Source organism: Amycolatopsis sp. NPDC047767 (genome assembly GCF_040704195.1).
GTDB lineage: Bacteria > Actinomycetota > Actinomycetes > Mycobacteriales > Pseudonocardiaceae > Amycolatopsis.
On the sequence record NZ_JBEYSJ010000029.1, the window covers coordinates 56,649 to 109,264 of the forward strand.

At 71.4% G+C, this 52,616-nt stretch carries 50 protein-coding genes (1 of these 50 only partly in view); 24 read left to right on the forward strand and 26 right to left on the reverse strand.

All coding sequences use genetic code 11. From position 1 onward, the window contains the following. Positions 1 to 563, reverse strand: the 5' portion of a protein-coding gene (locus AB0878_RS37165) for a response regulator transcription factor (protein ID WP_366585422.1). The gene continues 133 nt to the left of window position 1, outside the view; only the first 563 of its 696 coding nucleotides appear in the window; its start codon is at positions 561 to 563; its stop codon lies beyond the left edge, outside the window. Positions 564 to 786: 223 nt separating this feature from the next. Between AB0878_RS37165 and AB0878_RS37170 the strand changes: the two genes are divergently transcribed. Further along, entirely contained in the window at positions 787 to 1,332 is a 546-nt protein-coding gene (locus AB0878_RS37170; protein ID WP_366585424.1) for a D-alanyl-D-alanine carboxypeptidase, read from the forward strand. Here AB0878_RS37170 and AB0878_RS37175 read toward each other — a convergent pair. Further along, complete coding sequence (locus AB0878_RS37175) at positions 1,316 to 1,807, reverse strand: emopamil-binding family protein (protein WP_364046391.1); 492 nt, start codon at positions 1,805 to 1,807, stop codon at positions 1,316 to 1,318. The genes AB0878_RS37170 and AB0878_RS37175 overlap by 17 nt on opposite strands. 42 nt (positions 1,808 to 1,849) lie before the next feature. Between AB0878_RS37175 and AB0878_RS37180 the strand changes: the two genes are divergently transcribed. Next, on the forward strand, positions 1,850 to 2,662 hold the full coding sequence (locus AB0878_RS37180; RefSeq protein ID WP_366585427.1) for a DUF1295 domain-containing protein: 813 nt from the start codon (positions 1,850 to 1,852) through the stop codon (positions 2,660 to 2,662). A gap of 4 nt (positions 2,663 to 2,666) precedes the next feature. On the opposite strand, the gene AB0878_RS37185 is transcribed toward AB0878_RS37180, so the two are convergent. The 4 genes from AB0878_RS37185 to AB0878_RS37200 form a co-directional block, all read right to left on the reverse strand. Further along, complete coding sequence (locus AB0878_RS37185; protein ID WP_366585429.1) at positions 2,667 to 2,798, reverse strand: hypothetical protein; 132 nt, start codon at positions 2,796 to 2,798, stop codon at positions 2,667 to 2,669. 343 nt (positions 2,799 to 3,141) lie between these two features. Continuing rightward, positions 3,142 to 3,666: a DUF6069 family protein gene (locus AB0878_RS37190; protein WP_366585523.1), complete on the reverse strand. Its 525-nt coding sequence runs from the start codon at positions 3,664 to 3,666 to the stop codon at positions 3,142 to 3,144. Between the two features lie 44 nt (positions 3,667 to 3,710). Beyond that, entirely contained in the window at positions 3,711 to 4,301 is a 591-nt protein-coding gene (locus tag AB0878_RS37195) for an HdeD family acid-resistance protein (RefSeq protein ID WP_366585431.1), read from the reverse strand. A 108-nt stretch (positions 4,302 to 4,409) separates the two neighbouring features. Continuing rightward, the gene (locus AB0878_RS37200) at positions 4,410 to 5,546 is read right to left on the reverse strand and encodes a cytochrome P450 (protein ID WP_366585433.1); all 1,137 of its coding nucleotides are present in this window, start codon (positions 5,544 to 5,546) and stop codon (positions 4,410 to 4,412) included. A gap of 91 nt (positions 5,547 to 5,637) precedes the next feature. On the opposite strand from AB0878_RS37200, the gene AB0878_RS37205 reads away from it, so the two are divergent. Next, entirely contained in the window at positions 5,638 to 6,690 is a 1,053-nt protein-coding gene (locus tag AB0878_RS37205) for a helix-turn-helix domain-containing protein (protein WP_366585435.1), read from the forward strand. A gap of 20 nt (positions 6,691 to 6,710) precedes the next feature. Here AB0878_RS37205 and AB0878_RS37210 read toward each other — a convergent pair whose 3' ends face one another. Further along, positions 6,711 to 7,883, reverse strand: a complete 1,173-nt coding sequence (locus AB0878_RS37210) for an epoxide hydrolase (protein ID WP_366585437.1) — start codon at positions 7,881 to 7,883, stop codon at positions 6,711 to 6,713. Between the two features lie 81 nt (positions 7,884 to 7,964). Here AB0878_RS37210 and AB0878_RS37215 point away from each other — a divergent pair, with 81 nt between their 5' ends. Further along, positions 7,965 to 8,540 (forward strand): CGNR zinc finger domain-containing protein, encoded by a 576-nt coding sequence (locus tag AB0878_RS37215; RefSeq protein ID WP_366585439.1) that lies wholly within the window; start codon positions 7,965 to 7,967, stop codon positions 8,538 to 8,540. A 76-nt stretch (positions 8,541 to 8,616) separates the two neighbouring features. Here AB0878_RS37215 and AB0878_RS37220 read toward each other — a convergent pair whose 3' ends face one another. The 4 genes from AB0878_RS37220 to AB0878_RS37235 all read right to left on the reverse strand — a co-directional run bounded on the left by AB0878_RS37220 (position 8,617) and on the right by AB0878_RS37235 (position 16,513). Further along, positions 8,617 to 12,048, reverse strand: a complete 3,432-nt coding sequence (locus AB0878_RS37220; RefSeq protein WP_366585441.1) for a S8 family serine peptidase — start codon at positions 12,046 to 12,048, stop codon at positions 8,617 to 8,619. 217 nt (positions 12,049 to 12,265) lie between these two features. After that, positions 12,266 to 13,486: an MFS transporter gene (locus tag AB0878_RS37225; protein ID WP_366585443.1), complete on the reverse strand. Its 1,221-nt coding sequence runs from the start codon at positions 13,484 to 13,486 to the stop codon at positions 12,266 to 12,268. Further along, positions 13,483 to 14,127 carry a GntR family transcriptional regulator gene (locus AB0878_RS37230; protein ID WP_366585445.1) on the reverse strand — a complete coding sequence of 215 codons (645 nt, stop codon included), beginning with the start codon at positions 14,125 to 14,127 and terminating at the stop codon, positions 13,483 to 13,485. Before AB0878_RS37230 ends, AB0878_RS37225 begins: the two co-directional genes overlap by 4 nt. Positions 14,128 to 14,182: 55 nt before the next feature. Continuing rightward, positions 14,183 to 16,513 carry a glycoside hydrolase family 2 protein gene (locus tag AB0878_RS37235; RefSeq protein WP_366585447.1) on the reverse strand — a complete coding sequence of 777 codons (2,331 nt, stop codon included), beginning with the start codon at positions 16,511 to 16,513 and terminating at the stop codon, positions 14,183 to 14,185. A gap of 265 nt (positions 16,514 to 16,778) precedes the next feature. On the opposite strand from AB0878_RS37235, the gene AB0878_RS37240 reads away from it, so the two are divergent. From AB0878_RS37240 to AB0878_RS37265, 6 genes are all read left to right on the forward strand, one after another. After that, positions 16,779 to 20,831 (forward strand): carboxypeptidase regulatory-like domain-containing protein, encoded by a 4,053-nt coding sequence (locus AB0878_RS37240; protein WP_366585449.1) that lies wholly within the window; start codon positions 16,779 to 16,781, stop codon positions 20,829 to 20,831. Positions 20,832 to 20,963: 132 nt separating this feature from the next. Beyond that, a complete protein-coding gene (locus tag AB0878_RS37245) occupies positions 20,964 to 22,127 on the forward strand; it encodes an FAD-dependent oxidoreductase (RefSeq protein ID WP_366585451.1) in 1,164 nt (387 codons plus the stop codon). Further along, positions 22,124 to 22,402, forward strand: a complete 279-nt coding sequence (locus AB0878_RS37250; protein WP_366585453.1) for a (2Fe-2S)-binding protein — start codon at positions 22,124 to 22,126, stop codon at positions 22,400 to 22,402. Before AB0878_RS37245 ends, AB0878_RS37250 begins: the two co-directional genes overlap by 4 nt. Then, positions 22,386 to 23,765, forward strand: a complete 1,380-nt coding sequence (locus tag AB0878_RS37255; protein ID WP_366585455.1) for an FAD/NAD(P)-binding oxidoreductase — start codon at positions 22,386 to 22,388, stop codon at positions 23,763 to 23,765. Before AB0878_RS37250 ends, AB0878_RS37255 begins: the two co-directional genes overlap by 17 nt. Next, a complete protein-coding gene (locus tag AB0878_RS37260; protein WP_366585457.1) occupies positions 23,758 to 25,023 on the forward strand; it encodes an aconitase X catalytic domain-containing protein in 1,266 nt (421 codons plus the stop codon). Before AB0878_RS37255 ends, AB0878_RS37260 begins: the two co-directional genes overlap by 8 nt. Then, complete coding sequence (locus AB0878_RS37265) at positions 25,011 to 25,433, forward strand: DUF126 domain-containing protein (RefSeq protein ID WP_366585459.1); 423 nt, start codon at positions 25,011 to 25,013, stop codon at positions 25,431 to 25,433. Before AB0878_RS37260 ends, AB0878_RS37265 begins: the two co-directional genes overlap by 13 nt. 18 nt (positions 25,434 to 25,451) lie before the next feature. Here the strand turns inward: AB0878_RS37265 and AB0878_RS37270 are convergent, their stop codons facing one another. The 4 genes from AB0878_RS37270 to AB0878_RS37285 form a co-directional block, all read right to left on the reverse strand. Then, on the reverse strand, positions 25,452 to 26,297 hold the full coding sequence (locus AB0878_RS37270; protein ID WP_366585461.1) for a helix-turn-helix transcriptional regulator: 846 nt from the start codon (positions 26,295 to 26,297) through the stop codon (positions 25,452 to 25,454). A gap of 10 nt (positions 26,298 to 26,307) precedes the next feature. Further along, on the reverse strand, positions 26,308 to 27,288 hold the full coding sequence (locus AB0878_RS37275) for a zinc-binding dehydrogenase (protein WP_366585463.1): 981 nt from the start codon (positions 27,286 to 27,288) through the stop codon (positions 26,308 to 26,310). Between the two features lie 144 nt (positions 27,289 to 27,432). After that, on the reverse strand, positions 27,433 to 28,659 hold the full coding sequence (locus tag AB0878_RS37280; protein WP_366585465.1) for an amidohydrolase family protein: 1,227 nt from the start codon (positions 28,657 to 28,659) through the stop codon (positions 27,433 to 27,435). 28 nt (positions 28,660 to 28,687) lie between these two features. Continuing rightward, entirely contained in the window at positions 28,688 to 30,094 is a 1,407-nt protein-coding gene (locus AB0878_RS37285) for an MFS transporter (RefSeq protein ID WP_366585467.1), read from the reverse strand. A 135-nt stretch (positions 30,095 to 30,229) separates the two neighbouring features. Between AB0878_RS37285 and AB0878_RS37290 the strand changes: the two genes are divergently transcribed. The 4 genes from AB0878_RS37290 to AB0878_RS37305 are packed head-to-tail and all read left to right on the forward strand — an operon-like array spanning position 30,230 to position 33,719. Continuing rightward, positions 30,230 to 31,138: a dihydrodipicolinate synthase family protein gene (locus AB0878_RS37290; protein WP_366585469.1), complete on the forward strand. Its 909-nt coding sequence runs from the start codon at positions 30,230 to 30,232 to the stop codon at positions 31,136 to 31,138. A gap of 3 nt (positions 31,139 to 31,141) precedes the next feature. Beyond that, a complete protein-coding gene (locus AB0878_RS37295) occupies positions 31,142 to 32,143 on the forward strand; it encodes a proline racemase family protein (RefSeq protein WP_366585471.1) in 1,002 nt (333 codons plus the stop codon). Next, positions 32,140 to 33,036 (forward strand): ornithine cyclodeaminase family protein, encoded by an 897-nt coding sequence (locus tag AB0878_RS37300; RefSeq protein ID WP_366585473.1) that lies wholly within the window; start codon positions 32,140 to 32,142, stop codon positions 33,034 to 33,036. Before AB0878_RS37295 ends, AB0878_RS37300 begins: the two co-directional genes overlap by 4 nt. After that, complete coding sequence (locus AB0878_RS37305) at positions 33,033 to 33,719, forward strand: GntR family transcriptional regulator (RefSeq protein WP_366585475.1); 687 nt, start codon at positions 33,033 to 33,035, stop codon at positions 33,717 to 33,719. Before AB0878_RS37300 ends, AB0878_RS37305 begins: the two co-directional genes overlap by 4 nt. Here AB0878_RS37305 and AB0878_RS37310 read toward each other — a convergent pair. Both AB0878_RS37310 and AB0878_RS37315 read right to left on the reverse strand, forming a co-directional pair. Further along, positions 33,716 to 33,907, reverse strand: coding sequence for a hypothetical protein (locus tag AB0878_RS37310; protein WP_366585477.1), 192 nt, complete (start codon positions 33,905 to 33,907; stop codon positions 33,716 to 33,718). The genes AB0878_RS37305 and AB0878_RS37310 overlap by 4 nt on opposite strands. A 6-nt stretch (positions 33,908 to 33,913) precedes the next feature. Then, positions 33,914 to 34,558: a hypothetical protein gene (locus tag AB0878_RS37315; RefSeq protein ID WP_366585479.1), complete on the reverse strand. Its 645-nt coding sequence runs from the start codon at positions 34,556 to 34,558 to the stop codon at positions 33,914 to 33,916. A gap of 147 nt (positions 34,559 to 34,705) precedes the next feature. Between AB0878_RS37315 and AB0878_RS37320 the strand changes: the two genes are divergently transcribed. Further along, the gene (locus AB0878_RS37320) at positions 34,706 to 35,335 is read left to right on the forward strand and encodes a class I SAM-dependent methyltransferase (protein WP_366585481.1); all 630 of its coding nucleotides are present in this window, start codon (positions 34,706 to 34,708) and stop codon (positions 35,333 to 35,335) included. Here AB0878_RS37320 and AB0878_RS37325 read toward each other — a convergent pair whose 3' ends face one another. Next, positions 35,336 to 36,232 carry an oxaloacetate decarboxylase gene (locus AB0878_RS37325; protein ID WP_366585483.1) on the reverse strand — a complete coding sequence of 299 codons (897 nt, stop codon included), beginning with the start codon at positions 36,230 to 36,232 and terminating at the stop codon, positions 35,336 to 35,338. A 136-nt stretch (positions 36,233 to 36,368) separates the two neighbouring features. Here AB0878_RS37325 and AB0878_RS37330 point away from each other — a divergent pair, with 136 nt between their 5' ends. The 4 genes from AB0878_RS37330 (at position 36,369) to AB0878_RS37345 (ending at position 41,800) form a co-directional block, all read left to right on the forward strand. Next, on the forward strand, positions 36,369 to 37,025 hold the full coding sequence (locus AB0878_RS37330; protein WP_366585485.1) for a GntR family transcriptional regulator: 657 nt from the start codon (positions 36,369 to 36,371) through the stop codon (positions 37,023 to 37,025). Positions 37,026 to 37,148: 123 nt separating this feature from the next. Continuing rightward, a complete protein-coding gene (locus AB0878_RS37335) occupies positions 37,149 to 39,308 on the forward strand; it encodes a hydantoinase/oxoprolinase family protein (RefSeq protein ID WP_366585487.1) in 2,160 nt (719 codons plus the stop codon). A gap of 3 nt (positions 39,309 to 39,311) precedes the next feature. Then, entirely contained in the window at positions 39,312 to 41,189 is a 1,878-nt protein-coding gene (locus tag AB0878_RS37340) for a hydantoinase B/oxoprolinase family protein (protein WP_366585489.1), read from the forward strand. Next, the gene (locus tag AB0878_RS37345) at positions 41,186 to 41,800 is read left to right on the forward strand and encodes an isochorismatase family protein (RefSeq protein ID WP_366585491.1); all 615 of its coding nucleotides are present in this window, start codon (positions 41,186 to 41,188) and stop codon (positions 41,798 to 41,800) included. The genes AB0878_RS37340 and AB0878_RS37345 overlap by 4 nt, the downstream gene beginning before the upstream one ends. Positions 41,801 to 41,867: 67 nt before the next feature. Here AB0878_RS37345 and AB0878_RS37350 read toward each other — a convergent pair whose 3' ends face one another. From AB0878_RS37350 to AB0878_RS37370, 5 genes are all read right to left on the reverse strand, one after another. Further along, positions 41,868 to 42,065, reverse strand: coding sequence for an antitoxin (locus AB0878_RS37350; RefSeq protein WP_285968502.1), 198 nt, complete (start codon positions 42,063 to 42,065; stop codon positions 41,868 to 41,870). A gap of 114 nt (positions 42,066 to 42,179) precedes the next feature. Then, positions 42,180 to 42,479 (reverse strand): putative quinol monooxygenase, encoded by a 300-nt coding sequence (locus tag AB0878_RS37355; protein WP_366585493.1) that lies wholly within the window; start codon positions 42,477 to 42,479, stop codon positions 42,180 to 42,182. A 49-nt stretch (positions 42,480 to 42,528) separates the two neighbouring features. Next, complete coding sequence (locus tag AB0878_RS37360; protein ID WP_366585495.1) at positions 42,529 to 42,795, reverse strand: hypothetical protein; 267 nt, start codon at positions 42,793 to 42,795, stop codon at positions 42,529 to 42,531. A 71-nt stretch (positions 42,796 to 42,866) separates the two neighbouring features. After that, on the reverse strand, positions 42,867 to 43,124 hold the full coding sequence (locus AB0878_RS37365; protein WP_366585497.1) for a non-oxidative hydroxyarylic acid decarboxylases subunit D: 258 nt from the start codon (positions 43,122 to 43,124) through the stop codon (positions 42,867 to 42,869). 23 nt (positions 43,125 to 43,147) lie between these two features. Next, entirely contained in the window at positions 43,148 to 44,569 is a 1,422-nt protein-coding gene (locus tag AB0878_RS37370) for a non-oxidative hydroxyarylic acid decarboxylases subunit C (RefSeq protein WP_366585499.1), read from the reverse strand. A gap of 111 nt (positions 44,570 to 44,680) precedes the next feature. On the opposite strand from AB0878_RS37370, the gene AB0878_RS37375 reads away from it, so the two are divergent. Together AB0878_RS37375 and AB0878_RS37380 are read left to right on the forward strand one after the other, a co-directional pair. Beyond that, a complete protein-coding gene (locus tag AB0878_RS37375; RefSeq protein WP_366585501.1) occupies positions 44,681 to 45,088 on the forward strand; it encodes a MarR family winged helix-turn-helix transcriptional regulator in 408 nt (135 codons plus the stop codon). 45 nt (positions 45,089 to 45,133) lie between these two features. Then, the gene (locus AB0878_RS37380; protein ID WP_366585503.1) at positions 45,134 to 46,228 is read left to right on the forward strand and encodes a CaiB/BaiF CoA-transferase family protein; all 1,095 of its coding nucleotides are present in this window, start codon (positions 45,134 to 45,136) and stop codon (positions 46,226 to 46,228) included. Here the strand turns inward: AB0878_RS37380 and AB0878_RS37385 are convergent. Together AB0878_RS37385 and AB0878_RS37390 are read right to left on the reverse strand one after the other, a co-directional pair. Further along, complete coding sequence (locus tag AB0878_RS37385) at positions 46,206 to 47,423, reverse strand: MFS transporter (RefSeq protein ID WP_366585505.1); 1,218 nt, start codon at positions 47,421 to 47,423, stop codon at positions 46,206 to 46,208. The two genes, AB0878_RS37380 and AB0878_RS37385, sit on opposite strands and share 23 nt — an antisense overlap. An 836-nt stretch (positions 47,424 to 48,259) precedes the next feature. Further along, positions 48,260 to 49,195: a LysR family transcriptional regulator gene (locus AB0878_RS37390; RefSeq protein WP_366585507.1), complete on the reverse strand. Its 936-nt coding sequence runs from the start codon at positions 49,193 to 49,195 to the stop codon at positions 48,260 to 48,262. A 192-nt stretch (positions 49,196 to 49,387) separates the two neighbouring features. Here AB0878_RS37390 and AB0878_RS37395 point away from each other — a divergent pair, with 192 nt between their 5' ends. The 3 genes from AB0878_RS37395 to AB0878_RS37405 all read left to right on the forward strand — a co-directional run bounded on the left by AB0878_RS37395 (position 49,388) and on the right by AB0878_RS37405 (position 51,497). Then, positions 49,388 to 50,632: an MFS transporter gene (locus tag AB0878_RS37395; protein WP_366585509.1), complete on the forward strand. Its 1,245-nt coding sequence runs from the start codon at positions 49,388 to 49,390 to the stop codon at positions 50,630 to 50,632. 10 nt (positions 50,633 to 50,642) lie between these two features. After that, the gene (locus tag AB0878_RS37400; protein ID WP_366585511.1) at positions 50,643 to 51,035 is read left to right on the forward strand and encodes a PPOX class F420-dependent oxidoreductase; all 393 of its coding nucleotides are present in this window, start codon (positions 50,643 to 50,645) and stop codon (positions 51,033 to 51,035) included. A 72-nt stretch (positions 51,036 to 51,107) separates the two neighbouring features. Further along, the gene (locus AB0878_RS37405) at positions 51,108 to 51,497 is read left to right on the forward strand and encodes an Imm7 family immunity protein (protein WP_366585513.1); all 390 of its coding nucleotides are present in this window, start codon (positions 51,108 to 51,110) and stop codon (positions 51,495 to 51,497) included. On the opposite strand, the gene AB0878_RS37410 is transcribed toward AB0878_RS37405, so the two are convergent. Further along, a partial coding sequence (locus AB0878_RS37410; RefSeq protein ID WP_366585515.1) for a cytochrome P450 occupies positions 51,494 to 52,616 on the reverse strand: 1,123 nt, incomplete at its 5' end. The genes AB0878_RS37405 and AB0878_RS37410 overlap by 4 nt on opposite strands.

Here is a 52,616-nt window from a genome sequence, read left to right on the forward strand (position 1 = left end):
TGGTCCCACACGGATTCCAGCAGCTGCTGGCGGCTGAGCACCCGGCCCGGCGACGCGGACAGCTCCAGCAGCAGCCGCATCTCGGTGGGCGCGAGGCTGACGGGCCGGCCGTGCTTGCTCACGACGAGCCCGTCGCGGTCGATGGTGAGGTCGCCGTGGCGCTCGACCTCGGGTTTCGGCGTGCCCGCCTGGCGCTGCTCGCCGCCGGTGCGCCGCAGCACGGCCTTGATCCGGGCCTCGAGCACGCGCGGCTGGGCGGGTTTCACCACGTAGTCGTCGGCTCCGGCCTCGAGCCCGGCGACCACGTCGATGTCGTCGTTGCGCGCGGTGAGCATGATGATCGGCAGGTCACCGGTCGCGCGGATGCGCCGGCACACCTCGAACCCGTCCATCCCGGGCAGCATCAGGTCGAGCACGACGACATCGGCCGGGCCCGCGCCGAGCCGCGCGAGCCCTTCCTCACCGCTTTCCACCGCGTCGACGGTGTGACCCTGGTAGGTCAGGGCGATCTGCAGGCCGTCTCGCACGGCCTGGTCGTCTTCGATCAACAGCACCCGGGGCATGTCTCCCACTATCGCAGCGCACTTCCGCGTCCGCCCGTCCGGATTCCCCGGACAGTCCACAGCGGACACCTTCCGAGAGGATCCGCGTCCGGTCTCATCGCCGGGTGCGCGGAATGTCATGGTTGCGTAACAGCCTGGTCCGTGCCCAGCTGTTACAGAACTGTCGGGCTCCGGGGACACGGCTTCGACCGTCGGCGCACACGGGGCCGCGACCGTGGACACCATGACCGAACTGCTGCGCTCCCGTGCCGCGGCCTACGCGGCGGCCGCCCGGCTGCTGGCCGTGCTGCTGCTGCCGGTGGCCTTCGTGCGTTCGCCCCGCCACACCCGCCGGCTCGCCTGCCAGTGGGCGCTCGCGCTGCGCTACCCGGCGGAGGACCTGGCGGGCCTCACGCCCGCGGCGCGCGAGGCGTTCGTGGCGGCGCGCACCGACGCGTTCTGGCGCGACGGGCAGCTGATCGGCCTCACTTCAGGCCACCGCGACGCTGCCGAGCAGCACGCGATGTTCACCGCCGAGGTCCGGCGCACGGGTTCCGCGTGGGCGGCCCGCCGGCTCGTGCTGCCGCCCGAGGAGTCGGCCCACGTCGGCGGCTTCGCGCTCGACGTGCGGCCCACGGAGGGCGCGGCCTGGCTGGAGCGCCACGGCGCGGCGTACCGCCTGCACCGCCGCTACGACAACGAGTGGTGGCACTTCGAGTACCACGCCGACACGCTCCCGATCCGCCTGCCGCACCCGGGCGCGGCCGTATTGGTCAGAACCGCCGGGTGAACGGCATCGGCTTGCGCATGCGGATCAGCAGGAGCAGGGGCACGAGGACGTACCAGATGTTGAAGGCCAGGAACTTGACCGGGTTGCCGGTGCGCATCGCCGGGTCGCCGAAGAACTCCACGCCGAACACGACCACGCCGGTGAGCGTGACGATCATCGTCGCGTAGATCACGGCGAAGAGCTGGATCCAGTTCTTGCCCGCGAGCAGGCACACGACGAGCACGACGTAGAACGGCATGTACACGAACGCCGAGAGCCCCGTGACGATCCGCATCCAGTCCGGCGGGTGCATGAAGAGGATGTCGGCGTCGTGGGCGTACCAGTAGTTGGAGTTCACGAAGAAGTTGTCCGACGGGCGCGAGAAGTCGACGCCCACGGTCGGCAGCAGGTCGCTGATGAGCGAGGTGATCGTGAACGCGGCGAACACGATCGCGAAGAAGATGTCGATCCCGCGTCGGCGCAGCGGCAGGTTCATGTGATGATCCTAAGCGGACGTCTCGAGCGCTAGAGTGCCGGCATGAACGCGTTCCAGGTCTGCCTTTGCGTCTTCGCGGGCGTCTGTGCCCTGTGCTGGGTGCTGTCGGTGATCACGCGCGAGTACTCGTGGGTGGACCGGATCTGGTCCCTGGTGCCCGTGGCGTACGTCGCGATCTTCGCCGCCTTCGCGGGCTTCGCCGACGCACGCCTCGACGTGATGTTCGTCCTGGTGCTGCTCTGGGGTTTGCGCCTCACCTTCAACTTCGCCCGCAAGGGCGGCTACACCCGCGGCGGCGAGGACTACCGCTGGGTGGTGCTGCGCGGGAAGATGGCGCCCTGGCAGTTCCAGGTCTTCAACTTCTTCTTCATCACGATCTACCAGAACGCCATTCTGCTGCTGATCACGCTGCCGGCGTGGACGGCTCTTTCGCACCGCTCGGCCTTCGGTGCGGGTGACGTGATCGTCGCGGTGATCTTCGTCGCGTGCCTGGCGGGGGAGACGGTGGCGGATCAGCAGCAGTGGAACTTCCACCAGTGGAAGAAGCGCGAGCAGTCCGCCGGGCGCGAGCCTTCGCCGCGCTTCCTGCAAACTGGTCTGTTCCGCTTCTCTCGGCACCCGAACTTCTTCTTCGAGCAGGCCCAGTGGTGGCTCGTGTTCGCCTTCGGCGCCCTGTCCTTCGGCGGCATCCCCTGGACGATCGCCGGGGCCGTCCTGCTGACCCTGCTGTTCGTCGGCTCGACGATCTTCACCGAGACCATCACGCGCGGCCGGTACCCGGAGTACGCGGAGTACCAGAAGCGGACTTCGGCTGTGGTGCCGTGGATTCCGCGGAGCCGGGTCTCGGTGGGCTGACGATTCAGCTCTCGTCGGCGAACTCGATGTCATCCGCCTGCAACTGCGGTGGCCGGTAGGGCATTTCGTCGAGCCGCGCGCCTTCGAACCTGATGTCACCGTCGAACGTGGCGTCCACGAAGGTCGTGTAGCTCACAGCCGGTGAGCGGAAGGTCGATGAGCACGGCCCTGGAGAGGTCGAGCTCGATGCCGGCCCAGAACCCGGTCGTCCTCGTCGGCCCCATGGTCGCCGTTACCGGAAACGGGACGCGCTATCGGATGATGAACCCAAAACCCGGGTGTCGCCGTGGGATTTGTCCTCAGTGGACATTCATTCCGCGAACCAACCTGCCAACCCGCCACCGCCCGTTTGCGGGGCGCCCACCGGCCGGACTACGACCTGCGGCTGGACCCGTTGGGGCTTGGGCCGAGACGAAGTCGGCGGAGAATTGCGCCCTCCCCGGGCTGTGTGCGGACCACATTCGCCGAGGAGAGTGCCTCTAACGGTCGTAGAAGTTCGACGGTGGTTCATTCCACTGCTGAGTCGGCGCGTCCGGGCGCGTAGCGCGCTTACGACGGTGCAAAGTCCGCGCGTTCGCCGCCATGCTGTTGACCACGATGGCGATCACCAGGCCGATCACGAGGTTGATCGCGGCCGTCGCGTATTTGGCGCTGGGTTCGACCGTGAGGGTCAGGGGCAGGACGACCGCGATGAGCGTCACGAGCACCATGATCCAGCCGAAGAACTGGCTGGGCGCGGGGGTCGCGATGCTCAGCAGGTGCATGAGGCCCGTGGCGAGCAGGGCGGCGGCCGCGGCGGCGAGGGCGTACGTGGTGGTGCTGGCGCTGCCCCAGGCACCCTCGCCTTTGGGCGCGAGGACGGGGACGTCGAAGATGCCGCGGGCGATGAGCAGGCCGACGATGGCGACGAGGGCCGCCACCACCGCCGTGGCGACGCCGCCCGCCCACAGCCGCGCCGCGTCGATGCCGGGCCGGGTGTCCTGATCGTACGGGTTCTGCGCCATCACGGATCCCTCCGTCAACGAAGCTGTCCCCCTCGATTGTCGCCCTAACCGGGCTCGTTCGCCTGCTCGAGTTTCGCGACGCGCCGCAGGCGGAAGGACAGGACGACGAGCATGATCCCGTACAGCAGCGCGTAGATGCCCACGAGCAAGGCGATTCCGTACGCCCCCGCGATCGGGTGGAAAAGCACCAGCACCCCCGCGATGACGGACACCGTGCCGGCCAGGATGAGGAACGCCTCGCCCGTGATCTGCTTGCGCAGGCGGATCGCGGCGACGATCTCGGCGATGCCCGTGACCACCGCCCACGCGCCGACCAGCGTCGCCAGCACGAGGATGGTCGCGCCGGGCCACACCAGCGCGAGCACCCCCGCGGCGAGCCCGAGCAGGCCCAGCAACACGTACGCGAACCGGTGCGCACCGTCGCCCGGGCGGAACGCTTGCATGAACGCACCGATCGCGTCGGCGAGCGCGTAGATGCCGAACACCAACGCCAGCGCCAGCACGGTGCCGCCGGGCCAGATCAGCGCGATCACGCCGAACACCACCGCCAGCACCCCGCGCACGAGCACCAGCGGCCACGTCTGCCGCGGGTCCATCACGAGACCGCCGGCTCCGGCGGAGATGTGTGCGGACATGCTTGCCTCCCGAGCACGATGCTGACCTGGGAAAACGTTAGCAGCGCAAGAAGATCGACACACCGCTTCGTTGTTCACCCGTCGGTGACGAAGTGTCCGAAGAGGACGTCAGAAGCTCACCGGCAGCGCCGCCAGCCGCCACGTGCCAGGGTCGGCCGCGCGCCGCACGTCGCCCAGGCGCAGTGCGGGAAAGCGCTCCAGCAGCCCCCGCAACGCCACCTCCGCCTCCACGCGCGCGAGCGCCGCGCCGAGGCAGAAGTGCGGCCCGTACGCGAACCCGAGGTGCCCGCCCTCGGTGCGGCGCACGTCGAGCCGGTCGGGATCGGTGAACACGCGCGGGTCGCGGTTGGCCGACGCGATCGCGGCCGACACGGGCTCGCCCGCCCGGATCGCGACACCGTGCAGGGTGAGGTCCTCGGTGGCCTGCCGAGGAATCGTCAGCAGCTGAGGTCCGCACCACCGCATCAGCTCCTCGACCGCCGTCGGCCACAGCCCGGGTTCCGCGCGCAGCACGGCGAGCTGGTCCGGATGGGTGAGCAGTGCCTCGACGGCGTTGGCGACGAAGTTCGCCGGCGTCTGCCCCGCGAGCACGAGCTGCCAGACCAGGGTCACGAGCTCGGGTTCGGACAACCCGTCCGTGCCGGCCAGCAGGGCGAGGAACTCGCTCGCCGGCGGCGTGGTGAGGCCGCGCGCGCCGTCGATGATGCCCGGCACCGCGGCGGCGAAGCTCTCGCCCGAGCCGGCGACCACGTTCTGCCCGTACGTGTGCCAGCGCGGCCGATCCGACTCGGGCACGCCGACGAGCTCGCAGATCACCTCCATCGGCAACGGCTGCGCGAACGCGGCCAGCAGGTCGGCGCCGCCGGCCGGGAGGCCGTCGAGCAGCTTGCCGACGATCGGTTCGATCCGCGGCCGGAAGTCCGCCGCGCGGCGCGCCGTGAACGCGGGGGAGACGAGGCCCCGCAGCCGCCGGTGCTCCGCGCCCTCCATCTCCTGCATGGTCCGCAGGTACGGCCGGCAGTGGTCGGGCACGTCGAGCGCCTGGTAGCTGCCGGGGCCGAGCGCGAAACGCGGGTCGGTGAGCATCGCGCGCGCGTCGGCCAGGCGGGTGAGCACCCACAGCGGGCCGAAACAGGGGCCGACGAGCTTGGCCACGGGGCCGTGCTCGCGGGCGGCGCCGTAGACGGCGAACGGGTCGCGGTGCACCGCGGGGTCGGTCAGGTCGATCTCGGGGACGTCGGTCACGAGCGCTCCTCATTATGGATGGTAAAATCAGATGGTCTCATCATATGTACGCAGACGCTATCCTGACCAGCACGGGAGCACGAGGAGGACGATGGCCCGGCTGACCAGAGCGGAGGCGCAGGAGCTCAACCGCGCGAAGGTGCTCGCCGCGGCGCGTGACGAGTTCACCGAGCGCGGCTTCCGCGAGGCGAAGATCGACGTGATCGCCGAACGCGCCGAGCTCACCCGCGGCGCCGTCTACTCGAACTTCCCCGGCAAGCGCGCGTTGTACTTCGCCGTGCTCGCGGAGGAGGCCGAGCGCCTCGCCGCGGAGCCCCCGGCCTCGGATCCCGGGCTGACGACCGCGGAGGCCCTGGGCGCCCTCGCCCGCGCCTGGGTTGCCCGCCTGCCGCTCGCCACCGACCCCGGCTCGCGCCTCGGTGTGGACCTCGGGCCGGAGATCCTCGCCGACGAGCTCACCCACCGCCCGTACGCCCAGCTCCTGCGCCTCGAAGCCGTCGTCCTCGGCCTGGCCCTCGAGCGGCTCGCCCCGTCCGCCGGCCGCCTCGTGCGCGTGGCCGAACTCGCGCTGACCACGCTGCACGGCGCCACGGGCCTCGCCGCGGCCGCGCCCGGGTTCGGGGAACCGTTCAACGTCGTGCGCGCCTGCGAAGCCCTGCCCGCACTGGGGTTGGCCGACACGTGGCCGGCGGTGCCGCCGATCGTGGCGCACGCGCAGGCCGTCGACGAGCCGTGGGTTCCGCCCGCGGCGTTCGACTCACTGCGTTCGCAGCCGGCCGAGCTGTCCGGTGACGGCGTGGTCGCGATTCTGGGGCTGCACCGGCTTTCCGCCGCGGAGGAGGCCGTCCGGGCCGCTCCGCCGGACGCCGCCGTGACGGTCGCCGTGGTCACGGGTTCGGCGCCGGAACTGGCGCCGTTGACGCACCTCGCGCTGGCCGAGCTGCGCGGTCACCTGCGCCAGGCTTTCCCGGCTTCGGCCTGGCCGCGTTTGCAGGTGCTGCGCGACGACACGGGCGCGGTCGCGTCGGCGGCGGGGGTTTCGGCGGTGAGCGACGCGACGGAAACGGCTGTGCGCATCACGTCCGGGCGGGTGGTGCGCCGTGCCGAAGGGTTCGGCGCCGGCCACGCCGCGGCGACCGGCTGACGGAAACCGGCGAGCCGCGTTCACCGATGAACGGCCAGCACCGCCGCGAGGCCTTCTTGCAGATCCTGGACGAAATACCCGGGAACCTCCAGCGACGGGAAATGTCCCCCGTTTTCGGGTGACCGCCACCGGACGATCTGCCGGAACCGTTCTTGTGCCCAGGGCCGCGGATACTTCTCGATGTCGCGCGGATAGACGGTGATCGCCGAGGGGACGTCGACCCGGAGTTCGGGATCGAGCGAGTTGTGGCTTTCGTAGTAGATGCGGGCCGCCGAAGCGCCGGTCCGAGTCAGCCAATACAGGGTGACGTCGTCGAGAACGCGGTCCCGGGAAATCGTCTCGAACGGGCTGTTTTCGGTGTCGGACCACTCGGCGAACTTGTCGAGGATCCAGGCGAGCAACCCGACCGGGGAGTCGACGAGCGAGTAGCCGATGGTCTGTGGCCTGGTCGCCTGCTGCTTCGCGTAGGCCGCGCGGTGGTGCCAGAAATCGTGGGTTTCCTCGGTCCACTGGCGCTCGAGGGCGGTCAGCCCGTCCGTGGTCAGCCCGGGCGGTCCTTCCGCGAACGTCGTGTGGATGCCGAGAACGTGCTCCGGGAACCGGCCCGCGAGAACCGTGGTGATATTGCCGCCCCAGTCGCCGCCGTGGGCCAGGAATTCGTGGTAACCGAGCTTTCCCATCAGTTCCACCCAGGCGGCCGCGATCTTTTCGGTTCCCCATCCGGTGGTGGCCGGTTTGTCGCTGTAACCGAAGCCGGGCAGCGAAGGAACCACGACGTGGAACGCCGGCGCGTCCGCGTCTTTCGGATCGGCGATTTCGTCGACCACATCGACGAATTCGGCGATGCTGCCCGGCCAGCCGTGCGTCAAGATCAGCGGAGTGGCGTCCGCGCGCGCGGATCGGCGGTGCAGGAAGTGGATGCCCAGATCGTCGACGGTCGTGCGGAACTGCCCGATCCGGTTGAGGCGGTCTTCGAACGACCGCCAGTCGTATCCGGTGCGCCAGTAGTCCGCGACCTCGACGAGGTCGGCGAGCGGAACGCCCTGGTCCCATCGGCGGGGGCCGGGCGCGGCGCGGTGGACCGTCTCGGGCTCCGGCAATCGCGCCGCGGCCAGTCGCGCGCGCAGTTCGTCGAGGTCGGCGTCAGGTGCGTGGGTTTCGAATGCTTGCACGTCGCTGGTGGGACGGGGCATGAGACCTCCTGCCATCGTGGAACCGGCTTAGACGGTTCTAACAGGCCGTCCGGCCTGAGCGCAACCTGCTAAGCTGGTTCCATGCGTGCCGAGTTCCCCGACTTTCGCCTCGGTGCCGTGCTGGCGACCAGCTTCACGGGGACTCTCACGGAGCGTCGTGGCGATGCCGTGGAGCGCATTCCCACGCCGCAGCGCCTCGTCGACTGGCTGGCGGTGAACGGCCTCGCCGTGGACTCCTGCACCACCGCCCAGCTCGACCTCGCCCGGGAGCTGAGGGAGTCGATCCACGCCGCCGCGACCGCGGCCGCGAACCAGGAACCGCTCCCCGCGTCGGCGGTCCAGGTCATCAACGACCGCAGCGCTCAGGGCCGGGCCGCGGCCGTCCTGACGCCCGAGGGCGAGCGGCGATGGCAGCTCGGCTCGGGTTCCCTCGTGGACGACGCCCTCAGTGTGATCGCCGCCGACGCGATCGGCATCCTCGCGGGCGAACGCGACGGCAAGCTGGCCCTGTGCGCCTCGCCGACCTGCCAGGCCGCCTTCTTCGACACCAGCCAAAGCCGCACCCGCAGGTGGTGTGACATGAACACGTGCGGGAACCGGCAGAAGAAGGCGCGCTTCAACGCCAACCGGCGCAAAACCGCCGAACCGGCGGAGTGATCCTTCCCCCGCGGACAGAGAAAACCGGGCCGCCAGTCCGGAAAGGACTGACGGCCCGGTTGTCCTACTGCGACACTCAGCCGATCTTGTAGCTGTACGGCAGCGTCGCGATCACTTCACCGGTACCGACCTGCGGCAGGCCGGTCACGCCGGTCGGCAGGGTCGGGACGGTCACCAGGTTGAGGTGACCCGCCACCGACGCGCCGCGCTTGCCCGAAGGCGTGATCGTCACGGTGACGGTCACCGTCTGGCCCGGCTGGACGAGCAGCGGCGTGCCGCCCGTGCCGTTGGGGTCGACGGACTGGTCGTACGGGTCGCCCGTGGACGAGGTCACCGCGGAGTCGAAGCCCGCCGTCTTGATCGACGCCGTGTAGGAGGCGTGGCCGGCCGGGGCGCCCGAGGGGCCGAACGGACCGATCTCCTGCACGTCGGCGAACCAGATGCCCTTGGTGACGTAGCCCTGCTTCTCGCCGATCGTCGCGACGGACACGGTGCTGCCGGCCTGCGCGGCCTTCAGGTCACCGAGCACGTCGATGCCCGCGGCGGAACCCTGCAGCTCCACCTGAGCCGGCACCGAGGACGACGTGGCGACGGTGAACTTGCTCGTGTCCGGCGGGATCGAGTAGATCGGCGCGTTGGCGCCGAGCTCGGGCAGGTCGACCTCGGTCGAGCCCTGGATGGGCTGCGGCTGCAGGGTCTGCTGCGCGTTCGTCCGCGCGTCCACGCCGATCGCGATCGGCTCGACACCCGTGTTGCGCACCGTCACCGGCACCTTCACGGCCTGGCCGGCGGCCAGCTTCTTCGAGGCCGAGTTCGGCAGCGCCGGAGCGCTCACCACGACCTGGTCGAAGCCCACCGTGCCGGTGAACGGCTGCTCGATCTGCTTGCCCGTCACCGGGTTCTGCACCACGACCACGAAGTGCCAGCGGCCCGGCAGCGGGTTCGCGTCGGTGAGCTGCAGCGTGGTGCCCTGCGAAAGCTGGTTCGCGGAGCTGAGGAACACGTTGCTGTTCACGTCCGCGAGCTCACCGTTCGGGTCCACGAGCACGCCGTCGACGACGGTGCCCGGGTCCTGCAGCTTCACCGCGACGTCGAGGTCCTTCTTGCCCTTGGGCACGTCGAACTCGTAGCTGAACGTCTGCGCCGGCGAGACGGCGCGGGCGTTGCCGCCCGTGATCGTGCCGCCGAAGGAACCCGTGCCGTTCTTGGTCGGGATCAGCGCGCGCAGCACGGCGGACACCGTGGTCTGGTGGCCGTCGGAGCTGCCGAACGTGATCGAGTAGTCCGCGTCGCCACCCGTCGCCGGGGTCTGCAGCGAAACCTTGACCGGCTTGGTCTGGCCCGGCTTCAGCGACAGCACGGCCGGGGAGACCTGGCCGTACGGGATCGCCCGCTGCGTCGACGTGGCGAGCTGGATGTTCCCGGTGTAGCCGGTCGGGCCACCCGCCGAGTACAGCACCGCGGTCCACGTGCCAGCGACCGGGCGCGTGACGTCCACATTGGCGTAGTTCGCCGTGGCCGCGCCACCCTGCGGGCGGCTGTTGGCCACGAACGTGCCGTCCGGCGCCAGCAGCGACACGCGCACGACCGGCGTCACCGACTGGCCGTTCACCGTCTTCGGGCTGCCCTGCCACGCCATCCGCGCGAGCAGGCGCTGCGCACCGGCCGGCACGGAGAAGGTGACCTTCTTGTACGCCCAGTCCGTGCCGTTGTAGTACGGGAACGTCGGCAGCTTCGTCGAGTCGAACGCGGTGGTCTGCGTCTGCGCCGAAAGCGGCGCGAACGAGCGCGTGCCCGCCGTGACCGTCAGCGGCTTGGTGCCGACGTTGGTCACGTTGACCGTGGCCTTCTGCGTGCTGCCCGGCGCGCCTTCCAGCGTGAGCTGGTCGGCCGACAGCGCGATGTTCGACGAGACACCCGCCGGGGCACCGGAAGTGCCGGGCGAGGTCAGCGCCGCCTCCACGGCCGCGCGCGCGTCGAGCAGGCCGGAGCCCTGCTCGTCGGCGGGCAGCCCGAGGTCACGCGTGGTGCCGGTGATGAACTGCTTCACCTGCGCGGGCGTCGGCGAGGCGCCGTGGTGCGTGCCGCGGTAGGCCTGGATCACCAGCGCGGCGACGCCCGCGGTCAGCGGGGCCGACTCACTGGTGCCACCGAAGGACTCGAGGTCCGTCGGCTGCGGCACGGTCTTGAAGTCGCGGCATTCGGCGTACGCGGGCGCGCAGTCGGCCCAGTTGCCCTCACCCGGGGCGACCAGGTCGATGGTGCGCCCGTTCTGCGTGATGCCCGAGGACGACAGCGCGGAGATGTTGTCGCTCGTCCACTTCCCGTTGGAGAACGGGAAAGCCGCGTAGGTGGTCTGCGCGTAGAGCCGGTTGTCCGTGGTCGCGCCGGCGGAGATCACCAGCGGGTCGGTGGCCGGGCTGCCGATGGTCGAGGTGATGCCCGCGTCGCCGCTGGACGCGGTGACGGTGACGCCCGCGGCCACGGCCTCGTCGTTGAACACCTGGAACAGGTTGCGCGAGCTCGCGTCCGGGTACTGGTTCAGGCCGAGCGACTCGTTGATCACGTCGACGTGGTCCACGGTCACCGCGTAGTCGATCGCCTGCAGCACCGCGGAGTTCGTGGCGGTGGAGCCGAACACGTTGAGCCCCACCAGGCTCGCGCCCGGCGAAACACCCTTGACCACGATGTTGCAGCCCGCGGGCAGCGGGTGCTTCTCGTTCACGAACTTCGACAGGTCGTGCACCACCACGCCCTGCGCGGCGATGGACGACGCGTCACCGAACGCCTCGGCGCCCGACTCGGTCGTGGCGGGACCGTCGCCGGAGAAGTCCTGGTAGTCGGAGAAGACGTGGGAACCGTCGGGACGGATGAAGTCCGCGTAGTTCGGGTCCATGTTGTCGGCGAGGAACGCGACCTTCACGCCCGAGCCGTCGGCGAGGTCCGAAGCGGCCTTGGAGCCGTCGGTGCTGTACGCGTGGATCGAGGTCAGCGCCTCGGGCTCCAGCAACGGCTTCGCCGGGTCGGTCGGGCAGATCGCGTTCGGGTCCTGGTTCTGCGCCGTGCCGCCGCCGGCCTTCGGCGCGTTCGCGTCCGTCGACTTCGCGGGGTTCGCGTCGGGCAGCGTGACCTTGCTGTCCGGCAGCACCTGTGCCACGGCCGGGTCGGCCGCCAGCTGCGCCGCCTGGTCCGGCGTCACGGTGGCGGAGAACGCGTTGCCCAGCGCGAAGTGCTTGACCTTGGCCGGCGCCGTGCCGGCCAGCTTGGCCAGCACCGACTCCTGCTGCTGGGTCGCCTTGGCCCGCCGGGTGCCCGAGGCCGCCTTGGTGGCGGGCGCGTCGGGCAGCTGGTCCTTGAGGACCACGATCACCGATTGCGGTGCGGTGCTCGCCTGAGCGGTGGGCGCGGCGACGGCGGCCTGACTGCCGAGCTGGGTGACCCCGGCCAGTGCCAGACCGCCTGTCGCGGCTATGACGAGCGCGCGAACGGATCGCGAGGAACGCCGCATGTGCAGCTCCCACTTCCTTCTCGAAGGGTTCGAAAGTTACCGGCCCCGACGAAATCGAGCACGGTCGTGCCGGCCCGATTTCCCATGCCGGAGAACTATTTCGCGCGCCTCGACGATCCACAAGCGACAATAGTGGTGAAGATATCCACGCAAATGGGACACCATTTCCGGAATGCCCGGAATCGGTGTCCCATTTGTCGGTGAAGCGAATTCCCGCTCAGGTCACGGGAAGGTGACTGCGGGAGTTTCGGGCAACGGTCAGTGTCCCCGCGAACGCCACCACGGCCAGGCAGCCGAGCAGCATCGGGTAGCTCGCGAACCCGCTGAGCGCCGCGAGCAGCGACGGCAGCAGGAAGCCGATGTAGGCCAGCGCGTAGTAGACCCCGGTCAGCTGCGCGATTTCCTCGGGCCGCGCGAGCCGTTGCAGCTCCAGCAGTCCGGACACCACCACGATGCCGTACGCGGTGCCGAGCACCACGGCCGTGACCAGCGCGAGCCACGGTGACCGCAGGTCCGCGGCCACGGCGGCGAGGACCAGACCAGTGCACATCACGGCCATCCCGACGAGCACCGCCCGGGCGCTGGTGGTCCGGTCCACGCGTTTGGCGATCGGCTGGATGCCCACGCCCGCGCCGATCGCGCACACCGTCAGCAGCGTTGAGTAGGCGAGTGACCACGAACCGAGTTTGTCCTGCACCAGCTGCGGCATGATCGCGTACGCGACCCCGCACGAGCCGAAGATCCACGGCGCCATCGGCAGGATGATCCGGCGGAACCGCGGGTGCCGGGTCGTCACGGGCAGCCGGCTCAGCGCCGGCTTGCGGCTTTCGGTGCCGAGCGTCTCCGGGCTGCGCGGGATGAACGGCAAGGCCACCAGCGTCAGTCCGATGTGGACGGCGAACGGCAGCACCATCGGCCACGGTGCCCACTGCGCGAGCACGCCGGCGGCACCGGGCCCGATGCCGAGCCCGAGCGTGAGGCACAGGGCCGCGCGCCGGGTGCCGAGGTCGGCCGCGCCACGCGGGTCGGCGTCGGCGAGCTCCTTGATCCAGGTGGAGCCCACGGCCATCGCGGCCGCCACCGCGACGCCGGTGAGGAACCGGCCCGCGGCGATCCAGCCGGCGCCTTCGGGGCCGAGCGCGATCAGCACGCTGGCGAGCAGCGACAGCACGGTGCCGGCGAGCATCACGGGCCGGCGACCGTAGCGATTGGACAGTCCACCCGAGAGCAACAGCCCGGGCACCAGCCCGACCACGTACGCGCCCAGCAACGCGTCGACGGTGAAGGTGGAGTAGCCCGCTTCCTTGTACATCACCAGGAGCGGCGTGAACTGGTTGCCGCCCCAGCCGACGACGAACACCGCGGCGGCGGCGCCGAACCAGGCCGGGCGCGCGGTGGCTTCACGGGGGAGCGGGGTGCTTTCGGCGGTGGCGGTCATCGGCGGTGCACCTGGTCCAGGTGGGCGCGCAGCGCGGGGCCGAACGCGTCGCCGTCGGCGCGCTCGATGATGGCGAGCAGGTCCTCGTGCTCGCGCAGCACCACGGGCAGCACGTCCGGGATCGGACGCAGGGCGTGCACGTTCATCCGGCGCTGCCGGTCGGCGAGCGTGGCGTAGAAGTCGAGCAGCAACGCGTTGCCGCCCGCCGCGACGATGGTGCGGTGGAACAGCTCGTCGGCCTCGGCGAAGCCGTGCAGGTCGCCGGAGTCCGCGTGGCCGCGCTGGGTGCCGAGCACCTCGCGCAGCTGCTCCAGCGCGTCGGGGATGAGGTCGGGCCGGCGCACGAGGCGGCGCACGGCCGCGCCCTCCACGGCCTCCCGCGCGTCGAGCACGTCCTCGGCCTCACCCGGCGGCACGGGCACCACCACGGCGCCGCGCTTCGGGATCAGGTTGAGGAACCCCTCGACCTGCAGGCGCAGGAACGCCTCGCGCACGGGCGTGCGGCTCACCCCGAGCCGCTCGGCGATCTCCCCTTCGCTGAACAGGTGCCCACCGGGGAGCTCGCCCGTGAGGACGAGCTCCTTCGTGAGCCGGTACGCGCGGTCGGCAGCGCCGGGCGCGGTGTACTTGGCAGGTGTCACACAGGCGAAGCTAGCATGCGTCCAAGCTTGTATCTAAGACCTTGTGACCTGCGGCTCACTCGATCCAGCGCAGGACGGGAGCCGACGTCAGCGCGCCCGGCTGGAGCGTGGCCTCCGTCTCGACGGTGAACGTGGCCGACTCGCCGGGCAGCAGCGTCACGAGGGCGAAGTCCACGGTCGCGTCGGCGGCGAGGCGGTCGGGGAACAGGCAGACGTCGCGCATGAGCGTGTCGGCGACGACGGTGACCTCGTAGCCGCCGTCGAAGCCGGTGACGGACTGCGTGAACTCGGCCTGGGGATAGGCGAAGTCCTTGTCCTCGGCGAAGAACCAGAACGCGCGCTCGTCGCCGGAGTCGGCCACGAGGAACTCGCGGGCCGGGTCGCCGGCCGCGAACTCGGGGCCGAGCGCGGTGCCGGGCGCGACCGAGGCCGATGCCAGCGCCTCGCCGGTCACCGACATCCGCCGCACGTCGACCGTCTCCGGGGTGAAGCCCAGCGCGAAGATCGTGAGGCCTGCGGGGCGCGGCTGGATCGTCAGCAGCTCGTCGGCGTAGACCTCGCGCAGCGCGTACCACAGCGGCTTCGGCCGGCCGGCGCCGTCGACCGCGGCCCACGACGTGACGGGCCAGCAGTCGTTGAGCTGCCACACGATCGCGCCCATGCAGCGCGGCGCGTGCGAGCGGTAGTGCTCCACGGCGAGCCGGATCGCGCGCGCCTGGTTGACCTGGTTGAGGAAGTGCCAGTCGTCGAACGTCTCCGGCTCGGCGAAGTGCGGCGCGAGGCCGCGGGCGAGCTTTCCGTTGCCGTCGAAGGCTTTCTGGTGGTGCAGCACACCGGGGGAGTCGGCAGCGAGCGGCTCGTCGTGCACGGCCTCGGTGAGCGTCGCGAACGTCGGCGGTGCCTGCCAGCCGAACTCCGACACGAACCGCGGCACGGTGTCGCGGTAGCCGAGGTAGTCGCGCTCGTTCCACATGTCCCACACGTGCTGGCAGCCGTAGTCCGGGTCCAGTGCGTCGCGCTCCGGCGAGAGCGCCCACGGGCTGCCCGGCACGTACGGCCGCGTCGGGTCGAGCTCGCCGACGACCGCGGGCAGCAGCTTCTCGTAGAACGTCGCGCCCCACGGCTGCCCGGCCAGGCGCTCCTGCCAGTCCCAGTGGAACCAGCCGAGGTAGTTCTCGTTGTTGCCGCACCACAGCACCAGCGACGGGTGCGGTGCGAGCCGGACGACGTTCTCGCGCGCCTCGGCCTCGACCTCCTCGGCCAGCACGTCCTCGGGATACGGCATGCAGGCGAACAGGAAGTCCTGCCACACGAGCACGCCTTCGCGGTCGCACTCGGCGTAGAACTCGTCGCTCTCGAAGATCCCGCCGCCCCACACGCGCAGCAGGTCGATGTTCACGTCCTTGGCCTGCTCGATGCGGCGGGCGTAGCGCTGCGCGTCGACGCGGTGGGGGAAGCAGTCGTCGGGGATCCAGTTGGCGCCGCGGACGAACAGCGGCGTCCCGTTGACCGACAGGGTGAACGCGCCGTCGGTGGTGTCGAGCGCGACGGTGCGGAAGCCGATCTCGCGGGTCCAGGTGTCGAGCACGCTGCCGTCGGCGGCCTCCAGCGTCACCTCCAGCGGGTACAGCGGCTGCTCGCCGAGCGTGTGCGGCCACCACAGCTCAGGCGAGGGCACTCGCACGGTGTCGCCGGTCGCCTCGACGCCGGCCACGCGGATGCGCACGGTGCCTTCGCCCTCGACCTCGGTGTGGACCGTGACCTCGCCGTCGGTGCCGTCGACGGTGATCACCGGGCGGACCGACGCGAGGCGGCCCGTGGTGACCTCCAGGCGCGCCGGGCGCCAGAGACCGGCGGTGACGAGCGACGGGCCCCAGTCCCAGCCGAAGTTGCAGGCCATCTTGCGGATGAAGTTCGACGGCTCGCCGTCGTTGGTGCGCGGCAGCGGGTGGGCCTCGGCCCGGGCGCGGGCGTAGCGCACGGCGGAGGCGAAGGTGACCGACAGTTCGTTGCCCTCGGACCGCAGCTCACCGGTGGGGAAGCGGTAGGAGCGGTGCATGTTCTCGGTCTCGCCGAGCACGTTGCCGTTGAGCTCGATCCTGGCGATGGTGTCGAGGCCGTCGAACGCGAGCGCGGCCGCACCGGGGGCGGCCGGGCGGTCGAACTCGGTCTCGTAGCGCCAGTCCGTGAGCCCGATCCACTGCACGAGGTCCTCGTTGCGGTCGAGGTACGGGTCGGGGATCAGGCCGGCGGCGAGCAGGTCGGTGTGCACCGAGCCGGGCACGGTCGCCGGTACCCCGGCGCGCAGCGTCTCCACGAGCTCGGCGGGCACCTCGCCCAGGTCTCCGGTCGCCCGCACCGTCCACCGCGTCAGGTCCATCCGCATGCCTCGCCGTCCTCTCTCCGGGCCCGTCCGCGCGATTTTGCCTTGTCTCGTTGTTGTCCACCGCCACGAGGGACCGTGAACGCGCTGCTCCTTATGGTCTGAACCATTGCTCTCTTCGCCGGGCGAAGGTCCCGGACACCGGGAAAACCCTGATCCTGTCCGGCTTTCTGTCCGTTCGGGCGTGATCGTTCCCGGGGCGGCGCTGCCAGAATTCCGCGACGTCGGGTGAGCAGCCGAGGCCGGTTCGTCAGCGAAAGGGACGCGCATGTCGTTCGCCAAAGCGGCACTGAAGATCCTCCTCACGGTCCTCCTGGCGGTGGTCGCGTTCGTGGTGGTGCCCGCGGCCGCCCAAGCCGCGCCGGCCACCGCTGCGGCCCCGGCGCCGGTGGTCGGGCGCAAGGCGTGCCCCGAACAGCCGAAACCCGGTGAGGTCACGTGCTTCGCGCTCTTCCGCGGCGACGCGCACGGGATGCAGCGCGCCGCGGCGCCGCAGGGTTACGGCCCGGCGGACCTCGCCGGTGCGTACGAGCTCCCGACGGCCACGGGCGGCGACGGGATGACGGTCGCGATCGTCGACGCTTACGACACCCCCGACGCGGAAACCGAAATGGGCGTGTACCGCGCGCAGTTCGGCCTGCCCTCGTGCACCGTCGCCAATGGCTGCTTCACACGCGTGGACCAGCGCGGCGGCCAGGACTTCCCGGCTCCGAACGCGGGCTGGCAGCAGGAGACGATGCTCGACCTCGACATGGTTTCCGCGGTCTGCCCGCGCTGCCACATCCTGCTCGTCGAGGCCGACGACTCGCTCGTGCCGAACATGGGCGCCGCGGTGAACCAGGCCGTCGCGATGGGCGCGAAGTTCGTGTCCAACAGCTACGGCGCCGACGAGGACCCGGCCGAGCTCGACCTCGACGAGGCCTACTACGACCACCCCGGCGTCGTGGTCACCGCCAGCTCCGGCGACTACGGCTACGGCCCGCAGTTCCCCGCCGCGTCGCCGCACGTGACGTCGGTCGGCGGCACCTCGCTCTACCGCGACGCGAACGCCCGCGGCTGGCGCGAGACGGTGTGGTCCGGCACCGGCAGCGGTTGTTCCGCGTACGAGCCAAAGCCCACGGCGCAGACGGATTCCGGCTGTGCCAACCGGACCATCGCCGACGTCTCCGCGGTCGCGGACCTCGCGACCGGTGTGGCGGTGTTCGTGCACGGCGCGTGGGGCCTCGCGGGCGGCACGAGCGCGTCGTCGCCGATCGTCGCCGCGGCCTACGCGCTGGCCGGCGCGCCCGCCGCGGGCACCTACCCGAACGCGTTGCCCTACCGCTCCGGCGCGACCTTCAACGACGTCACCGAAGGCGCCAACGGCGCCTGCGCCCCGGCGTACCTCTGCACCGCGGGCCCGGGCTTCGACGGACCCACGGGGCTGGGCACACCGCGCGGCATCTCGGCCTTCACGCCCGGCGCGACCGGGCTCGTCTCCGGCACGGTCCGCGACTCCGCGGGGGCGCCGCTGGTCGGAGCGCAGGTGAAGGCCGGTGACCTCGCCACCACAGTGGACGCCGACGGCCACTACACGCTGGGCGTTCCGGTGGGCACCTACGCCGTGACCGCGAGCAAGTTCTCCTACCGCGACACCACGGTCGGCAGCGTGACCGTCGAGGCGGGCAAGACCGCGACCGCCGACTTCACGCTGGCGTCCGTGCCGTCGGTGCAGCTGAGCGGGACCGTGCGCGACGGCAGCGGCCACGGCTGGCCGGTGGCCGCGCACGTCCAGGTCGCCGGGCAGCCGACCACGGTTGTGCAGACCGATCCGCTCACCGGGCGGTACTCGATGACCGTGCCCGAGGGCGCGACCTACTCCGTGCAGGTCGACCCGGACTACCCCGGTTACCAGCCGGCCTCCGCGTCCGTCCCGGTCGGCGACACGGCCGCCACGCACGACGCCGTCGTGACCGTCGATCCCGTGACCTGCGGCGCGCCCGGGTACACCAACCGCTTCACCGGCGACACGCAGGACTTCGAGGCGCCCTCGACGTGGCAGGTCGTGAACAACCTCGGCGACGGCGCGGCCACGTGGGCGTTCGACAACCCGGGCGGCCGCGACAACTACACCGGCGGCACCGGGGCGTTCGCCAGCGTGGACAGCAACTCGATCGGCGGCGACCAGGACACGTCGCTGGTCAGCCCCGTCGTCGACCTGAGCGGCACGGCGAACCCGACCGTGCGGTTCGCGTCCGACTACCAGGGCACGCAGGGCCAGCAGGCGGCCGTGGACTTCACGACCGACGGCGGCGCCACCTGGACCACCGTGTGGCAGCACGGCAGCGACACTCTGGCGGGGCCGTCGACGCAGGTCGTGCCGCTGCCCGGCGCGGCGGGCCAGAAGGCCGTGCAGGTGCGCTTCCACTACCGCGACCAGCTGTTCGGCTTCTGGTGGCAGGTCGACGACGTGCTGATCGGCGACCACGCGTGCGACGTCGTGCCCGGCGGGCTCGTCACCGGCACGGTGCACGACCACGTGACCGGAGCCGCGCTCGGCGGGGCCTCGGTGGACAGCGTCGACCGGCCCGGCGAGGGCGCGACGACGCAGGCCGACGGCTCGTACTGGTTCTTCTCCAGTGTCACCGGCAGCCACCCCGTCACCGCGTCGGCGACGAACTTCGTGCCGGGCACGCAGAAGACCGTGGTCGCACCCGACGCCGTGACCCCGGCCGACTTCCTGCTCGACGCCGGCCAGCTCGAGGTGACCACCGGCGCGGTGACCAAAACCGTGGCGTGGCAAGGAACGGCGACCGCGAACGTCAAGGTGCGCAACACCGGCACGGCACCGGTGGACGTGCGGCTGAACCCGTCGTCCGGCGCGTTCACCCCGGCCGTGGCGCAGTCGGCGCCGCTGCAGCGGATCAAGGGCGACTTCAGCACGGGACCGTTGCTGGGCCACGTGAAGCAGGCGGCGCCGGCAGAGACGCTGGCGGCGGGCGACGCGTGGCAGACCGTGGCCGACTACCCGACGAAGATCATGGACAACGGCGTGGCGAGCGTGAACGGGAAGGTCTACTCCTTCACCGGTCTCAACGGCGCGGAGCTGACGACCAAGAACTTCGTCTACGACCCGGGCACGCTCGCGTGGTCCCCGATCGCCGACCTCGCGACGCCGCGGGAAACCCCGGCGGTGGCGGCCGTCGGTACCAAGATCTACGTGACCGGCGGCTGGGCCGACGGCAGCATCCCGGTGACGAACACCGACATCTACGACACCGTCACCGACACGTGGACCACGGGCGCGCCGATGCCCACGGCCACGTCCGCGATGGGCGTCGCCGTGGCCGGCGGCCGGATCTACACGGTCGGCGGCTGCGACGGGGGCAACTGCGGCGTCACGCGGGTGCAGGTCTACGACCCGGCCGTGGACAAGTGGTCGGCGGGCCCGGCGCTGCCCGCGCCGATCGGCTGGACCAACTGCGGCACCATCGCCGGCTCGATCTACTGCGCCGGTGGCGTCAGCGGCCTGGACAACCTGAAGACCGCGTACAAGCTCGACGTCGAGAAGGGCACGTGGTCGCGCGTCGCCGACCTGCCGGTGCAGATGTGGGGCTCGGCCTCGACCGTCGCGAATGGACAGTTGCTGCTCTCTGGTGGCATCGCCGACGGTGAGCTCACCAACGCCGGCTACGCGTACGACCCGGCGACCAACCAGTGGTCGGCGCTGCCGAACTCGAACGAGACGCTGTTCCGCGGCGGCAGCACCTGCGGCTTCTACCGCATCGGCGGCTCGGCGAACGCGAGCTTCAACCCGACCAGCCACGACCTGCTGCTGCCGGGCTACGGCGAATGCGGGGAGTACGTGTCGATCCCGTGGCTGTCGGCCACGCCCGCGGTGACCACGATCGCGCCGGGCAAGACGGCGACGTTCACGGTGACGCTGGACGCGAGCGTCGCGGCGATCACGCAGCCGGGCACGTACACGGCGCAGCTCGTCGTCGGGGCGCAGGTGCCGAAGGCGGTGGCGGCGATCCCCGTGTCGTTCACGGTGAAGCCGCCGGCCACGTGGAGCAAGCTGACCGGCACCGTCACCGGCGCGCGCTGCGGCGCGACGGCGGGACCGCTCGCCGCGGTGACCGTGCAGGTCGACAGCTGGACGGCGAGCTACACGCTCCGGACCGACGCCGCGGGCCACTACACACTGTGGCTCGACCGCCGCAACAACCCGCTCACGCTCATCGCGGCCCGCGACGGCTGGCAGCCCCAGACGCGCACAGTCAAACTGGTCAAGGGACAGCCGGCGACGGCGGACTTCGTCCTCAAACCGGCCGGCTGCTGAGCCCGGGCTTCCATCGCCCCCACGCGGCGTTCGGTGCACTGACCGCACCGAACGCCGCCTGGGGTGCGGTGGGGGTGGCGGGTGTGGGGAACCGCACGTCCCGAGGTTGTGCAATGTGACATACTACTGGCCATGGTGGCGACGGGAAGGTCCCCCGACGTGGTCGTCGTGGGCGCCGGAGTGGTCGGGGCGGCGTGCGCGTACTACTGCGCGGCCGCGGGCCTGCGCGTTGCGGTGGTCGACCGCGGCGGCGTCGCCGGCGGGACGACAAGCGGGGGCGAGGGCAACATCCTCGTGTCGGACAAGGAGCTCGGGCCGGAGCTCGACTTGGCGCTGCTGTCGATCCGGCTGTGGGCGCGGCTGGGGGAGGAGTTCGGCGCCGCTTCGCTGGAGCTGGAGCACAAGGGCGGCGTGGTCGTGGCGCAGTCCGCGGACGCCGCCCGGGGCCTGGCGGAGCTGGCGGCCGAGCAACGCGCGCGCGGCGTCGAAGTCGACGACCTGACGCCGGCCGAGGTCGCCGAGCTGGAGCCGAACCTGACGCCGGACATCGCTTCCGGCGCGTATTACCCGCAGGACAAGCAGGTGCAGCCGATGCTCGCGGCCGCTTCGCTGCTGCGCCAAGCGGTTCGGCTCGGGGCGGAGCTGCACACGGGCGTGGAGGTACGGGCGTTCCGGCGGCGCGCCGACGGTGCGGTCGGCGGGGTGCGCACGTCGGCCGGCGAGTTCTCCGCGCCGTGGGTGGTCAACGCCGCGGGCACGTGGGGCGGCGAAGTCTCGAAGCTCGCGGGCGCGCCGATCCCGGTGCTGCCGCGGCGGGGGTTCGTGCTGGTCACCGAGCCGCTGCCGCGCGTGATCCGGCACAAGGTCTACACCGCCGACTACGTCGCCAACGTCTCCAGCGGCGATGCCGGACTCGAAACGTCCGTGGTCGTCGAAGGCACGCAGGCCGGCACGGTGCTCATCGGCGCCAGCCGCGAACGCGTCGGGTTCGACCGGCAGTTCTCGCTGCCCGTGGTGCGCAAGCTGGCGGCCCAGGCGATCGGGGTTTTCCCGTTCCTGGCCGACGTTTCCCTGCTGCGCAGCTACCTCGGCTTCCGGCCGTACTGCCCGGACCACCTCCCGGTCATCGGCGAGGACCCGCGGCTGCCGGGGCTGCTGCACGCGTGTGGTCACGAAGGGGCGGGCATCGGGCTGGCCGCGGCCACGGGACACCTGATCGCGCAGGTGGCCACGGGGGTACGGCCGGAGCTGGACTTGATGCCGTTCCGGGCGGACCGGTTCGAGGAGGTCGCGTGAGCGAGCGCGTGAAGTTTTCCTTCCGGGGCCAGGAGATCGTGGCGGAAGCCGGGCAGAGCGTGGGCGCCGCGTTGATCGCCGCCGGTCACCGGTCGTGGCGCACGACGCGCCGCGAAGGCGCGCCCCGCGGGGTGTTCTGCGGGATCGGCGTGTGTTTCGACTGCCTGGTCGTGGTGAACGGCAAACCCGGCCGGCGCGCGTGCCTGACCGAGGTACTGCCGGGTGACGTCGTCGAGCCGCAGGAAGGAGCGGGCCGTGGTGAGCTTTCCTGCTGAAGCGGCGGAGATCGCGGTGCTGGGGGCCGGCCCGGCCGGGCTCGCCGCCGCGGTGACGGCCGCGTCGGCCGGGGCGCGGGTGACGTTGATCGACGCCGGCGCGCGCGTGGGCGGGCAGTTCTGGCGTCACCGCGAAGGTGACGACGGCGTGGGCCACCACGATTGGCCGACGCTCGTGCGGCTGCGGGCGGGACTGTCCCGAGTGGACGTCCGGACGCGGCACGCGATCTGGCACGTCGAGCGCACCGACGGCGGCTTCACGGTGCACACCGACCGCGGCGAGATCACCTGCCGCACGGTGATCGTGGCGGCGGGCGCCTACGACCGGCAGGTGCCGTTCCCCGGCTGGACGCTGCCGGGTGTCTACACCGCCGGTGGCGTGCAGGCGCTGCTCAAAGGCCATGGCGTGCGCGCGGGGCACCGGGTCGTGGTGGCGGGGACGGGGCCGTTCCTGCTGCCCGTCGCCGCCGGGCTGGTCGAGTCGGGTGCCGAGGTGGCGGGGGTGTTCGAGGCCGGTTCGCCCGCCGGGTTCGCGCGCTCGCCGCTGGCCGTGCTGGCCAACGCCGGCAAGCTCGCCGAAGGCGCCGGTTACCTGAAAACGCTGATGCGCCAACGGGTTCCGTACCGCACGCGCACCGCGGTCGTCGCCGCGCACGGCACCGACGAGGTCGAGAGCGTGACGGTCGCGTCGCTCGATCGGCAGTGGCGGATCGTGCCGGGCAGTGAACGGACGGTCGCGTGTGACACCGTCGCCGTCGGCTACGGCTTCACGCCCCAGCTGGAGCTGCCGGTACAGCTCGGCTGCGAAACCCGCCTCGGCGCGGACGGCAGTCTCGTCGCCGTGGCCGACGACCGGCAGCGCGCCACCACCCCCGGCGTGTACCTCGCCGGTGAGGTGTGCGGCGTCGGCGGTTCCGCGCTGTCGCTGGTGGAGGGCGAGCTGGCCGGCCTGCACGCGGCACTCACCACGGTCGGCGCCGAGCCGAACCGGGACACCGTCGCGCGGTTGCTGCGGCAGCGGAAGTCGTTGCGCGCCTTCGCGAACGCGATGCACGCCGCCCACCCCGTGCGCTCTGGCTGGCAGACGTGGCTCGACGCCGAGACGCAGACCTGCCGGTGCGAGGAGGTGTCCGTCGGCACTGTTCGCAGCGCGGTCAAGGACCTGGGCGCCACGGACGCGCGGACGGTGAAGCTGCTCGCCCGCCCGGGAATGGGCCTGTGCCAGGGCCGCGTGTGCGGCTACGCGACCGCGTGCCTCGTCGCCGCCGAATGCGGCCGTGAACCGACGGCTGCCGACCTCGCCGGCGTCGCGTCCCGGCCGATCGCGCAGCCCGTGCCGCTCGGGGACCTCGCGCGTGGCTGACCTCGCACTGTCCGAAGAGGACAACGCGATGCTCGCCGGCGAGTACGGTGCGGCGGCGGAACTGTGCCTGCGCATGGTCGTCGCCCTCGCGCGGGTGCGCGGCGCCACGCGGCTGCTGACGGTCGAGTCCGCCCACGTCGACGGCTGCCTCTACCACGGACAGGCCGGCCTGGACTTCGTCGAACGCCTGGGAGCACTCGGTGGCCGCGTCGCCGTGCCGACCACGCTCAACGTCGGCTCCCTCGACCTGCGCCACCCCGACCTCGTGCACGCCGATGCCGAAACGACCGCCAACGCGCGCCGCCTGATGGCGGGGTACACCGCGCTGGGCTGCAAGCCGACGTGGACCTGCGCGCCGTACCAGCTCACGCACCGGCCGGCGTTCGGCACGCACGTGGCGTGGGCGGAGTCCAACGCGATCGTGTTCGCCAACTCCGTGCTCGGCGCCCGCACCGACCGCTACGGCGACTTCCTCGACATCGGCGCCGCCATCACGGGCCGCGTGCCCGACGCGGGCCTGCACCGCGACGCCGACCGCCGCGCGACGATCCGGCTCGACTGCGCGGGCCTGTCCCGGCGATTGCTCGGCGAGGACGCGGCCTGGGGCGTGCTCGGCCACCTCGCGGGCCGGCTCGCGGGCAGCGGGGTGCCGGTGCTGACGGGCGTGCCCGTGACCGTGACGGAGGACCAGCTGAAGGCCTTCGGTGCCGCCGCCGCGTCGAGCGGGGGAGTGGGGCTGTTCCACGCCGTCGGCGTGACTCCGGAGGCGCCCGAGCTCGCGGCCGTCGCGTCGCCGGACCTCGTGACGCACGTGGTGGACGCGGACCAGGTGCGCGCCCTGCGCGACGAGCTGACCACGGCCCACGGCCCGGACCTCGACGCGCTCTGCCTGGGCACACCGCACTTCTCGCTCACGGAGTTCGAGCGCCTGGCCGCACTACTCGCCGACGGCGGGCCGTTCCACCACTCCGTGAGCGCCTACGTGACCACGAGCCGCGCCGTGCTCGCGGAGGCCGACCGGCTCGGTTACGCGGAAACCGTGCGCTCCGCCGGGGCCCGGATCGTCGTCGACACCTGCACCTACATCACGCCGATCCTCGACGCCGGCCTGCGTACGGCGATGACGAACTCCGGCAAATGGGCGTGGTACGCGCCCGGCAACATCGGCGTGGACGTGGCCCTCGGCTCGCTCGCCGAATGCGTCGCGTCCGCGCGGGCCGGCCGGATCGTGCGGGACGAGGCGCTGTGGGCGAGCTGACCGGCCGCACCGTGTTCCCCGGCGAAGCGACGGGGGAACCACTCGTGCTCGACGCGCCGCTGTCGTTCTGGGGCGGCACCGACCTGTCCGGCCGCATCGTCGACGAACACCACCCCCAGCGCGGCGCCACGCTCACCGGTCGCGTTCTGGTGCTGCCGCAGGCGCGCGGCTCCAGCTCCTCGTCGTCGGTCCTGGCTGAGCAGATCCGCAGCGGCACCGCGCCCGCCGCTCTCGTGCTCACCGAACCCGACGCCATCCTCATGCTCGGCGCCTGGGTCGCGGCCGAGCTGTACGACCTGCGGTTGCCGATCGCGGTTCTCGCCCCGCCGGACTACGCCCGGCTCGCGGCTTCCCGTGGCCCGGTGGAAGTCAGCGCGGGTCCGGAAACCGCGACGATCCGGCTCGGCTGACGGCTGGGCCCAACGCGTTCAGGCATCCGCGATGGACGCCGTGCGGAGGCGACGCACCGCGGCTTCCGACGCCGAGCCCGGTTCCGCTGTGTAGAGCGTGAGGAACTGGTCCGCGTCGTCCAGAATGCCGAGCAGTTCGTACGCCAGGGTGAACCGGCCCGCCACCGGATGGTCGAAGCTCTTGGCTCCGTAGGTGTGCTGGTGCACGTCGTGGTCGGCCCACCGGCCGCGGAAGTCCTCGCTCGCGGCCGACAGGTCCCTGATCAGGTCCGCCAGCAGCGGGTCGGCGGGGTACCGGCCCTGGTAGAGGCGCAGGTGCGCGACGGCCTCGGTCGCGCTGCCCGCCCAGTCCACCAGCACGCTGCGCGCCGCCGGGTCGGTGAAAAGGAACCGCACCATGTTGCGTGACGGTCCGGGCAGGGCTTCCCAGTCCGTGTACAGCGCGCGGGCCGGTCGGTTCGCGGCGAGCACGTCCATCCGGCGGCCGAGGACCATCGCCGGGAGCGGCTCGTGGGCATCGAGGATCCGGTGCACCGACGGCCGCACCCGCTGGGGCGGAACCGAGCGCGTTACTGGGCGAGTGCCCCCGGGGCGCACCAGCGCGAACAGGTGCGCCCGCTCCGTGGCGTTCAGCCGCAGCGCGCGGGCCACCGCGTCGAGCACCGAATCGGACGGGTTGATCCGGCGGCCGCGCTCCAGCCGCACGTAGTAGTCCACGTTCACCCCGGCCAGGCGCGCGACCTCCTCGCGCCGCAGGCCGGGGACGCGGCGAACGCCGGCACCCGGACCCAGCCCGGCCTCGGCCGGGGTGACCCGGGCGCGGCGCGAGCGCAGGAACTCGCTCAGCTCGTCATCCCGCTCCATGCGCCCGAGCCTAGAGCGAAGCGAGAACCAGCCGCCCGCTTACCTCCCGGGCGTCGATCCGCCGGTGCGCTTCGCGGGCCTCGGCGAACGGCAGCGTCGTCACGGGCAGGCTGATCTTCCCCTCGGTGAACAACGGCAGCACCGCCCGCGCCGCAGGCACGGCCGGTGAGGTGCCGGCGGCCAGGTAGCCGCCCACGTTGAACCCCACGACGCCGATGTTGCCGCCCCACACCGCGTTCGAGTCGAGCGCTGCGCCGTGCTCGCCGCCCGCGTTGCCGACCGCGAGCAGCCGGCCCATCGGTGCGAGCAGGCCGACCGAGGCCCGCCGCACGTCGCCGCCCACCGGATCGACGATCACCGTGAACCGCTCGTCTCCCAGCGCCTCGGTGAACTCACCGGAGAGGACCACCCGGTCGAACCCGAGCGCGAGCGCCGCGTCGATTTGCCCGGCCCGGCGCACGGTGCCGACCACCTCGTTCGCCCCGAGCAGCCGCGCCACCTCGGGGTAGACCGACGACAGTCCGCCGAGCGCGCCGTGCACCAGCACCTTGCCGCCGACCGGCGGGCGCACCGCCTCGGTGAGGGACAGGTACGCAGTAACCGCGTTCGCGAACCCTGCGACGGCCTGTTCGCGGCTCACACCCGTGCCCGCAAGCGGCACCACCAGGTCGGCGGGCGCGACGGTGACCTCCGCGTATCCGCCCATCCGCGGCAGGGTCAGCGTCGCCACCTCGTCGCCGACGGCGAACCGGTCGACGCCCGGGCCCACGGCGCGCACGGTGCCCGCCACCTCGAGCCCGGGCACCACCGGCGGTCGTGGCGCGTAGTCGTAGCCGGCCAGTTCGCCGCGGCGGATGATCGCATCGACCAGCCCGACGGCCGAGTGGGACACGGTGATACTGAGTTCCCCAGGCCCCGGGACGGGCTCGGGGACCTCGGCCGGCTCGATGACGCCGGGGTCGCCGTACGCGGTGATGAACATGGCCTTCATGGGTGCGTTCCTCCTGGTGTGGCTGCGATCCACGACCGAGGCTAACGACGCGCGAGGCCCGATCCGGCGCCCAGAGGGGACCTGTCAGGCCCCCTCTGGCCCGGAATTCCACGGCCCGGTCCGGACCAGGCCGGAACAGCGTCGTCACCGCCGCACGCGCACCACCCCGTCCTGCACCACGGCCGCGAGCCCGGTCGCCGGATTCGCCAGCACGTCGAGGTCCGCCAGCGGGTTCGCCCGTGCGAGCACGACGTCACCCCGGGCGCCGGGTGCGAGCGTGCCCACCGTGCCCACCTGCCGCAGCAGTTCGGCGGCGACCGTGGTGGCCGAGCGCAGCACCGCGGCCGGCTTCTGCACCTTGGCGCGCAACGAGAACTCCTCCGACTGCCGCGCCTGCATCGCGCCCAGCAGGTCGCTGCCGTAGGCGATGCGGACGCCGGCGGCGTCGGCGAGCTGCAACGCCTGGTAGCCGTTTTCCGTCACCCGCACGACCTTTTCGTACTGCTCGGCCGTGAAACCCAGCTCGCGGCTCTGCTCCAGCAAGGCCTGGTAGGTGATCAGCGTGGGCACGTAGAACGCGTCGTGCGCGAGGAACAGGTCGATCGACGTCGCGTCGAGGAGGTTGCCGTGTTCGATCGTGCGGACGCCGAGGCGCAGCCCGCGGTTCACGGCGTCGGCGGTGTAGGCGTGGCCCGCCGTGTAGAGGTTCGCCGCGGCCGCCTCCTCGACGATCGCGGTCACCTCCTCGTCGGAGAACTGCAGGGAGTCCACGCGGTCCGTGGGGCTCGCGCAGCCGCCGGACAGCATGATCTTGAGGTGGTGCGCGCCGCGGCGGATCTCGTCGCGGGCGGCGCGGCGCACTTCGTCCACGCCGTCGCACACGCGGCCGAGCACGGGGATCGCGTAGTGCTGGTCGTGCACGTCGCGCCCGGCCGGCCGCAGGTCGCCGTGCCCGCCGGTCTGCGAAAGCGCCTTGCCGCCGAAGAAGATCCGCGGCCCCGTGAACAGGCCTTCGGCCACGGCGGCGGCGATGCCGAAGTCGGCGCCCCCGACGTCGCGGACGCTCGTGAAGCCGCGGGCCAGCATGTCCTTCAGCAGGTGCGACGCCTGCGCGGCCACGTACGCGGGCGACTCGTCCGCGACCGTGCCGAGCGCCGCGCTCACGGCGTTCACGTGCACGTGGCAGTCGATGAGCCCCGGCACGGCGAACAACCCCGTGCCGTCCAGCTCGCCGTCCCCGGCCGGACCACCGGGATCGGCTTCGATCGCCGTGATCCGCCCGCCGGTGATGCGGACGACCTGGTCGCCGGTCACCTGCTCGGACTCGGGATCCACAACGCTGACGTGCCGGACGCTGAGGTCGGCGGGCATGCGGGCACCTCCAGAGGGTTCGTCGGGTTCAGCCACGTCCGATCGTCTCCTGTCCGATCGTCTCGAGCGAGCGGCCGGTGGTGCGCTGGCCGAACACGGCCACCACCCCGGCACCGATCACGAGCAGGACCAGCAGCATGGTGAACACGCCGCCGAACCCGACGTTGCTGTAGGAGAAACCGATCACGATCGGCGCGATGATGCCGCCGATCCGCCCGACCGCCGACGCGACGCCGAGGCCGGTGGTGCGGATCATCGTCGGGTAGATCTCGGACGTGTAGGAGTACTCGAGCGCCGCGTTGCCGTTCATGAAGAACGACAGCACGATGCCCCAGACCAGGATCTGCGTGCTGTTGCCCGCGAACGCCAGCCCCAACGCGCCGAGCGCGCCGCCCGCCAGGTAGATCACGATCGTCCACTTGCGCTCGATCCGTTCGCTCACGAACGCGGCCGAGTAGTAGCCGGGGATCTGCGCGAGGTAGATGACGATGGAGAACAGGAAGCTCTTCGAGATGTCGAAGCCCTGCTTCACCAGCAGCGACGGGATCCAGGTGAAGAAGCCGTAGTAGGTGAAGATGGCGACGAACCAGTAGACCCACGACGTGATCGTGGTCTTGCGCAGCCCGGACGACACCAGTGCGCGCAGGTTCGACAGGATCGTGCCCGAGGACACCTGCACCTCTTCGTCCTGTGTGGACGGTTGTGGGGCCGGCAGCGGGCCGACGCGGGCGCCGACCTGGCGCTCGATGTCGGCGACCACCAGCTCGGCCTCGGCAACGCGGCCGTGGACGTGCAGGAACCGCGGCGACTCCGGCAGCGAGCGGCGCCACCACAGCAGCATCACGATCGGCACCGCCGTGAGCACCTGGACCCAGCGCCAGCCGTGCGGTACGTCGCTGACCACGAAGTAGCCGAGCAGGCTCGCGAACACGTAGCCGAACGCGAAGAACCCGGCCAGGGAACCGATGTAGCGCCCGCGCACGCGCGAGGGCACGAACTCCGACAGGTAGGGCGCGATGATCGCGCTCTCCGCGCCGGTGCCCATGCCCGCCACGACGCGCGCGACGAACAACACTGCGAAGTTCGGCGCGACGGCCGCGACGAGGCTCGCGGCCGCGTAGAGGATCAGCGCGCTGACCATGACCGCGCGCCGGCCGATCCTGTCGCCGAGCACCCCGGCGCCGAACGCGCCGAAGAGGAAGCCGATCAGCAGGCTGCTGCCCAGGATGCCGGTGGCTCCGCTGGACAGGCCCCATTCGGCGGTGACGGAGGGGAGGATGAAGGCGACGATCGCGCCGTCCATCGCGTCGAAGGTGTACCCGAGGCCGCCCGCGAAGAGCAGCTTGTAGTGGAACCGGGAGATCGGCAGGCGTTCGAGCCGGGCCGCCAGCACGTGCGAAGTGAGCTTCGGGGGCGCGCCGGTCGTTTCTGACATGGAGCCTCCCACGATGGGGGACGAGGTCAGGACACTGTACAATGTCACATGACACATGGCACGATGAATTTCCGAGCGTTTACACGTTCGGCTCGGGAGCACGGCTCTGAGTAACATCGATTTCGTGGAGGTTTCATGACCGGGCGCGAAAAGCCATGGCACGGCGTGCTGGTGGCGGCCGCACTTCCCTTGCGGGAGACCGAGCCGGGTGCGCTGACCGTCGATTTCGACGCGTACGCCGAGCACGTCGCGTGGCTGGCCGAGAGCGGTTGTGACGGCGTCACGCCCAACGGTTCGCTGGGGGAGTACCAGACGCTGAGCGTAGAAGAGCGCACGCGCGTGGTCCGCACCGCGGTCGAAGCGGCGCCCGAGGGCTTCACGGTGATGCCGGGCGTCGCCGCGTACGGCGCGACGGAAGCACGGCGCTGGGCCGAAAGCGCGGCCGAGGCGGGCTGCCCCGCCGTGATGCTGCTGCCGCCCAACTCCTACCGGGCCGACGAGCGCGCGGTGGTCGAGCACTACCGCGAGGTCGCGAAGGCGGGTGTGCCGATCGTCGCGTACAACAATCCCTTCGACACCAAAGTCGACCTCGTGCCGGAGCTGCTGGCCGAGCTGCACGCCGAGGGCCTGATCGTCGGTGTGAAGGAATTCTCGGGCGACGTGCGCCGGCCGTACCGGATCGCCGAGCTCGCGCCGGAGCTCGACGTGCTGTGCGGTGCCGACGACGTGCTGCTGGAGCTGGCGATCGCCGGCGCGCCCGGCTGGGTCGCGGGCTACCCCAACGCGTTCCCGAAGGCCACCAGCGAGCTGTGGGCCGCGGCGTCGGCCGGCGACCTGGAGAAGGCCGTGCCGCTCTACCGGCTGCTGCACCCGTTGCTGCGCTGGGATTCGCTCACGGAGTTCGTGCAGGCGATCAAGCTGAGCATGGACATCGCGGGCCGCTACGGCGGCCCGTGCCGTCCGCCACGGGTGCCGCTCACGCCCGAGCAGGAGAAGGCCGTCCGCCAGGCCACCGAACGAGCGCTCGAGGAAGGGCTTTCCTAGACCATGCGCGCCAAGCGGCTGTTCCACGCGGTCGACTCCCACACCGAGGGCATGCCGACCCGGGTGATCACGGGTGGGGTCGGCGTCGTGCCGGGTGCCACGATGTTCGAGCGCCGGCAGTACTTCGTCGAGCACCTCGACCACCTCCGGCTGCTGCTGATGAACGAGCCGCGCGGGCATTCGGCGATGAGCGGCGCGATCCTGCAGCCGCCGACGCGCCCGGACGCCGACTGGGGCGTGCTGTTCATCGAGGTGTCGGGCTGCCTGCCGATGTGCGGGCACGGCACCATCGGCGTCGCGACGGTGCTGGTCGAGACGGGCATGGTCGAGGTCGTCGAGCCGGTCACCACGATCCGGCTCGACACCCCGGCCGGGCTCGTCGTCGCGGAGGTCGCGGTGCAGGACGGCGCCGCGCGGTCGGTGACGATCCGCAACGTGCCCTCGTTCTCGGTCGGGCTCGACCGCAAGGTGGCCGTGCCGGGGCTCGGCCAGGTGCGCTACGACCTGGCCTTCGGTGGCAACTTCTACGCGATCGTGGAGCTCGAGGAGCTCGGGCTTCCCTTCGACCGCGCGGAAAAGCAGAAGCTGCTCGACGCGGGATTGTCCATCATGGACGCGATCAACGTCCAGGACCTCCCTGTGCACCCGGAGAACCCCGCGATTTCGGGCTGCCACCACGTGTACCTCGCCGCGCCGGGTTCCGACGCGCGGGTCTCGCGCCACGCCATGGCGATCCACCCGGGCTGGTTCGACCGTTCGCCGTGCGGCACCGGCACGAGCGCGCGGATGGCGCAGCTGCACGCGCGCGGCGAGCTGGCGCTGCACACCGACTTCCGCAACGAGTCGTTCATCGGCACGCACTTCATCGGCCGGCTGGTGGAGGAGACGACGGTGGCTTCGCTGCCGGCCGTGATCCCGACCATCACCGGCCGCGCGTGGCTGACCGGCACGGCGCAGTACTTCCTCGACCCCGACGACCCGTTCCCGGCGGGGTTCGAACTGTGATCGAGGTCCTGGCCGCGCGGCCGTCGATACCCGCGGCGATCGCTGCGCTGCGGGCAGCGCTGGCCGACGGTCTCGACCCTTCGGCGGATCCGGCGCGCGCGGTCGTTCCGGTGCCGAGCGGGCAGTTCCTGCTGATGCCGGCGTTCTGGGGTGCGTTCGCCGGGGTGAAGGTGGCGACGGTCGCGCCCGGGAACCCGGCGCGTGACCTGCCGCGGATCCAGGGCGAGTACCTGCTGCTGGACGGCGCGACGTTGACGCCGCTGGCCCTGCTCGACGGGGTGGCGGTGACGTCCGTGCGCACGGCGGCGGTGTCGGCCCTGGCCGTGGACTGCCTGGCGGCGCCGGACGCGTCGCGGCTGGTGGTGTTCGGGACCGGCCCGCAGGCGGCGAGCCACCTCGAAGCGCTGCGGCAGGTCCGGCCGGTGCGCGACGTCGTCGTGGTGGGGCGTTCGGCCGCGCGTACCGCGGCTTTCGCGGCGGCTCAGGGCGCGCGCGTCGGCACTGCGGCGGACGTGGCTTCGGCCGACCTGGTGGTGTGCTGCACGACTTCGTCGACACCGTTGTTCGACGGCGCCCTGGTTCCGGACGGGGCGACGGTGGTGGCGGTCGGTTCGCACGAACCGCACGTGCGTGAGATCGACGCCGCGTTGATGGGCCGCGCCACGGTGGTCGTCGAAGCGGCCGACACCGCCCTGCGCGAGGCCGGCGACGTCGTGCTGGCGGTTTCCGAAGGAGCACTGGCGCCGGACGCGCTGGTGCCGCTGTCCGATGTGGTCCGCGGGGCGGCGCTGCCCGGGTCGGGGCCCCGGCTGTTCAAGAGTGTGGGAATGGCGTGGGAGGATCTGGTGGTCGCCGCAACCACCTACGAGGCCGCCCGGGGAGAGTCACGTTGACCAGCCAGGAGCACCTCACGCTGACGCTGCCCACCTTCGGCGTGCAGCGGAACCTGCGCGACCAGATCACGCAGACGCTGCGCGCCGCCGTCATCTCCGGCGAGCTGCGCCCCGGCGTTGTGTACTCGGCGCCCAGCCTCGCCACGCAGTTCGGCGTCTCCGCGACACCCGTGCGCGAGGCCATGCTCGACCTCGTCAAAGAGGGCTTGATCGACACGGTGCGCAACAAGGGTTTCCGCGTCACCGAACCGTCCGAAAAGGACCTCGACGACCTCAGCGAGCTGCGCGCCCTCATCGAGGTGCCCACCGTCCGCCGCCTCGCCGAGACCGGCGTCGACCCCGCCGTGATCGCCGAGCTGCGCCCGCTGGCCACCGGCATCGAACACGCGGCCGCCGCGCACGACCTCATCGCCCACGTCGCCACGGACATGCAGTTCCACCTACGCCTGCTCGAACAGGCGGGCAACCCCCACCTCGTCGAGACCGTCCGCTCCCTGCGCTCCCGCTCCCGCATCTACGGCCTCCGCGGCCTCGCCGACCGCGACGAGCTCATCCCCTCCTCCCACGAACACGCGGAACTCCTGGACCTCATCGAAGCCCGCGACGCCGCCGGCGCGGAGGCCCTGATGACCCGCCACATCCGGCACGTGCGGGGAATCTGGGCGGAGGAACCGAGGCACTAGGGCCGGACGAACAACCGCCGGTGCCATTCCTCGGCTTTGGCGCCACTCCGCTCGAGCGCCGCGATCATGGGACGGTTCATGGCGTCCACGTACGCATGAACCGTGGCCAGACCGCGTTCGCGAGCCGCTCGGTAACCCGCGTAGGCAAGCTGCTCACCCGGCCCGCGACCGCGATGCTCGTACGCCACACAGAGCTAACAGAGTACGGCGGAGTCGCCTGCGGCGCTGATTCCGACAACTCCGGCTGACTCGCCCTCCGGTGACTCGGCGAGCAGCCAGGACTTCTCGTCGGCGGGCTGCACGTCCTGACGGAGAAAACTGTCGGCCCAGTCTCGTGGGGCCTGCCGGGTCAAGCCGCGGCGATCGCTGCGGTCGAGAGTGGTTGTCGCGGCGCTCGCCATCACCTCGGCCACCCGCTCACGGCCGACTTCGGCCAGAGTCCGAAACCTGAGGTCGTGAGACACGATCAACGGTTGCCCAGTATCGACCCACGCGAGACGATGCCTTTCGACGGCCAGCTCGAAGCCGGTGTCTCGTGCGATCGTGCATCGGTCGTCGGCGTCCTCGTGGACCGAGTCGTTGATGTCGAGATACAGCGGCGCGCAACGCAGAGCGGGATCCGCGCCGGCGGAGAGCACGACGACCCCCGTGGCGGTGTCGCCGGCCGGGAAGGACCACCGGGCCAAGGTGTACGCCAACGGCTGCCGCTCGAACACCTCCGCCCGCCCGAGCGTCACTCCGGCCACGATGTCGCCGTCCCGATCCAGCTCCAACCGCACGATCGGCCGGAGCGTCGAGCCGGGCCGGACATCCGTCTCGCTCAGGTGGTGGCGAATCAACCGTTCCATTGGGCTCCTTCCCATCACCCTGCCTGGTTTTGGCGTCGTTTGCGGCGGCCGACAATAGCCGGTCCCGAAGCGAGCCGGCTGGCGGAATTCGCGCCGGCGTTGTGCGAAAGTGGATTCCCGAACGAGGGGAGTCCGGGAATGGGCGAGGAAGCCGCCACGGCGCAGGAGCTGTTCGACGCCATCGGAGCCGGGTACGAAGAGGCCTTCGGCCGGCCGCCGGTGGTCGAGGCGGCGGTGCGGGAGCTGGTCGCGGTGCTGCCGCCGGGGGCGCGGGTGCTCGACGTCGGCAGTGGCACCGGCCGGCCGGTCGCCGAGGACCTGGCGAAAGCCGGGCACCGGGTCACGGGGCTTGACGTGTCGGGCGAGATGGTCCGGATCGCGCGGGAGCAGGTGCCGGCCGCGGAGTTCCGGCACGTGGACGTGCGGGAGTGGGAGTCTGAACCCGAGAGCTGGGACGCGGTGTGCGCGTTCTTCCCGTTCCTGCAGATGACCCGCGCGGAAACGGAGTCCGTGCTGGGCAAGATCGCGGGGTGGCTGAAGCCGGGCGGACGGTTCTCGCTCATCACCGTGCCGAAGGACATCGAAGACGTGCCGCTCGAGTTCCTCGGCCACGCCGTGCGTCTCACCAGTTTCGCGGCCGGCGATCTCGAAAGCCGGGTCCGGGCCACCGGGCTCGAGGTGACCGGGACGCGGTCGGAGGTCTTCGAGCCCGGCAAGCCCGGCGCGGAGCCGGAAGAGCACTTCCTGATCACCGCACGGAAACCCTGATCACTCCCCGGAAAACCGCTGCGAAAGCTCGTTCACCTCGGGCAGCCCGATCAGCGTCGTGAACTCGTCGAACGTCGGCACGCCCGGCAGGGCGGCCGTGGGCGTGCCGTCGCGGCGGATGACGTCCAGCAGGGAGCGGATCCCGGCCGTCGCGGCGAGCAGGGTGCCGATCGGGTAGAGCACGAGTGAAAAACCCAGGTCCGTGATACGCGACAGCGGCAGCGGCGGGGTCCGGCCGCCTTCGGCCCAGTTGAACACCAGGGGCGCGACGCCGCGCAGCTCGGTGGCCACGCGTTCGATGCTCTCCTCGCTCGTCGGCGCTTCCACGAACAGCACGTCGGCGCCCGCGTCGGCGTAGGCCTTGGCGCGGCCGAGCGCGTCGTCGAGGCCGTGGACGGCGGCGGCGTCCGTGCGGGCGATGAGCACGAAGTCCGGGTCGCGCCGCGCGGCGGCGGCCGCGGCGATCTTGCCGACCATCTCCTCGCGCGAGATCACGGCCTTGCCTGACATGTGGCCGCACTTCTTCGGCATCACCTGGTCTTCGAGGTGGATCGCCGCGACGCCGGCCTGTTCGTACGCCCGCACGGTGCGCACCACGTTGATCGCGTTGCCGTAGCCGGTGTCGGCGTCGGCGATCACCGGCACGTCGACGGCCGAGACGATGCGCGTCGCGTTGTCGATCATCTCCGCGGCGGAGAGCAGGCCCACGTCCGGGCGCCCGATGAGCGACGCGGTGGTGCCGAAGCCCGTCATGTACACGACGTCGAACCCGGCCTGCTCCACCAGCCGGGCCGAAAGCGCGTCGTACGCCCCGGGCGCGACCAGCGGCGGGCCCGCGGCCAGCAGCTCGCGCAGGCGCTTGCGCGGGGTTCCGGCGGTACCGAGCAGATTTCCCACGGAATTCCTCCTTGTATACATCCAGAGCAAAACTACGCCGCACGCCTTGCGGCGGACAAGACTCCGGCCTAGATTGCACACAATCTTCGAGAAGGGGTGACGGGTGACACAGGCGGCGACTTCATCGGGACGCGCGGTGGACGCACTGCGCGAGCTGATCCTGAAGGGCGAGTTCCTGGCGGGCGCCCGGCTCGGCGAGGTCGAGCTGGCCGTCCGGCTCGGCGTGAGCCGGACCCCGGTGCGCGAGGCGCTGACCCGCCTCGCGGCCGAGGGCCTCGTGGAGATCGTCCCCAATCGCGGGGCGCGGGTCAGCCGGTGGACCGTCGCCGAGCTGGAAGGCGTCTTCGAGCTGCGCACGCTGCTGGAACCCCAGCTCACGGCGCTCGCCGTGCCCCACGCGACCGAGGCCGACCTGGCCGCGCTCGACGAGCTCGCCGCGCGCATGGTCGAGGTCGGCTGCCCCGGACCGGGACAGGACCTCGACGCGCTCGTGCCGATGAACCGCGACTTTCACGCCAAGCTCGTGGAGCTCGCCCGCCACCCGGCCCTGGCCGGCGCGCTCGCGAGCGCCATCCACGCGCCGATCGTGCTGCGCAACTTCCACACCTACGACGAACAGTCCCTGCGGCGCAGCCTCGCGCACCACGTCGAGATCGTCGCCGCCCTCCGCGCCGGTGACTCCGACTGGGCGCGGGCCACCATGACCGCCCACATCCGCAACGCCCGCGCTGCAATGTTGGCCCCGGCTTCGCCGGGGCGTGCGAGATCGCCGGGAAGCCGGCGTCTCGACTGAACGGTCGGATCGGCCGGGGCCGATCGCACCGTCCAGTCGAAACGCCGGCGCGATCTCGCGCTGTGGTAGCCGGACGTAACGCCCGCGCCGTAACGGTGCGAACCAGACAACACAGGAGAAGGCATGACTCATCTCCCCAGCGACACCGCCACGGCGGACAGCCCGTCCTCTGAACAGCAACCACAGAGCGAGATCGCGCCGGCGTCGGCGGAGCCGAGGCCAAATTACCGGCTTGGTGTCGACGTCGGCGGCACGTTCACCGACGTGCTGCTGGTCGAGGAGACGACCGGCGGCACCTGGCGGGCGAAGACCCCGTCGACCCCCGCCGACCAGTCGGTCGGCGTCCGCAACGGCATCGCGAAGGTGTGCGCCGACGCGGGCATCGCGCTGAGCGAGGTCGCGCAGGTGCTGCACGGCACGACCGTGGCCACCAACGCCATCCTCGAAGGCAAGGGCGCCCGCGTGGGGCTCGTGACCACGCGCGGGTTCCGCCAGGTGCTGCAGATCGCGCGCTCCTACGTCCCGGGCGGGCTGGCCGGCTGGATCATCTGGCCGAAGCCGGAACCCTTGGCGGCGCTGGAGAACACCGTCGAGGTCGACGAGCGCATCGCCAGCGACGGCGCGGTGATCCGCGAGCTCGACGAGGCCGACGTACGGGCCCAGCTGGAGAAGCTGCGAGGCCGTGACATCCAGGCGCTCGCCGTGTCGCTGATCAACTCCTTCGCCGACTCCGCGCACGAACGCCGTGTGGGCGAGATAGCCGCCGAGGTGCTGCCCGGTGTCCCGGTGTCGCTGTCGTCGGACGTGCTGCCCGAGCTGCGTGAGTACGAGCGCACGGTCACCACCGTCGCCAACGGTTACGTGCAGCCGCAGGTGAAAAAGTACGTCGAGACCCTGGCCAGTGAGCTCGCCGCCAGCGGCGTGGCCGGTGAGCTGGCCATCCTCCGCAGCGACGGAGGCCTCTCGGCCGCCGACGCCGCCGTCGCCGCCCCCGTGACGATGCTGCTGTCCGGTCCAGCCGGCGGCGTGACCGGCGCGGTGTGGGTGGCCGAGCAGTGCGGCCACCGCGACCTCATCACGTTCGACATGGGCGGCACGTCCACCGACGTCGCGCTCGTGCAGGACCTCAACCCGCGCGTCGGCCGGGAGACGCAGGTCGGTGACCTCACCGTGCGAGCGTCCAGTGTGGACGTTCGGACTGTGGGCGCCGGCGGCGGATCGATCGCCCACGTACCGGAACTGACGAAGGCGCTGCGCGTCGGCCCGCAGTCCGCCGGCGCCGACCCCGGCCCGGCCGCCTACGGCAAGGGCGGCACCGAGCCGACGGTGACCGACGCCAACGTGGTCCTCGGCTACCTGCCCGCGCAGCTGGCGGGCGGCGAGATCACGCTCGACGTCGAGGCCGCTCGTACGGCGGTCGCCAAGGTGGCCGACGCGATGGGCCTGCCCAGTGTCGAAGCCGCGGCGGCCGGGATCATCGACATCGTCAACGAGAACATGCTCGGCGGCCTGCGCCTGGTCTCGGTGCAGCAGGGCTTCGACCCGCGCGACTTCGCGCTCGTCACGTTCGGCGGCGCGGGTCCCCTGCACGCCAACGCCCTCGGCAAGCTCACCGGCGCGTGGCCCGTGATCGTGCCGCCGTCGCCGGGCGTGCTGTGCGCGCTGGGCGACGCGACCACGAGCCTGCGTGACGTGTCGGCCCGCACGGTGCTGCGCCGCTTCGCCGACCTCACCGGCGCCGAGCTCGTGCAGATCCTGCGCGAGCTCGGCGACGAGGCCGGCGGCCGGCTCGTGGAGCAGGGGCTCGACCGCGCCGACCAGACCCTCGGGTTCCAGGTCGACGTGCGCTACCACGGCCAGGGCTTCGAGATCCCGGTCGAGGTCGACCCGGCGTCGCTGGACGCGCCCGGCACCGCGCTCGACCTGCTGGCCAAGCACTTCGACGCCGAGCACGACCGGCTGTTCTCCTTCCTGCTCAACGTGGACCACGAGCTGGTCAACGCGCGCGCCACCGTCACCGGCCCGCGCCCGTCGGTGGCGGCCGTGACGCTGGCCGAGGGCACCGGCGACCCGGCGGCCGCGCTGGTGGACACGCACCCGATCCACGTGTCGGGCAAACAGCTCGACGCGAAGGTCTACGACCGCGCGAAGCTTCTCGCCGGTGACGTCGTCGCCGGGCCCGCCATCGTGACCGAAATGGACTCCACGACCCTCGTGCTGCCCGAGCACGCCGCCACCGTGCACGCGTCCGGCAGCCTGCTGATCACCCCGCTGGAGGGCTGAACCTTGGCTGAGATCATCGAGACCGCCACCGGCGCGATCACCAAGTCCGAAGTGGACCCCGTCACCCTCGACCTCATCGAGAACGGGCTGCGCAACGCCCGCTATGAGATGGACGAGGTGCTCTTCCGCACCGCGCTCTCGCCCGGCATCCGCGAGCAGCACGACGAGTTCCCGCTCATCGGCGACCCGAGCGGCAAGATGGTGGTCGGCCAGTTCGGACTGTCCATCCCGGACTTCCTCGAGGGCTTCGACGACACCATCGAAGAGGGCGACGTGCTGATGACGTCGGACCCGTACGCCTGCGGCGCGGCGATCAGCCACGCCAACGACTGGCTGATCGTGATGCCGATCTACCACGAGGGCCGGCTCGTCGGCTGGGCCTCGATGTTCGGGCACATGTCCGACGTCGGCGGCAAGACCCCGTCGTCGATGCCCACCGACGCACGCACGATCTACGAGGAAGGTGTGGTCGTCCCGCCGTTCAAGCTGTACCGCAAGGGAAAGCTCAACGAGGACGCCCTGCGGATCATCCTCAACCAGGTCCGCATGCCCGACTGGAACCGCGCCGACCTCAACGGGCTCGTCGCCGCCTGCCGCACGGCGTCGCGCCGCGTGGTGGAGATGTGCGACCGGTTCGGCACGGCGACCTACCTGTCCGCTTTGGACGCTTTGCTGCAGCGCAACTACGACGCCATGAAGATCCTGCTGCAGACGGTGTTCGAAGACGGCAAGACGATCAGCTTCACCGACTACATCTGCGACGACGGCGTGGGTTTCGGCCCGTACGAGCTGAAACTCTCGCTCACCCGCACCGGCGAGAAGGTGCACCTGGATTTCACGGGCAGCTCGCCGCAGGCCGCGGGGCCGATCAACTACTACATCAACGAGAACCTCACCCGGATGTTCTTCGGGATCTACATGATCACCGTGGCCGACCCCCAGATCCTGTGGAACGACGGGTTCTACCCGCTGGTCGACGTGACCATTCCGGACGGTTCCTACTGGAAGCCGAAGCACCCGGCGTCGCTCAACGGCCGCAACCACGGCATCGGCCGCGTGTTCGACCTGTTCGGCGGCCTGCTCGGCCAGACGAACCCGGCTCTGCTCAACGCGGCCGGCTTCTCGTCCAGCCCGCACTTCATGTACTCCGGCAACTACTCGAGCGGCGAGCGCAAGGGCGAGTGGTTCCAGCTGTACTCGATCGGCTTCGGCGGCATCCCCGGCCGGCCGCTGGGCGACGGGCCCGACGGGCACTCGCTGTGGCCGAGCTTCGTGAACATCCCGTGCGAGTACCTGGAGTCATACTACCCGCTGCGCATCGAACGCTGGGAGACCGTCGCCGACACCGGTGGCGCGGGGCTGCACCGCGGCGGCAACGGTGTCGACGTGACCTACGTCTTCGAAGAACCCGGCACCATCGCCATCCACGACGACCGCTGGCTCACCTACCCGTGGGGCGTCAACGGCGGCGCACCCGGCGCGCGCGGGACGAAGTGGATCGACCGCGCCGACGGCACCAGGGAAGTCCTGCCCAGCAAGTGCCACGACGTCCCGGTGCACACCGGCGACGTGCTGCACTTCGTCACCTGGGGTGGCGGCGGCTGGGGCGACCCGCTGGAGCGCGACCCCGCGCTGGTGGGCCTGGAGGTCGAACGCGGCCTCGTGACGTCCGACGGTGCCCGCGCCTACGGCGTGGTCGTCGCGGCGGACGGCACGGTGGACGCCGACGCGACAAAGACGTTTCGCGATCAGCTGCGTGCCTCGCGGCCGGCGGAGCTGCCGGTGTTCGACATGGGCCCGCCGATCGAGGAGCTGCTGGCCAACTGCGAGGCGGAGACCGGCCTGCCGGCGCCGCAGCGCCCGGTCTGGTCGGCGTCGTGAGCGGGCCGCACGGGTCCGCGTTCTCCGGCCGGCTCGGTTGGGGAGCGCGGCCCGCGCTGCTCGTGATCGACCTCGTGCGTGCGTACACCGAAGCCGGCGGTCCCTTCGAACTCCCCGGCCCGGGGCCCGCGATCGAGGCGACCCGCGCGTTGCTCGAAGCCGCGCGCGCGGCCGGGCACCCGGTGGTGTGGACATCGGTGGTCTACACGCGCGGCCTCGCCGACGGTGGGCTGTTCGTGGAGAAAGTCCCGGCGCTCAAAGCGTTCGAGGAAGGCGCCGAGGGCGGGTGGGGCGAGATAGGCCCGCTGAAACCCGAACCGGGGGAAGCCGTGGTGACCAAGCAGTACGCGTCGGCGTTCTTCGGCACCTCGCTTGCGTCCACTTTGCACGCGTCCGGTGTGGACACTCTCGTCGTCACCGGGGTTTCCACCTCCGGCTGCGTGCGAGCGTCCGCAATGGACGCACTCAACCACGGGTTCCGGCCCAAGGTGGTGCGCCAGGCGTGTGCGGACCGCACGGAAGCCGTGCACGACAACAATCTGGTGGATCTCGACGCGAAGTACGCCGACGTCGTGAATGTCGAAGAGGCGTTGAAAAACCTCGGGAAATGACCACGAGGGGCCTCCCCAGGCCGGCTCGGGATACCGGCGGGGAGGCCCCTCTGTGGTGCGGCCGCGACTACTGTTGCTGCTGGTCGTCGCCGCCGAAGCGTTCCTTCAGCTTGTCGGCACCCTGGTGGATCTGGTCGCCGTGCTTGCCGCCGGTCTTTTCGTCGGCGAAGTCGGCGGCCTTGTCGACGCCCTGGCCGACCTTGTCCGGGTGCTGGCCCGCGAACTCCTGCAGCTTCTCCTTGGCCTTGTCGAACATGCCGTCCATCTCGCGCTCCCTTCCGTCGTGCCGAATTCGGGTGGACGTTCCGAGGAGTACCCAGCAGTTCACCGGGTCAGCCCCATTGTCCCCTCATCGGGTGAGATGGGAGCGGAAGGTTTTTCAGTTGAAGCGACCGGCTCCGTCGAGGTAGGACACCTTTTCGACGGTGATCCCGCCTTCGAGCAGCTCGTCGGCCCGCGCGACCAGGCCACGCAGCGCGTCGTTGCCACTGTGGACCTTCAATGCGCCGAGGTCGGCGAACATCTCGTAGAAGACGAACTCGTCCTCACGCTTGTTCAGCAGGTAGAGCAGCGTGCCCTCTTCCTGCCGAGCCGCGTCGACGAGCCCGCGCAGCAGCTGTTCCACCTCCGCCTCTTTGCCCGCTTTGGGACGGATGTAGGCGATCTGCGCGACTGTCATTCCTGACCTCCAAGACGAGGGTGTTCCCGGCTCGTCAAACCTACTGGGTTCAGGGCTTCACGGTGCTGTGGTGTTGGAAGGGCCATTGCGCCACCGGACGCGCCAGCAGCTCCTCGGGCGGGTCGGGCAGCCGCGGGGGAGTGGCGTTCCAGCGCGCGATGACCACGACGCGGTCCTGGCCGCCCAGGTAGACGTCGGCGCCGGCGAAGTGCTCCGTGGCGGTGAGTTCCGGCACGGCGGTGGCCTCGACCCACGCCAGCAGGTCCTGCTGGCGGCCCGGCGCGGCGCGGACTTCCCACATCAGTGTGTCGCTCATGGCCGCGACTCTACTGCGCCGATCGTCGCCGATCCGACCGCAGTCACGGCCGAATGGCTTCGCAGCAACGGTTACGTGCCGCGCGGGGACCGGCTTGCTTCCGGCCGGATCAGCAACGGCGGCACCGTGGGCACGGCAGTGGCCGACGCGATGTCCTCGGCGGTCAGGCGGAACGCTTCGGGGTAGTGCTCACGCTCGGTGCGGCGGGCCGGTTCCGTGCTGCGCCAGGCGTAGCGGCAGCGCGCGCACTGGTGCACGGTCCACACGCCGGCCACGGGGGAGTCGGCGAGCTTCGTGATGTCGGGGTGGTCACACCGGGGGCAGGTCACGGGCGGGGCTCCTTCCGGGGCGGTCATCGGGCGGCCAGCCTGCGCAGTTTGTCCACCCACGCGGCGGTTTCCGGCAGGTCCTTCACCGGCTGGCTGAAGTGGCCGCGCGCGTCCGGCGCGACGGGGGTGGTCGCGTCGATGATCATCTTGTGGGTGATGCCCGCGGGGTCGGCCGCCGGATCCAGGGCGACCACGGGCAGGTTCGGCAGCACCATCACGTCGCCGGCCGGGTTGACCTTCGTGGAGACCGCCCACATCACGCGGGGCAGGTCGAACGGGTCCACGTCCTCGTCGACCACGATCACCGTCTTGAGGTATCCGAGGCCGTGCGGCGTGGTCATGGCGCGCATGGCGACGCTTTTCGCGAAACCGCCGTAGCGCGACTTCGTGGAGATGATCGCGAGCAGGCCGTGGGTGTACATCGCGTTGACGGCTTGCACCTCGGGGAACTCCGCCGTGAGCTGCTGGTGGACCGGCACGCAGGTGTTGGCGGCCATGAGGAAGTCGATCTCGGTCCACGGCATGCCGAGGTAGAGCGACTCGAACACCGGGTTCGTGCGGTACGAGATCCGGTCGATGCGGATCACGGGCATGCTGCGTCCGCCCGAGTAGTGGCCGGTGAACTCGCCGAACGGGCCTTCCAGCTCACGTCGGCGGCCGACGATCACGCCTTCGGCCACCACTTCCGCGCCCCACGGCACGTCGAGGCCGGTCAGCGGCGCGGCCGTGACCGGGGCGGGCGCGCCGCGCAGGGCGCCGGCCAGCTCGTACTCGTTCTGGTCGTAGGCCAGGGGCGTGGCGGCGACGATGGGGATCACCGGGTCGTTGCCCAGCGCGATCGCCACCGGCAGGTCCTCGCCCGCGCGCTCGGCCTTGGCCAGCTGCAGCGCGATGTCGTGCATCGGCACCGGCTGGATGCCCAGCTCGGCGCGGCCTTTCACCTGCAGGCGGTAGATGCCGACGTTCTGCTTGCCGTCGTTGCCGGGGTCCTCGGGGTCGCGCGAGACGACGGCGGCCTTGTCGAGGTAGAAGCCGCCGTCGCCGTCGTTGAGGCGGAACAAGGGCAGCACGGAGAACAGGTCGACGTCGTCGCCTTCGAGCACGTTTTCCGCCCACGGCGGGTTTTCGCGGCGCTCCACGGGCACCGGGAACGTCTCCCAGCGGCGGATGAACTCCGCGACCTGGTCCTTCACGCCCGTGCCGGCGGGCAGCCCGAGCGCGAGCGCGTGGTTGGCCCAGGAGCCGTGGACGTTGAGGGCGACGCGGGCGTCGGTGAAGCCTTCGAGGTTGTCGAAGTACAACGCGGGGGCGGCGTCACCGAGCTTCGGCGCGGCGTTGGCGGCCGCGGCGAGGTCCGGCTCGGGGGAGACCGGCTCGGTCACCCGAACCAGCTGACCCTCCTTGTCGAGCTTGGTCAGGAACGACCTGAGGTCGTCGTGCGGCATGGGTCCTCCTGCGGGTGGTGGGAGAAGGCCGGCATCGGCGGCGGCTCCTCCGGTTCCCCGGCTCAATAAGTTCGTATACGAACCGTTCGCATTCATACTAACATGGCGATCATGACGAGCCGGATGGACGAGTCGGTCTTCCACGCGCTGCGGCGCGCGATGCAGGAGCACGGCGCCCGTTGGCAGGCGAAGCTGCCGGGGCTCACGAAGCCCCAGTACGCCGTGCTGGTGGCGATCTCGGAGACGCCGGGCCTCGATCAGGGCGCGGCGGGGCAGCGGGCGGCGACGGACAAGGCGACGCTCGCGAACCTGCTGCTGCGCCTGGAAGAACGCGGGTTGATCACCCGTACGGTGGGCACCGACCGGCGCCGCCGCGAGCTGCGGCTCACGCCGGCGGGGGAGGAACTGCTCGCCGCGGCGATGCCCGTCGTCGATCGGGTGAACGAGTCGATGCTCGCCCCGCTGGACGACGACGAACGCCGTCAGCTGGTGGCGCTGCTCACCAAATTGGCGATCTGAGGCCCGGTAGGGTCGGGCGATCGGCACCGGAGCTGAGGAGGGCACGTGGCGGGACCGCTGAGCGGACTGAAGGTCGTGGAGCTGGCCGGGATCGGCCCGGGTCCGCACGCGTGCATGGTGCTCGCCGACCTGGGTGCCGACGTCGTGCGCGTGGAGCGCCCGTCGGGCTCGCTCGACCTCACCGGCGGCAAGGCGGACCCGCTGCTGCGCGGCCGGCGTTCCGTCGCGGCCGACCTGAAGACGCCCGAGGGCCGCGACCTCGTGCTGCGGCTCGCGGCGAAGGCCGACGTGCTCGTGGAAGGCCTGCGTCCGGGCGTCACGGAGCGGCTCGGCGTCGGCCCGGCCGACTGCCACGCGCTCAACCCGCGGCTGGTCTACGGCCGCATGACCGGCTGGGGCCAGGACGGCCCGCTCGCGCAGCGCGCCGGGCACGACATCAACTACATCGGGCTCGTCGGCGTGCTCAACGCGATCGGCCGCGCGGGCGAGCGGCCGGTGCCGCCGCTCAACCTCGTGGGCGACTTCGGCGGCGGGTCGATGTTCCTGCTCGTCGGCGTGCTTTCCGCGCTATGGGAGCGCGAACGCACGGGCCTGGGCCAGGTCGTGGACGCGGCGATGGTCGACGGCACGAGCGTGCTCGCGCTCATGGTGTGGTCCTTGCGCGGCTTGGGCGTGTGGTCGGACGAGCGCGGCGTGAACCTGCTCGACGGCGGCGCGCCGTTCTACGACACCTACGTGTGCGCGGACGGCCGCTACGTCGCCGTCGGCGCGCTGGAGCCGCAGTTCTACGCGGCGCTGCTTGCCGGGCTCGGCCTGGAGGCCGCGGATCTCCCGCCGCAGCTGGAGAAAACGAGCTGGCCGACGCTGCGGGCCGAGTTCACCAAGGCGTTCCTCTCGCGCACCCGCGACGAGTGGGCCGAGGTGTTCGGCGGTGTCGACGCGTGTGTCACCCCGGTGCTGGAGCCGGACGAGGTCGCCGCGCATCCGCACATCGCGGCGCGCGCCGGCCTGGTCGAGCTGGACGGGATCCTGCAGCCGGCTCCGGCGCCGCGGTTTTCGCGGACGGCACCGGATCTGCCGTCCTCGCCGCCGAAGCCGGGCGCCGACACGGAAGCGGTCATCGCCGACTGGGGAGTGTGACCGGTTCCTCGCTGCGTCGCGGGGCCAGCGTCAGCACGGCCACCGCGATCGCGGCGCCGCACGCGCCGACGAAGACGAACACCGCGGTGTAGCCCAGCGACAGGGAGATCTGGCCGACCAGCAGCGGGCCGAACGCATTGGCCAGGCGGCCGGCCCCGTAGCAGAGGCCGGTGGCCCGCGCGCGGATCTCCGCGGGGAACAGGCGCGGCGTGTGGGAGTACAGGAGCGCGACGAGCGTCTGGTTCAGCGCGGCCACGAGGAAGCCGAAGACCACGATGGCGGCGGGGGCGAACGTCAGTCCATACGCGACACCCGCGCCGGCGAACAGCAGGCTGAACACCGTGACGGGGCCGCGCAGCGCGAAGCGGTCGGCGACGGGCCAGGCGAGGAGCGCGCCGGGGACCGCGCCGAGGGTGGTCAGCGCGGTGTAGCCGACGCTGTGGGTGACGGTGAAACCGTGTTCGTGCAACAGGGCCGGCGCGAACGAGGCGAACCCGTAGTAGCTGAGGGTGAGGAAGATCCAGACGCTCGCGAGCATGATCGTGCGGCGGGCGAAGCTGCCGCGCAACAGCCGCAGCGGTGTGCCGGGGACGCGCCGCGGCGCCGGTGATTCCGGCAGCCACCGGGTGATCACCAGCGGGACGACACCGAGCGCGCCGAAGACGAACACCAGCCGCCAGCTCTGCGGGCCCAGCCCGACCACGGCTCTCGCGAAGAACGCCATGGCCGGGATGCCGAGCAGCCCCACGGCGAGCGTGCCGGCCTGGACCCGGCCGCGCTGGTGCTCGGGGATGAGCTCCGTCAGGTAGGTGACCGCGACGACGGTCATCGCGCCGAGCCCGCAGCCGGTGAGGAAACGGGTGGCCAGCAGGCTGACCGTGTCGAAGGCGCCCGCGGTGGCCAGGGAACAGACGGAGAACCACAGCACGGAGCCGCGCAGCGCGCGCTTGCGTCCGGCTCGCTCGGCCACCCGGCCGCCGGCCGTGGCGCCGGCGAACATGCCGAGGAACCCCGCCGCCGTCACGACGGAGATCCCGCGCAGGCCGAGGTTCAGCGCGTGGTGGACGGCCGGGGCGACGTAGGCGAAGGAGTTGATGTCGGCCAGCTCGAACGCGAAGCACAGCGCGAGGGTGCCGGCCACTTTCCGGTGGTAGCGCGTCCAGGGGAGGTGGCCGAGCCGGGCGGGCAGCGTCACATCAGTCCCTTTCGGACCTCAGTGCGAAGCGGAAGTGCCGGGGCCGCTTCGGTTACCGCGGCACCGCCCCGCCGAGGGTGGTGGCGGGGCGGCACCTGACCGGGCGCGGTGGGGTTACCAATCGGCGCCGGACACCACCTCGACGGGCGGCGTGGTCTCGGCCCCGAGCGCGCACGCGAGAGCGGCGAGCTCGGCGGTCTCGCGGGGTTGAGCCGGCGGGTTCACCAGTCGGCCTTGCGGGCGGAGGAAATGAGGTTCGTCGTCACGGGACAGGCTCCTTTGCTCGATCGGCGGATGGGGCACGAGCGGGGAGAGGGGAAGTCTCGGTGTGGAAGGTGCGGGCGGTGCCGGGTCTCGGATGCTGAGGTCTCCGAAAGCGAGGTGTCGGAAAGGGTGCTCTCGGGATCAGCGGTTTCCCCGGGGACAGTGCGCAGGGTTCGGAACCAGCGTCTCCCCGAGGGAGAACTCGCGATCGGGAAGCTCGGAGCGGGAGGTGGAGACGGTGGCATGGCCGCGGCACGCGCCCGTCGGCCCTGCCCGCGGTCACCGGTCGGCCCCCTCGGCCGGCCGGGTCCGCCACGAGCAGCACCGCACGATCGGGTACCGCGCCCTGGCCCCGCGCGGCGGTGGACCGCCGTGTCGCCCCGGGGCCGAGAACGTCGGGCACTCCCGCGAGGAGTCCGTCGGCGGACCGCAGGCTGCGCAGGGTTGCCTCGGAAGGGGTCACGCGCACCCGTGCGGAGGACTCGGGAGCCCTCGGGTGAACGAAACCGGCGACCATGATCACGAAGCGTAGGGAGACGTCTGGCGGCGAACAACGCCATCGCGCGGCGGGATCATTGCGCGCGACGCAACGGTCGGGACATGCGTTGGCCGTGGGCGCGGGCGAGGCGCGCGAGGGTCTGCACGCTGTCGGCGACGGTGGAGCTGCGGTGGCGCGCCAGGAAGATCGTGCGGCCGGAGAACGACGGGTCGTCGATGGGGATGCGGGTGATGCGGGGGTGCTGGTGGTCGTTCATGCCCTCGGGCACCACCGACACGCCGATCCCCGCGCCGACCATGGATTCGACGACGAACAGGTCGTTGCCCTCCACCGTGATCCGCGGGACGAAGCCGGCCCGCGCGCACGCGTTCACCATGTGCGTGCGGCTGCTGGACCCCGGTTCCATCGCGACGAACGGCCGCTCGCTCACCTCCCGCAGCGACACACGCTCGCGCCCGGCGAGGGCGTCGCCGACCGGGACGGCCAGCAGCAGCGACTCGGTGAACAGCGGCTCCACCACGAGGTCCGTCTCGGTCGGTGCCACCGACGAGAAGCCGGCGTCGGCGTCTCCGCGCAGCAGCATCTCGACGACACCCGTGGCCGGGCTCTGCGTGCAGCGCAGGCGCAGCTCGGGGCGTTCGGCGAGCAGATCGGCCAGCACGCACGGCACGAACCCCAGTCCGAGCGAGTACGTGTGCGCGATCCGCAGGAGCCGGTGCGGCTCGCCGGCGTCCGCGAGCGCCGCGCCGACGGCGTCGGACCGCGCGCGCAGCACGGCGTGGGCCTCGCGCACCAGCACGTGTCCCGCCGGCAGCATCCGCACGCGGCGGCCGTCCTGCTCCACCAGCCGGATCTCCAGCTTCCGCTCCAGCGCGCGGATCCCGCGCTGGACCGTCGCCACGCTCACGCCGAGCTCCGCGGCGGTCTGCCCGAAGTGCTCGGTGTCGGCGAAACTCAGCAGCAGCTCCAGGTCCGCGAAAGTGACCTTGCCGGCGCGTCCGTCGTCCACCCGTCCGATTATCCGCCGAGGGCCGAGGTGACGGATGTCGCTGCGAATGTCACGTTTTCGGCCTGGTCGTGCGGGATGTCGTTCCACCAGTGGCGATGGAAGTGCCGGGCGATGTGGGAGACGGGTCCGAAAGTACCGGTGCCGCTGCCCCGATGGTCATTTCGGCGGCCCGATCCCGTTATCGTCAACCGGATGCGGGGGCTGGGGGCGGATTTCCGACGGTTGTGGTGGGCGTTCACCGCGAGCGAGACGGGCTCGGCGATCGGCTACGGCGCGATGCCCCTCGTGGCGGTGCTGATCCTGCACGCGTCCGCCGCCGAGGTGTCGCTGCTCGCCGCGATCCCCGGCCTCGCCGGCGCGCTGATCTCGCTGCCGATCGGCGGGTTCGTGGAGTTCCGGCGCAAGCGGCCGGTCATGATCACCGCCGACGTCGTGCGGTTCGCCGCTCTCGCGAGCGTGCCGGCGGCCATCGGGTTCGGCGTGGTGTCGCTGGCCCAGCTGTACGTGGTCGGGGTCGTGCAGACGGTCGCGCTCGTCGCCTTCACCGCCGCCAGCGGAGCGCACCTGCGCGCACTGGTCACCGTCCGCCAACGCGCCGAAGCGGCCAGCCGGTTCGAGGCCGCCAGCTGGACGGTGAACTCCGCCGGCCCACCCGTCGGCGGTGTGCTGGTCTCGCTGACCGGCCCGGCCGTCACGATGCTGATCGACGCCATCTCGTACCTCGCCTCCGCGCTCGGCGTGCGCTCACTCCGTGCCCCGGAGCCTCCGCCACCCGCGCGCACCACCCCGGCGCACGCCGGCCGCGACCTGCTCGACGGCTGGCGCTACGTGCTGCACAGCCGCGAACTCGCGCTGCTGTTCGCCAACGCGCTGCTCTTCGGCTCCGCCGTACTGGCCATCTCGCCGCTCGAAACCGTGTTCATGCTCGACGACCTGGGTTTCGCCCCGTGGCGGTACGGACTCGTCATCGGCCTGCCCTGCCTCGGCGGCGTCCTGGGCGCCGCCTTCGCACCCCGCCTGGCGGCCCGCTTCGGCACGCGCCGGGTGCTGATCTGCGCCGGGATCGCCCGGACGCCATGGGTGCTGGCCATCCCGTTCGTGCCGCGTGGCCCCGGGGGCGTGCTCGCGTTCCTCGTGATCGACACCCTGCTGCTGCTCGCCGCCGGGGTGTTCAACCCGCTGTTCAGCGCCCACCGCATGACGTTGACGCGCGAGGACATGACGGCGCGCGTCCTCGCCGGCTGGTCCGCCGGCGGCCGCCTGGTCCGGCCGTTGTTCATCGTGGCCGCGGGCATCCTCGCGAGCGTCACTGACGTCCGCGTCGCGATCGCCGCCGCGGGTGTCCTTTGTGTTCTCAGCGTCCCGTTGCTCCTGGTCCCCGGAACCCGGGAAACCAGCGCCGAACCTGATTCGGTCACCCCTGCCACCGGCGGCTAGCGTGAGACCCATGGATCTCCCCGACGACCTGCGTGCTCTGCTCGAACAGCCGAGCCTCTGCTTCATCGCCACGACCATGCCCGACGGCTCGCCGCAGCTGACGCAGACGTGGGTGGACACCGACGGCAAGCACATCCTCGTCAACACGGTCGAGGGTTTCCGCAAGGTGCGCAACATCGCGCGCGACCCCCGCGTGGCGCTGAACATCGCCGACGCGACGCACCCGTTCCGCTACTTCACCGTCCGCGGCCGCGTGCTCGACACGACCACCGAAGGCGCGGCCGAGCACATCGACAAGCTCGCCCACCGCTACACCGGCCGCCCCTACCCCTGGTACGGCGGCCGCGACCAGGTGCGGCTGATCCTGCGCATCGAGGCGGAGCACATCAGCTCGATGGGCTGACGCAGCCGCCCGGTGAGCCGTCGGCGAGAAACTCGGCTGCACGGCCCGGCGGCCTGACCTAGCCTCCCGGGCATGTTCGAGTACCACGGCTGGATCTCGCTGCGCTCCACCGCCGAAGCGGTCGACGACGAACCGCCCCTGCGCTTGCCCGAGATCCGGGCTGCGACCGACGAGCTCGCCGGCTACGCGCTGCTCGATCTCCAGCCGCTCAACGGGCAGTACTCCATCCACCTCGGGGGCAAACCGAACCATCGAGGTACGCACGGCCCGGCAATCCTCGACCTGTTCAGGAAGGTTGGCCGGCTCGCCCCCGGTTCGTACGGGCTCCTCCACGTCCACGACGACGAGGATCCCCTCCACGCCGACGAGTTCCGCGTTTACCGGCTGGCTCGCGGGGTCCTCACCGAACACCGCGAGCCTCTCCTCTCGCCGGTCATCACCACTCTCGAAGACGCGGACTAGAACAGCCGCACCGGCAACGACTCGTGCCCGTTGGTGATGAACGACGCCACCGGGCGCAGGTCTTCGGCGGGCACGGCCAGCGCCAGCTCCGGGAACCGGGCGAACAGCGCGGGCAGCGCGGTCTCGGCCTCCATCCGGGCCAGCGGGGCGCCCAGGCAGTAGTGCACGCCGTGGCCGAACGCCAGTGACGACTTGTTTTCCCGCGTCACGTCGAAAATCGCGGCATCGGGGCCATGGCACGCCTCGTCGCGGCCGGATGGGCCGAACGACGCCAGGATCGGGTCGCCGGCGTGGATGGTGGTGCCGGCGACGTCGAGCTCGGCCAGGGCGTAGCGCAGCGGCAGGTGGGAGACGGGCGACTGCCAGCGCAGGGTTTCGTCGATCACGTCGGGCCAGCCGCGGTCGCCGTCGAGCACGAGGCGCAGCTGCGCGGGGTGGGTGAGCAGCGCGGTCACGGACTGGTCGAGGAGGTTGACCGTGGTCTCGTGCCCGGCCGTGATCACGAGCATCAGCGAGTCGAGCAGTTCCGCGTCCGTCAGGGCGGAGCCGTCGTCGTCGCGGGCGGAGATGAGGACGGTGGCCAGGTCGTCGCCGGGTTCGGTGCGGCGCGCCTCGACGAGGTCGCCCAGCAGCTCGTACAGCCGCGTGACGTTGGCAGTCGCCTCCTCCGCCGTGGCCGACGTCGCGAACAGTCCCGCCACGCCCTCGCGCAACCCCGGCCGTGACTCCTCCGGCACGCCCACGAGCCGGCAGATCACCTCGATCGGCAGCGAGTAGCAGTAGTTCTCGCGCAGGTCCGTGTGCGCGGGCCCGGCGGCGAGGTCGTCGAGCAGGGCCTCGGTGAGCTCTTCGATCCGTGGGCGCATGCTCTCGATGCGCCGCGGCGTGAAGGCCTGCGACACCAGCGAACGCAGCCGGCAGTGCTCGCTGCCGTACGCGGTGAACATGTTCTGCACGGACACCCAGATGTGCAGCGGCCAGTCTTCGGGGATCTCGCCGGCGCGGTAGGCGGGCCAGTGCCGCCGCGGGTCCTTGGACACGCGCGGGTCGGTGAGCAGCTGTTTCAACACCGCGGGGCTCGTGACCGCCCACGCCCGCACGCCGCCCGGCAGCTCGACC

Coding starts and splice junctions, on each gene's coding strand:
- AB0878_RS37170 (WP_366585424.1), top strand. CDS start 787: ATGACCGAACTGCTGCGCTCCCGTGCCGCGGCCTACGCGGCGGCCGCC.
- AB0878_RS37175 (WP_364046391.1), bottom strand. CDS start 1,807: ATGAACCTGCCGCTGCGCCGACGCGGGATCGACATCTTCTTCGCGATC.
- AB0878_RS37180 (WP_366585427.1), top strand. CDS start 1,850: ATGAACGCGTTCCAGGTCTGCCTTTGCGTCTTCGCGGGCGTCTGTGCC.
- AB0878_RS37190 (WP_366585523.1), bottom strand. CDS start 3,666: ATGGCGCAGAACCCGTACGATCAGGACACCCGGCCCGGCATCGACGCG.
- AB0878_RS37195 (WP_366585431.1), bottom strand. CDS start 4,301: ATGTCCGCACACATCTCCGCCGGAGCCGGCGGTCTCGTGATGGACCCG.
- AB0878_RS37205 (WP_366585435.1), top strand. CDS start 5,638: ATGGCCCGGCTGACCAGAGCGGAGGCGCAGGAGCTCAACCGCGCGAAG.
- AB0878_RS37210 (WP_366585437.1), bottom strand. CDS start 7,883: ATGCCCCGTCCCACCAGCGACGTGCAAGCATTCGAAACCCACGCACCT.
- AB0878_RS37215 (WP_366585439.1), top strand. CDS start 7,965: ATGCGTGCCGAGTTCCCCGACTTTCGCCTCGGTGCCGTGCTGGCGACC.
- AB0878_RS37220 (WP_366585441.1), bottom strand. CDS start 12,048: ATGCGGCGTTCCTCGCGATCCGTTCGCGCGCTCGTCATAGCCGCGACA.
- AB0878_RS37225 (WP_366585443.1), bottom strand. CDS start 13,486: ATGACCGCCACCGCCGAAAGCACCCCGCTCCCCCGTGAAGCCACCGCG.
- AB0878_RS37235 (WP_366585447.1), bottom strand. CDS start 16,513: ATGCGGATGGACCTGACGCGGTGGACGGTGCGGGCGACCGGAGACCTG.
- AB0878_RS37240 (WP_366585449.1), top strand. CDS start 16,779: ATGTCGTTCGCCAAAGCGGCACTGAAGATCCTCCTCACGGTCCTCCTG.
- AB0878_RS37245 (WP_366585451.1), top strand. CDS start 20,964: ATGGTGGCGACGGGAAGGTCCCCCGACGTGGTCGTCGTGGGCGCCGGA.
- AB0878_RS37270 (WP_366585461.1), bottom strand. CDS start 26,297: ATGGAGCGGGATGACGAGCTGAGCGAGTTCCTGCGCTCGCGCCGCGCC.
- AB0878_RS37275 (WP_366585463.1), bottom strand. CDS start 27,288: ATGAAGGCCATGTTCATCACCGCGTACGGCGACCCCGGCGTCATCGAG.
- AB0878_RS37280 (WP_366585465.1), bottom strand. CDS start 28,659: ATGCCCGCCGACCTCAGCGTCCGGCACGTCAGCGTTGTGGATCCCGAG.
- AB0878_RS37285 (WP_366585467.1), bottom strand. CDS start 30,094: ATGTCAGAAACGACCGGCGCGCCCCCGAAGCTCACTTCGCACGTGCTG.
- AB0878_RS37290 (WP_366585469.1), top strand. CDS start 30,230: ATGACCGGGCGCGAAAAGCCATGGCACGGCGTGCTGGTGGCGGCCGCA.
- AB0878_RS37295 (WP_366585471.1), top strand. CDS start 31,142: ATGCGCGCCAAGCGGCTGTTCCACGCGGTCGACTCCCACACCGAGGGC.
- AB0878_RS37320 (WP_366585481.1), top strand. CDS start 34,706: ATGGGCGAGGAAGCCGCCACGGCGCAGGAGCTGTTCGACGCCATCGGA.
- AB0878_RS37335 (WP_366585487.1), top strand. CDS start 37,149: ATGACTCATCTCCCCAGCGACACCGCCACGGCGGACAGCCCGTCCTCT.
- AB0878_RS37350 (WP_285968502.1), bottom strand. CDS start 42,065: ATGGACGGCATGTTCGACAAGGCCAAGGAGAAGCTGCAGGAGTTCGCG.
- AB0878_RS37355 (WP_366585493.1), bottom strand. CDS start 42,479: ATGACAGTCGCGCAGATCGCCTACATCCGTCCCAAAGCGGGCAAAGAG.
- AB0878_RS37360 (WP_366585495.1), bottom strand. CDS start 42,795: ATGAGCGACACACTGATGTGGGAAGTCCGCGCCGCGCCGGGCCGCCAG.
- AB0878_RS37370 (WP_366585499.1), bottom strand. CDS start 44,569: ATGCCGCACGACGACCTCAGGTCGTTCCTGACCAAGCTCGACAAGGAG.
- AB0878_RS37375 (WP_366585501.1), top strand. CDS start 44,681: ATGACGAGCCGGATGGACGAGTCGGTCTTCCACGCGCTGCGGCGCGCG.
- AB0878_RS37395 (WP_366585509.1), top strand. CDS start 49,388: ATGCGGGGGCTGGGGGCGGATTTCCGACGGTTGTGGTGGGCGTTCACC.
- AB0878_RS37400 (WP_366585511.1), top strand. CDS start 50,643: ATGGATCTCCCCGACGACCTGCGTGCTCTGCTCGAACAGCCGAGCCTC.
- AB0878_RS37405 (WP_366585513.1), top strand. CDS start 51,108: ATGTTCGAGTACCACGGCTGGATCTCGCTGCGCTCCACCGCCGAAGCG.